This is a genomic window from Streptomyces sp. NPDC049887 (genome assembly GCF_040656535.1).
Lineage (GTDB): Bacteria > Actinomycetota > Actinomycetes > Streptomycetales > Streptomycetaceae > Streptomyces.
Genome location: NZ_JBFAMM010000001.1, coordinates 427862 through 484089, shown reverse-complemented (window position 1 = coordinate 484089; position 56228 = coordinate 427862). Strand labels below are relative to the sequence as shown.

Genomic DNA, 56228 nt, shown 5'->3' with positions numbered 1-56228 from the left:
TCGGCCTCTACGACGCGGCCGACGCGACCGGCTTCGAGGACGAGCAGGTGCTGCACGCCCTCGGCGTCCGGACGTCCGTCGCCGCGCTGCTGGACGAGCCCGGCGGCGCGGCCGAGCTGCTGGGGCGGCTCGCCGACGCGGACCGCCCCGTCACCGCGTCGCAGCTGCACGCCCTGTACACGGCGCTGGCGGATCTGGACCCCGAGCAGGTGACGCTCCCCGACGAGCTGCGCGCCGTCGTCGACGGGGAGGTGCGGGTGGTGGACGCCTCGGACGCGCTGGTCGCGGACGCCCCCGATCTGCTGCCGCTGACCGCCGGGCGTCCGCTGCTGCCGGTCTCGCCGGACCGTGCGGCCGATCTGGCCGAGCTGTTCCAGGTGGGGCGGCTCAGCGAGGCGGTGGAGGCGGAGGTGACGACGGTGGGCGAGGAGCACGAGGTGCCGGATTCGGTGCACGCGCTGCTGGGACCGGCGACGCCCGCGTCGTACGTCGAGCACGAGGAACTCCTCGCCGGCGGTGTCGAACTCGACTGGCGCCGCACCTCCGACGGGGTCATCCACGCCGCCACTCTGGAGGGCGTCGCCGCGGGCCTCGCCTGGGCGGCGGGCCAGTGGCCCCGACGCTTCGAGGTGGCGGCGCTGCTGGAGGACCCGTCGCGCACGGAGGAACTGGCGCGGGACCGCTGGTTCGACTGAGGCCCCCGAGGGCCCTCCCGGGCGGGAAACCGCCGGACTCCCGGCGGGGTGCGGCGATCCACCGGGCCGGAGGCGCCCGGACGGCGCTCAGGCCGGGAAGCGGCGGTCCACCCATCGCCATGCGAACTCCAGCACCGCCGCCGCCACCGCGGCGATGGCGACCGCCGCCCACGGCATCGTCGTGCCCACCAGCCGCAGGGCGAAGAAGTCCTGCAGCCAGGGCACCATCAGGACGATCAGGAAGGCCAGCCCCATCGCCGCGACCAGGCACACGCGCCACCAGGTGTAGGGGCGGGCGACGATCGCCAGCACCCACATGGCGACCAGGAACAGCGTCAGCGTCGCCGCGCTGGTCTCGGCGGCCAGCGCGCCGGGCCCGCTGTAGTGGTGCCGGGCGAGGAGGTACGTCGAGAAGGTGGCGCCCGCCGCGACGATCCCGCCGGGGATCGCGTACCGCATGACCCGCCGTACGAAGTGGGGCTTGGCACGCTCCTTGTTGGGCGCCAGCGCCAGGAAGAACGCCGGGACGCCGATGGTCAGTGTGGACAGCAGGGTCAGATGCCGGGGCAGGAAGGGGTACTCGACCTGCGAGCAGACCACCAGGACCGCCAGCAGCACCGAGTAGACCGTCTTGGTCAGGAACAGCGTGGCGACCCGGGTGATGTTGCCGATGACGCGACGGCCCTCGGCCACCACCGACGGCAGCGTGGCGAAGCTGTTGTTGAGGAGCACGATCTGCGCGACGGCCTTCGTCGCCTCGGAACCGGAGCCCATGGAGACGCCGATGTCGGCGTCCTTGAGCGCGAGGACGTCGTTGACGCCGTCGCCCGTCATGGCGACCGTGTGGCCGCGCGACTGGAGCGCGCCGACCATGTCCCGCTTCTGCTGCGGGGTGACCCGCCCGAAGACCGCGTTGGCCGCGAGTTCCTCGGCCATCGCCTCCCGCTCGGCCGGCAGCTTGCGGGCATCCACGGTGTCCGCCGCGCCCGGCAGCCCGAGCTTGCCGGCCACGGCGCTCACCGACACCGCGTTGTCACCCGAGATGACCTTCGCCGCGACGTCCTGCTCCTCGAAGTAGCGCAGGGTGTCGGCCGCGTCGGGCCGCAGCCGCTGCTCCAGGACGACCAGCGCGGTGGGGCGGGCGCCCGCGGCGACGTCGAGGTCGTCGAGCTCGCCCGCGGCGCGCGCCAGCAGCAGGACGCGCAGGCCCTGCTCGTTGAGGCCGTCGACCTCGCGCAGGGCGGGCGCGCCGGGGGGCAGCAGCACGTCGGGGGCGCCGAGCAGCCAGGTCGAACTCTGCCCGTCGCCCTCGCTGAACGCGGCTCCGCTGTACTTGCGCGCCGACGAGAACGGCAGGGACTCGGTGCAGCGCCACTCCTCCCGGTCCGGGTAGGCATCGATGATCGCCTGGAGGGAGGCGTTGGGCCGGGGGTCGGACTCGCCGAGCGCGCCCAGGACGGTGCGCACGTAGTCCTCGTCGCAGCCGTCGAGGGTGCGCAGCTCTGTGACGTCCATGCCGCCCTCGGTGAGGGTGCCGGTCTTGTCGAGGCACACCACGTCGACCCGGGCGAGGCCCTCGATCGCGGGGAGCTCCTGGACGAGGCACTGCTTGCGGCCGAGCCGGATGACGCCGATCGCGAAGGCGACGGAGGTGAGGAGGACGAGGCCCTCGGGAATCATCGGCACGATGCCGCCGACGGTGCGGGCGATCGAGCCCTTGAAGTCGTCGCCCTTGACGACGAGCTGGCTGACGATGAGACCGAGGGCGGTCGGCACCATCATCCAGGTGACGTACTTGAGGATCGTGGAGATGCCGGAGCGCAGCTCGGAGTGGACGAGGGTGAAGCGGGAGGCCTCCTCGGCCAGCTGGGCGGCGTACGCCTCGCGGCCGACCTTGGTGGCGGTGAAGGCGCCGCCGCCTGCGACGACGAAGCTGCCGGACATCATCCGGTCCCCGCGCCGCTTCAGGACCGGGTCGGCCTCACCGGTCAGCAGGGACTCGTCGATCTCGAGGCCGTCGGCCTCGGCGACCTCGCCGTCGACGACGACCTTGTCGCCCGGTCCGAGTTCGATGAGGTCACCGAGCACGATCTCGGAGGTGGACACCTCCCCGGAGACGCCGTTGCGCCGGACGGTCGGTTTCGCCTCGCCGATGACGGCGAGCCCGTCCAGGGTCTTCTTGGCGCGCAGCTCCTGGATGATGCCGATGCCGGTGTTGGCGAGGATGACGAAGCCGAACAGGGTGTCCTGGAACGGCGCGACGAAGAACATGATCACCCAGAGCACGCCGATGATCGCGTTGAAGCGGGTGAGGACGTTGCCCCGGATGATGTCGACGGTGGAGCGGCTGCTGCGTACGGGGACGTCGTTGACCTCACCGCGTGCGATGCGTTCGGCGACCTCGTCGGCGCTCAGCCCGCCGGGCCGGTGCCGCAGGGGAGGCGGCACCGGATGTACGGGGTCGAGCTCCGCCCCCGCGTCGATGACCGGGCCGCCGTGCGGCTCGGCTCCGTCGCTGCCGATCTCCGACCGCTGAGTCATGCCTCCGACGGTACGGCGGCGCGGGCCCCTTCACCCCCCGAGCCGGGGATCCTGCCACGGCCGGATCCCGCCACGGCGGGAACGCCGCCCGGCGGCGCGCCGGACGCGGCCCGGCGGGTGATCGGGTCCGTGGTGCCGGCTCCGAAGCCCGCCCGTGCTCGGGCCCACTGCGCCGGTGCGCGCGGTCGGGTGGGCGGCCCAGGGGTGCCCGGGGCGCGGGCACGGCACGGGCCCTGGTCGCACGAGGCGCGTCCGGTGGTGGTGGTGGTGGGGGGCCGGGGTGCGTGAGGCGCGTCCGGTGGGGGGCGGGGTGCGTGAGGCGCGTCCCGTGGGGGGTCGGGATGCGCTGAGCCCGCTCCGGCGGGCCGCGGGATCGCCCCGTCAGTCGGTGCCGTGCGAGGCGGCGTCCGCGCCCGTGCCGTGCGAGGCGGCTTCGGCGCGCCTGATGGCCGCGTCGCGCTTGCGCACGTACCAGATGCCGAGAAGGCCGAGCCCGCCGCCGGCCAGGCAGGTCCACACCCACCAGTCCAGCTCGTGCTCCGCGAACCAGCCGTAGAAGGGGACCTGGACGAGGAAGAGGACGAACCAGAGGATCGTGCCGCCGGTGATGGTGGCGACGACCGGCCCCTCCAGGGGCTCGGGTGCCTCGTGTTTGGGGGTCCACTTCGCCATGCGGTCAGTGTAGGCGGCAGTCACGGCGGCCCGGACGGCGTACCCGGGGCCGCGACGGGCTTGCGCCCACCGGCGTCTACGCGCGGAGATACCGATCTTCAGCTTATACATTCATACTGAACCGGTTTGCGCCCGACCGGTATTCATCGTGTGAACCTCCAGGGAAGCCGGTCGTAGTCAGCCCCCGCACCACCTCGACGAGGACTCGTATGCCCCCCACGGCCACCGCCCCCGCGGACGTCCGGCAGCCGCAGCGGCCCGACTCCGGTTCCCGTGCCCCCGGCCGGCTCGACCGCTACTTCAAGATCTCCGAGCGCGGCTCCACGATCGCCCGTGAGATCCGCGGCGGATTCGCCACCTTCTTCGCCATGGCGTACATCGTCGTTCTGAACCCGATCATCCTCGGCAGCGCCAGGGACATGTACGGACACCAGCTCGACGGCGGTCAGCTGGTCACCGCGACCGTGCTCACCGCGGCCTTCTCGACCCTCCTCATGGGCGTCATCGGCAACGTCCCGATCGCCCTGGCGGCCGGTCTCGGCGTGAACACCGTCGTCGCCCTCCAGCTCGCCCCGCGCATGAGCTGGCCCGACGCCATGGGCATGGTGGTCCTCGCCGGCTTCGTGGTCATGCTGCTGGTGGCGACGGGCCTGCGCGAGCGGGTCATGAACGCGGTGCCGCTCGGCCTGCGCAAGGGCATCGCGATCGGTATCGGCCTGTTCATCATGCTGATCGGGCTGGTCGACTCCGGCTTCGTCTCCCGCATCCCGGACGCCGCCCACACCACCGTGCCGCTCCAGCTCGGACTCACCGGGCACCTCTCCGGCTGGCCGGTCCTGGTCTTCGTCCTCGGCACGCTGCTCACGCTCGCGCTGATCATCCGCAAGGTGCCGGGCGCCATCCTGGTCTCCATCGTCGTGATGACGGTGGTCGCCGTCGTCGTCCAGCTGATCGCCCGGCTCCCCGGACGGGCGTGGGGCCTGACCGTGCCGGAGTGGCCGGGCAACCCCGTCGCCACGCCGGACTTCGGGCTCGTCGGCCAGGTCAGCCTCTTCGGCGGGTTCGAGAAGGTGGGCCTGCTCACCGGGGCGCTCTTCGTCTTCACCGTGCTGCTGTCCTGCTTCTTCGACGCGATGGGCACCATCCTCGGCGTCGGCGACGAGGCGAAGCTGATGGACGACAAGGGCAACCTCCCGGGCATCAACAAGGTGCTGATCGTCGACGGCGTCGCCGTCGCCGCGGGCGGTGCCACCTCCTCCTCCGCCAACACCTGCTTCGTGGAGTCGACGGCGGGCGTCGGCGAGGGCGCGCGTACCGGCCTCGCCTCGGTCGTCACGGGCGGTCTCTTCGCGGTGGCGCTGTTCCTGACCCCGCTGGCGACGATGGTCCCGTCCCAGGCGGCGACGCCCGCGCTGCTCGCGGTCGGATTCCTGATCCTCGCCGGGTCGGTCAAGGACATCGACTGGAACGACTTCACGATCGCGGTGCCGGCGTTCCTGGCGATGGTGATGATGCCGTTCACCTACTCCATCACCAACGGCATCGGCATCGGCTTCATCGCGTTCAGCGTGCTGAGGCTGGCGGCGGGGAGGGGCCGCGAGGTGCCGGTCCCGATGTACGTCGTCTCGGCGGTCTTCGTCTTCTCCTACGCGATGCCGGCGCTGGGCCTGACATAGCCCGCGGCGCCCGGCCTCACCCGGCTGCCCGCGGCCCGGTCCCGAGCGCCTGTCCGCTCCCGGCTCACGGCGCCCTGCCGTGCCCGGTGCCGGGCCGGCCGGGGACCGGCGGGGACCCCGGCCGGCCCGGCACGGGACCGTAGAACTTCTCCGTCTCGTCGACGGCGGCGTTGAAGCGCTCGTCGAAGTCGTCGCGGACGAGCGTCCGGACCACGTAGTCCTGGACGCTCATCCCGCGTCTGGCGGCATGCTCCCGTAGCCGGTCGAGCAGCTCGCCGTCCAACCGCAGGCTGAGCACTGCCGATGCGCTCGATGCTGTCGTTGCCATGTCAGTCAGCATCGTTGGCCGGAACCGATCGGTGCGTCACTTTCCGAAGCCCTCTCACCCGTTCGGGTGAGACGTGGAGGCGAGCCGTAACCCGGTGGTCATTAGCATGAGTAATGAGTTATGCTAAGGAACATGCCTGACCTGTCCCACGGCGACGACGTCGCCGCCGTGAACTCACTGCGCTCGGCCGTCATGAGGCTGGGCCGGCGCCTGAAGCACCAGCGCGTCGACGAATCGCTGAGCCCCACCGAGATGTCGGTGCTCGGCACCCTCGCCCGCTGCGGCTCGGCCACCCCCGGTGAGCTGGCCCGCAAGGAGCACGTCCAGCCGCCGTCGATGACCCGCATCGTGGCACTGCTGGAGTCCAAGGGGCTGGTCCGGCTGGAGCCGCATCCCGAGGACCGCCGGCAGAAGGTGGTCAGCCAGACCGAGCGGGCCGAGGTCATGCTCGAGGAGTCCCGCCGCAAGCGGAACGCCTGGCTGGCCGCGCTCGCCGAGGGTCTGGACGAGGACGAGTGGGCCAAGCTGCGCGCGGCCGCCCCCGTACTGGAGAAGCTCGCGCACCTGTAACGACCAGCCCGAGGAGGCGACCCCTTTTGAGTTCGGGACCCGGAGCAGACTCCGCACCCGCACCGAAGCCCCACGACGACGACAACGACACCCACGGCTCGGCGCCGGGAACCGGACCGACGCGCAAGGGGACCTTCTCCTCGCTCGGAGTCCGCAACTACCGGCTGTTCTTCACCGGAGCGATCGTCTCCAACACGGGCACCTGGATGGCCCGCATCACCCAGGACTGGCTCGTCCTGAGCCTCACCGGCTCGTCCGCGGCCGTAGGCATCACCACGGCCCTGCAGTTCCTGCCGATGCTGCTCTTCGGCCTCTACGGCGGAGTCATCGCCGACCGCTGCCCCAAGCGCCGGCTGCTGCTCTTCAGCCAGGGCGCCCTCGGCCTCTGCGGACTGGCGCTCGCCGTGCTCACGCTCTCCGGCGCGGTCCGGGTCTGGCACGTCTACCTCATCGCCTTCCTGCTCGGCATGGTCACGGTCGTCGACAACCCGACCCGCCAGTCCTTCGTCTCCGAGATGGTCGGGCCGGACCAGCTGCGCAACGCCGTCAGCCTCAACTCCGCCAACTTCCAGTCCGCGCGGCTGATCGGGCCCGCGGTCGCCGGTGTGCTGATCACCGCCGTGGGCAGTGGCTGGGCCTTCCTGCTCAACGGTCTGTCCTTCCTCGCGCCGATCGCCGGTCTGCTGCTGATGCGCCCGGCCGAGCTGCACCGGGCCGAGCGGGTTCCGCGCGGCAAGGGGCAGTTGAGGGAGGGCCTGAAGTACGTCGCCGGCCGGCCCGAGCTGATCTGGCCGATCGTGCTCGTGGGCTTCGTCGGCACGTTCGCCTTCAACTTCCCGATCTGGCTGACGGCCTTCGCCGACAAGGTCTTCCACGCGGGTGCCGGTACGTACGGCCTGTTCAACACGCTGATGGCGGCCGGTTCCCTGGCCGGGGCCCTGCTCTGCGCCCGCCGCGCCTCCTCGCGGCTGCGGATGCTCCTCGGCGCGGCGGCCCTGTTCGGCGTGCTGGAGATCGCGGCCGCGTTCTCGCCGTCGTTCTGGCTGTTCGCGGCGCTGCTCGTCCCGATCGGCATGGTCGGTCTGACGGTGAACGTGACGGCGAACTCGTCGGTCCAGATGGCGACCGACCCCGTCATGCGGGGCCGTGTCATGAGCCTCTACATGATGGTCTTCGTCGGCGGTACGCCGCTGGGAGCACCGATCGTCGGCTGGCTCACGGACACCTACGGCGTGCGGGTCGGCATGGCCACGGGCGGCGCGGTCGCCGTCGTCGCGGCGGTCACGATCGGCCTGATCCTCGTCAGGGCCGGCGGTATGCGCCTGAAGGTGGACCTGCGCCGTGGGCACCGGCACGTACGGATGGTGCCGCGCGAGCGGCTGACGGCTGCGGCATAGCGACGGCGGCCGCGGCGCCGCCCGGTGGCGCGCGCCTCCGCGAACCCGTGTGGGGGTGTGGGGGAACCCGCGCCTGCGAGACTCGGAGCATGAGACTCTTCGCCGCCGTGATGCCGCCCGACGAGGCCCTGCGGGAGCTCGGGCTGGCCGTGGAGCGGCTGCACGAGCTGCCCGGGGCGGACGGTCTGCGCTGGACCGGGAGGCCGGGGTGGCACTTCACCCTCGCCTTCATGGGGGAGGTCGACGAGGCGCTGCTCCCCGACCTGACCGAACGGCTCGGGCGGGCGGCACGGCGCAGCGAGGAGTTCCCGCTGCGGCTGCACGGCGGCGGGCACTTCGGCCGGCGGACGCTCTGGGTCGGCGCGGCCGGTGGGCTCGACGCGATGCGGGTGCTCGCCGAGCGCACGGAGGCGGCGGCTCGGCGTGCGGGCGTCGCCATGGAGGAGCCCCGCCGCTACCACGCCCATCTGACCCTCGCCCGCACCCGCACCGACATGGACCTGCGCCCTTACGTCGACGCCCTGGGCCCCTTCGAGGGCAGGCCGTGGACCGTGTCCCGGCTGCTGCTGGTCCGCAGCAACCTGCCCGGCGGGGGCCGCCCCGGTGAGCGGCCGCGCTATGAGGAGGCCGGCCGGTGGCCCCTGGGCTCGGCGGGCTGACGCCGGAGCCGGAGCCGGAGCCGGTGCACGGCACGGCCGGCGGCCCGGCCCGGCCCGGCCCGCTTGAGGGCACAGCGGGCCGGCCCCGCGGACCTGCCCCGCGGACCGGCCCCCGGAACCGGCGGGTCCGCGAGGGACGCCCCAGGCTTCGGAGGCCCGGACCAGCCCGTTAGGCTCAAAGGGTGGACCCGAAGACCCGTAACCGGATCATGGCCGGTGTGCTTGTGCTGATGTTCGCCGTCGTCGCGGTGGCGGCTGCGCTCGGCCGCTGAGCGCCCGAGCGGGCGGCGTGGCACGCGGAGCGGCACGCAGGAGCGGCACACGGCGCGAGGAGCGACGAAGGCCCGGGGGCGGGGACGCCGCGCCGTTGCGCCCTTGCTTCGAGCGGACTCGAAGCAGTTGGCTGAGCCCCATGAAGTACACGCAGCTCGGACGCACCGGACTCAAGGTAAGCCGACTCGTCCTCGGCACAATGAACTTCGGGCCCCAGACCACCGAGGCCGACAGCCACACGATCATGGACGCCGCCCTCGACGCGGGCCTGAACTTCTTCGACACCGCGAACGTCTACGGCTGGGGCGAGAACAAGGGCCGCACCGAGGAGATCATCGGCTCCTGGTTCGCGAAGGGCGGCGACCGCCGCGACAAGGTGGTCCTCGCCACCAAGGTGTACGGGAACATGGGCGTTGACGGCGAGGTCTGGCCCAACCACGACAAGCTGTCCGCCCTCAACATCCGCCGGGCCGTCGACGCCAGCCTCAAGCGGCTGCGGACGGAATACATCGACCTCTACCAGTTCCACCACATCGACCGGCGCACTCCGGTCGAGGAGATCTGGCAGGCGATCGACGTCCTGATCTCCCAGGGCAAGATCCTCTACGCCGGTTCGTCCAACTTCCCCGGCTGGAAGATCGCCCAGACCAACGAGACCGCCCGCCGGCTCGGCTCCTTCGGTCTGGTCAGCGAGCAGTGCCTGTACAACCTCGCCGAACGGCGCGCCGAGATGGAGGTCATCCCGGCCGCCCGGGAGTACGGCCTCGGCGTGATCCCCTGGTCGCCGCTGCACGGCGGCCTCCTCGGCGGCGTGATCAGGAAGGAGACCGAGGGCGGGCGCCGCTCGGCCGGACGCTCCGCAGACGCGCTGGCCGACACGTCGGTACGGGAGAAGATCCAGGCATACGAGGACCTGCTGGACAAGCACGGCCTGGCGCCCGGCGAGGTCGCTCTGGCCTGGCTGCTCACCCGCCCGGGCGTGACGGGCCCGATCGTCGGCCCGCGCACCGCGGACCAGTTGGCGTCGGCGCTCCGGGCGCTGGAACTGGAGCTCCCGGACGAACTGCTGAAGGAACTCGACACGATCTTCCCGGGCCCGGGGCCGTCCCCGGAGGCATTCGCCTGGTGAGCGCCGTGACCAGAGCGCTGCCCGGTACATCGGGGGCCCACCGGGGCCGAGGGACGCCGAGGGGACGGGGCGCTGCTCCCGTCCTTCCCCGGCGCGCGGATCGCCGGGCGGAGCGGCAGGGACCACTCGGGGCGGACCGCGCGGGCGAAGCGGTCAGGTGTTCTTCGGCAACGCGGCCAGCAGTTCCGCGAGGTCCGGCGGCCAGACCGCCTCCGTCGCCCGGGCCAGTTGCTCGGGGGTCCACCAGAGCCACGAAAGGATCTTCTCCTCGGTGTGCGCGGCGGCGGCACCGTCCGTGGGCTCGCGGCGGGGGCCGTGGCAGACGTAGACGTGCTCGTGCCGGCGCACGGGGACACCGGCGCGGGTGAAGTCGTGCTCCCAGGTGCACAGCAGTGCGCTCGGCTCCAGGTCGTCCCATCCGGTCTCCTCGCGCAGCTCGCGCCGGGCGCCCTCGCGCGGGGACTCCCCGGGCTCCAGCCCGCCGCCGGGCATGGCCCAGTGGACTCCGACCTCCTCGTTGTCGTAGCGGAAGAGGAAGACCGCGCCGTCGGGGTCGAGGACGGCAACGCGCGCCGCTCTACGGGGTTTTCGCATCCAGGAACCCTAGACCGGGGCGGGTCCCGGTCACGGCTCCGCAGGTAACACACCCAGGGACAGCCCCGGCTTGGCCTTTCCGGGCCGTGCCCGGATCACGATGCTCCCACCCGCATCCGCCGAGCGCTGGGCTGCTGAGATCGCCTCCTGGCACGCACAGCGCAGGGCAGGTTGAACCGAACCCTCCACGCGGATCCCCCGGCCGTCCCCTATGCTCCGTCGGATGACCACGGACCCCGTCGACTGGCCGTCGCTCGTCGCCGAGGGCCTTCCCTTCCCCGGCGGTGCGTCGCCGTCGTCGATCGCCGACGAGCTGTCGGACCTGCTGGTGGCCGCCGACCCGGAGGTGCGCGACGCGTGGGGGTACACGGCCCTCGCGCGCTGGAGCCGCGAAGGACACCTCGACGAGGTGCTGGAACGGCTCGGGGACACCGCGGCGCAGCGGTTCACGCATTCCGAGGTGCAGGCTCGGACCTTCGCCCCGCTCGTCCTGCGGTGCGTGCTGGACCGGGAGTGCGCCGTCCCCGGCCTGGTGCCGGAGGCGGCCGTACGGCGCTGGTACGCAGGTTTCGCCTCGTGGTATCCGTCCGAGCCCGACACCCGCGGTTGGGACGACTCCCTCGGCTGGCTGCACGCGGTGGCGCACGGGGCCGACGCCGCGGCGGCGTTCGCCCGCCGGCTTCCGGAGGAGCGGGCCGGGCTGCTCGAACTGTGTGCGCGCCGGATGACGGCTCCGCACACCGGCTACCGCTATGCGCAGTTGGAGGACGCGCGGCTCGCCCGCGGTATCACCGGGATCCTGCTGGCCCCCGGTCTGACCCGTGAACAGGCCGCCGGCTGGCTGTCCGTGGTGACCGGTGCGTTGGAGGGCGGCGGTCCCGGCCCCGTTGCGCCCTGGGCGTTCAACACCTTCGCCACGCTCCAGGCCCTGCATCTGCACCTCGTCCTGGGGCTCGCCGAGGCAGGCGTCCCGCCGCACGCGGAGCATGTCGCCGATCGTGTCGCCGCCGTGCTGCGACTGCCGTACGGATGGCTCGCCTGAACGGGACGTTCCCTGTCCGTGCGGCGGGTGGCCGTCGCCGGCGCCCGGGACAGCCGCACGCCGTGGACGCCTGCCTGCGTTCACGGCGTGCACGGCGCCGGGCGCCGCGGTGTCGGTGGTCGACCGCTGCGGGCGGTGCGGCCTGTCGGGGGGCTGGGGAGCGGGCGGTCGCCGGGGACGGCCGGACCGTGGGGAACCGCCCTCAGGCGTTCGCGTAGACCTTGGAGACGAACTCCGCGATCTGGTCGTCCGAGAGGTTCTTGGCGAGATCGGCTTCCGTGATCATGCCGACGAGCTGGTGCCCGTGCTCGACGTCGATCACCGGCAGCCGCTTGATCTGGTGTTCCTCCATCTCGTGCAGCGCCTCTTCGGCCGGGGCGCTCGCATTGATCCAGCGCAGGTCACCGGCGAGGGAACCGGCCTGGACCGTCGCCGGGTCTATGCCTTCCGCGCAGCACCGGACGATGATGTCGCGGTCGGTGACGAGGCCGGTGAGCCTGTTGTTGTCGCCGCATATGGGAAGGGCGCCGACGTTCAGGTCGCGCATCATCCGCGCCGCTTCCCGCAGTGACTGGTGCGCACCGATGCACTGCACGCCGCCGCTCATGATGTCGCGGGCGGTGAGCTTGGTGTTCCCGGTCATGATTGCCTTCCGTTCCGCAGGAGGGCGTCCGTCGGGCCCCGTCAGGGCTGCGGCGGCTTGTCCTGACCCTGGCCGGGCTGGTCGCCGCCGAACTGCTCCTTGAGCCTGTCCTGGCCGGTGTCGACCTGGCCGCTGTACCTGCCCTGGGTCCTTTCGTCGATCATGTCCCCGCCTTTGTCGACGCCCTTCGAGGCATGGTGCTCGTGGCCCTTCAGCATCTGCTTGAGCTTGTCCATCATGGACATGGGCGGTCCTCCTTGCCGTGTGCCCCCGCTCCTCCAGCGTCTCCTCCCCTTGCACGGTTCGCATCTGGGCGGGCGGTCGCCCGCCGGGCCGAGGTCCGGGACGAGGCGGCCGGCCACGACGGCCCTCAGTCCGCCGCCCGCTCGTAGGGTCCGCCCAGCCCCCACGCCTGGTGCATCGCACCGGCGAAGGCCGCCGCCAGCTTGTGCTCGCCGGAGGGGCCCGGGTGGGTGCCGTCGTAGGTGTCGGTGTGGATGTCGTACGCGTCCGGCGTCGAGGCCAGCAGCAGCGGCGACGCGGGCGTGTCCAGATCCGCGACCGTCTTGGCGAGGAGTTCGTTGAAGCGGTCGCACTCGGCGGCGAAGGGGCTGTCCGCCAGGGCGCGGACGTTGGGGATGACCGGCAGCAGCACGGCCCGGACGTGCGGGTTGGCCTCGCGGGCCGCGGCGATGAACCGCCGGGTGTTCGCGGCGGTCTGAGTGCTGTTCGTGTAGAAGCCGAGGTCTATCAGTCCCAGCGACACGAGGAGCACGTCGGCCTTCGCCGCGGCCACCGCCCCGCCGATGAGGGGTGCCATGTGCAGCCAGCCCTCGCCCCAGCCGGCGAGGTGGCGGCGGGCCTTCGCCGGGAAGTCCGGGCGGGCGTAGTCGACGGACACGGGTGCGTCGGCGGCGGTGTCGTACAGCTCCGTGCGTGGGCCGACGATCGCGTACGGGCCGCCGAAGGAGCGGTTCAGGTGCTGCCACATGCGGTAGCGCCAGGTGTAGTCGCCGGCGCGTCCGATGGTCATGGAGTCACCGACGAACATGAAACGCATGGGGGTAATGATGGCCGACCCCCGCCGGGCGTGGCCCCGGCCGGTGACGTGACGATGGACACTTGGGGGCATGCGTTCGTTGCGTACGACTATGGCGGCTGCGGTCGCCGCCGCCGTGGCGGTCCTGGGGGCCGCCGTGCCCTCCGTGGCCGACGACTCCGGCGGTTTCATCATCAAGGACCCGCGGATCACGGAGTCGAGCGGGCTCGCGGCCAGCCGTGCCCACCCCGGTGTGTACTGGACGCACAACGACCAGGACGAGCCCCGGGTCTTCGCGGTCGACTCCCGGACGGGCGAGACCGTGGCGACCGTCACCCTCGAGGGCGTCGGCAGGCCGCGGGACATGGAGGCGATCTCGATCGGCCCCGACGGGGACGTCTACGTCGGGGACATCGGTGACAACGCGAACGGCAGCTGGGACCACGTCTGGATCTACCGCTTCCCCGAGCCGCGGACGCTGCGGGACGTGACCGTCCAAGCCACCCAGTACACGGTCCGGTACGCGGACGGCCCGCGGAACGCCGAGGCGATGATGGTGCACCCGAGGACCGGCCGCGTCTACATCGCCAGCAAGAACGAGGAAGGCGGCGGGCTCTACGAGGGACCGTCCCGGCTGGTGACCGGTGGGACGAACGTCTTCCGGCGGATCGGTGAGGTGCCCTGGGTGACGGACGGCGCGTTCTCGCCCGACGGCCGGGAACTGGTGCTGCGTTCGTACTTCAGCGCCCGCGCCTACGCCTGGCGCGACGGCCGGCTGGGCGCCGACCGCCATGTCAGCGCGCCGCTGCAGGGCCAGGCCGAGTCGGTGACCTTCACCCCGGACGGCAAGCGGCTGATGTTCGGGACGGAGGGCGAGCGGAGCGAGGTCCTGCCCCGGGACGCGGGTCGCGACGACGGCAGGGGCTCGGACCCGGCGTCGCCCTCCCGCTCCGCAGGCGCGGGCTCGTCCGCCGGGGGCGCGGGTGGTGACGACGGCGGGGGCATCGCCGTGCCGGCGGGCGCCGTCGTGGCCGCGGTGCTGGCGTTCCTCGTGCTCAGGTCCCGGCGGCGGCGCGGCTGAGCGGGTTGCGCCCGCCGGGGCGGGGTGGTCTTCTCCGCCGACGACTGCGTCGGCGCCCTGGGGTGCGCACCGCTGGCCGGACCGGGCAGGCGTCCGTGGTCCACGCAACCTGCGGGGAGGCGGTCTCCGTCGCCGGGGGAGGTTCGTGCCGGTGTCGTGAGCGCGGCGAGGTGTGCCCCGGTGGGTGGGCCCGGGAGGGGGGCGGGCCCACCCCGGTCGGCGCGGCGCCGGTCCGCGGGAGTCCGGACGGCGCCGCGCCGGTCGCTCCCGTTACGCCGGGCACTCCTTCCAGGCGAGCCGGTAGATGGTGTTGATCTCGCCGTCCGTGGAGTCCATCGTCATGAAGCTGGTCTTCGACGGGCTGGACGTCCCCGCCTTCACCCGGAGTTCGGTGTTGATGTTGAAGTTCCGCTTCACTCCGCAGGGGGCCCAGACCAGCTGTCCCCACTCGGTCTCGTCGGTGGCCTGCCAGTTGTCGTCGTACGGGCCGGTGTACGGATGGCTCCTCGCGGCCGTGTCGGGCGAGCCCTGGAAGTAGTAGGACGCCTGCTGGACGGCTGTCGCGCCGCGCTGCAGGCTGGCGTAGCCGCGGTAGTCCGCGCTGGCGACGGCGTAGGTGAAGCCGTGCGGGACGTGCACGATCAGGTTGAGCTGGCAGTTCTTGCGGAAGTCGACGGGCGAGGCGCCCCCGCCGACCTGGGCGAGGTAGTCGCTGTAGGTGACGGTGAAGGCGGTGTTGTCCGGGGAGACCGCAACCGCCGCGGTCCCGGGCTTGCAGCCCGAGCCGTTCACCGTGGCGATCTCGATGACGATCTTGTCGGGTGGTGCGACGATGGACGCGTTCGCGCTGCCGGCGTTGCCGCCGACGAGCGTGGAGGCGATGACCGCGGTGAGGGCGGCGCTGGCGCGTAAGGCGCGGGGCATGATGCGTGCTCCTGTGGTCGGAGGAGAGTCGGTCGGTGGCCTTGCGGGAGGTGAACCGTGGGGGGTCCAGCCGATCCCGTGTCCCGCCCTCGACAGCCCTTGACTGTTGAGGCGTGAACATGTCAAACGCATCGGATCGCTTGGATCGTATGGACCAACACGCCCTCCGGGTAGGGCGGTTATCAGCCGTACCTCCACGGCTGCTGCACATCGCTCTCACAAGTTCCGCACCGTACGTACGTGCGACGGGGCGGCGGCATCCGTCCGAGCACGACGAAGGGCCCGGCGGACGCCATGGCCGCCGAGCCCTCCTCTGCCCCTCTGACCGCGGTGCGGCGCGCCGCACCACCGCCGTGAGCCGACCGGCCGGAGCCGGCGCTCACGGCGTCCGGTTCACAGCTTCTCGATCACGTGGTCCACACAGGCCGTCAGCGCCTGCACGTCGGCCGGGTCGATCGCCGGGAACATCGCGATCCGCAGCTGGTTGCGCCCCAGCTTGCGGTACGGCTCGGTGTCCACGATCCCGTTGGCCCGCAGCACCTTCGCGACCGCCGCGGCGTCGATGTCGTCCGAGAAGTCGATCGTGCCGATGACCTGCGAGCGCTGCGCCGGGTCCGCGACGAACGGTGTGGCGTACTTCGACTCCTCGGCCCAGCCGTACAGGTTGCGCGCGGACGTCGCGGTCCGCCCGACCGCCCAGTCCAGCCCGCCCTGGCCGTTGAACCACTTCAGCTGCTCGTCCAGCAGGAAGAGCGTCGCCAGCGCAGGGGTGTTGTACGTCTGGTTCTTCAGCGAGTTGTCGATCGCCGTCGGCAGGCTGAAGAACTCCGGCACGTGCCGGCCCGAGCCGTGGACACGGGCGGCGCGCTCCAGCGCGGCGGGTGAGAACACCGCGATCCACAGCCCGCCGTCCGACCCGAACGACTTCTGCGGCGCGAAGTAGTAGACGTCGGTCTCGGCGATGTCGACCGGCAGGCCGCCGGCGCCCGATGTGGCGTCCACCAGGACGAGCGCGCCCTCGTCGGCGCCGTCGACGCGCTTGATCGGGGCTGCCACACCGGTGGAGGTCTCGTTGTGGGTGAAGGCGTACACGTCGACGCCCGCCTCGGCCCGCGGCTGCGGATGCGTGCCGGGGTCGGAGGAGACCACGGTCGGCTCGGCCAGCCACGGTGCCAGCTTCGCCGCCTTGGCGAACTTCGACGAGAACTCGCCGAAGGACAGGTGCTGGGACTTGTTCTCGATGAGCCCGTGGGTCGCGACGTCCCAGAACGCGGTGGAGCCGCCGTTGCCGAGGATCACCTCGTAGCCCTCGGGCAGGGAGAACAGCTCGCGGATGCCCTCGCGCACCGAGCCGACCAGGTTCTTGACCGGGGCCTGGCGGTGGGAGGTGCCGAGCAGGGACGTACCGGTGGCGGCCAGGGCGTCGAGCGCCTCCGTACGCACCTTGGAAGGTCCGGCGCCGAAACGACCGTCGCCGGGCTTGATGTCAGCGGGAATCTGGATATCGGCCACGAGCCGGAGCCTAGTCGGTTCCGCCAGGTCACCGGGCTCGATGTCCGGCGAATGAGACAAGCGATCACTGGTCGGGACGGGTATGGGCATCACCCGATCGAGCGTGGGGCACGCTGGGCCCATGGCTGATCGCACGGTGGCTGATCGCAGGGAGCTGGAACGGGCACTGCGGAAGGAGCTCCGCGGCGAGGTGGACTTCTCGCCCGGGGCGCGGGCGCTGACGACGATGGACGCGTCCAACTACCGCCGGGTGCCGGAGGGCGTGGTCGCGCCGCTCGACGCCGCGGACGTCGCGGCCGCGCTCGCCGTCTGCCGCGGCCACGGCGTGCCGGTGGTTCCCCGGGGAGCGGGGACGTCGATCGCGGGTCAGGCGACGGGAGCCGGCGTCGTGCTGGACTTCACCCGCCACATGCGCTCCGTGGTCTCCGTCGACCCGGCCGCCCGCACCGCCGTGGTCCAGCCGGGCGCGGTGCTGGACCGGCTGCGGGACGAGGCGGGCCGGCACGGGCTGACCTTCGGGCCCGACCCCTCCACGCACAGCCGCTGCACACTCGGCGGGATGATCGGCAACAACTCGTGCGGCTCGCACTCGGTGGCGTGGGGGACGACCGCGGACAACGTCCACGAGCTGTCCGTGGTGACGTACGGGGGCGAGGCGCTGCGGCTGGGCAAGGGCTGGGGGCCGCCCGGGAGCACGCCGGGCGCGGCCGCCGCCCCGGAAGGGCTGCGGGAACTGGTGGCGGGTCAGCTGGCGCTGCTGCGCACGGGATTCCCCGGCGGGCTGCCGCGCCGGATCTCCGGATACGCGCTGGACGCCCTGCTGCCCGAGAACGGCACCGATCTCGCCCGCGCCTTCTGCGGGAGCGAGGGCACTCTCGCGGTGCTGACGGAGGCGACCGTACGACTGGTGGAGTCGCCGCCCGCACGAGCGCTCGCCCTGCTCGGGTACCCGGACGAGAGCGCCGCCGCGGAGGCGGCCGCAGGACTGCTGCCCTACCGGCCGCTCACGGTCGAGGGCATGGCGGACGACCTCGTCCCGGACGCCGTGGGCGAGGGGCTGCCGAGGGGCGGCGCGTGGCTGTTCGTCGAGACGGGCGGGGCGACGGCCGCCGAGGCACGGGCCCGCGCGGAGGAGATCGTGCGCGGCGCTGACACGCTGGACGCGACCGTCGTCACCGACCCCGCGGGGCAGCGCGCGCTGTGGCGGGTCCGGGAGGACGCCTCCGGCGCCGCGACCCGGATCCCGGCCGGTTCGGGAGCTCCCCCTGGCAACGCCGACGGTGCCCCCGCCCGAGCCGAAGGCTCCGGGGGAGAGGCCTGGCCCGGCTGGGAGGACTGCGCGGTGCCCCCGGCGCGGCTGGGCGCCTATCTGCGGGACTTCCGGGCGCTGCTCGCCGAACACGGGCTGCGCGGGACGCCGTACGGTCACTTCGGCGACGGCTGCATCCACGTCCGAATCGACTTCGACCTGCTGAGCGGGGAGGGGGTGCGGCGCTTCCGCGTGTTCTCGGAGGACGTGGCCGCACTGGTCGTGGCGCACGGCGGTTCGCTGTCGGGCGAGCACGGCGACGGACTGGCCCGAGCGGAACTGCTGCCGAGGATGTACGGGGACGAACTGGTGGCGCTGTTCGCCCGGTTCAAGGACCTGTGGGACCCCGCCGGCGGGCTCAACCCCGGCGTACTGGCCCGGCCCGCGCGCCTCGACGAGAACCTGCGCTTCGCGGTCCTGCCGAAGCGGCCGGTGGACGTGGCCTTCGGGTACCCGCACGACGGCGGGGACTTCACGGCCGCCGTGCGGCGGTGCGTCGGGGTGGCCAAGTGCCGGGTGGAAGGGCCGTCGTCGGGGCCGGAGGTGATGTGCCCTTCGTACCGTGCGACCGGCGAGGAGCGGCACTCCACCCGCGGCCGCGCCCGGTTGCTGCACGAGATGCTCGCGGGCGAGGTGGTCACCGGCGGCTGGCGCTCGCGGGAGGTGCACGAGGCGCTCGATCTGTGCCTGTCCTGCAAGGGCTGCCGCAGCGACTGCCCGGTCGGCGTCGACATGGCCACGTACAAGGCGGAGTTCCTGCACCACCGTTACGCGGGGCGGCTGCGGCCCGCGGCGCACTACACGATGGGGTGGCTGCCGCGCTGGCTGCGGGCGGCCGCGCCGTTCGCCGGGCTGCTGAACGCGGCCTCGCGGGTACGGCCCCTCGCGTCGCTCGCGAAACGCCTCGGCGGCATCGCCCCCGAACGGGAGATCCCGCGGCTCGCGACGCGGACCTTCACCTCCTGGTGGCGGCGCGACGGAACGCCGGGCTCACCGCTCGTGCTGTGGCCCGACACCTTCACCGAGCACCTCTCCCCGTCGGTCGGCCGCGCCGCCGTCCGGGTCCTGGAGGCGGCCGGCCTGGGCGTCCGTCTGCCCCCGGGCCGGGTCTGCTGCGGCCTCACCTACGTCTCCACCGGCCAACCGGACCGCGCCCGGGCCGTGATGCGCCGCACCCTGGACGTGATGGAGCCCGTCCTGGACCGGGGCGATCCCGTGGTCGTCCTCGAACCGAGCTGCGCGGCGACTCTGCGCACGGACCTTCCGGAACTCCTGGCCGACGATCCGCGGGCACGCCGGCTGGCGGACTCCGTACGCACCTTCGCCGCCGCCCTGGAGGAGTACGCCCCGGACTGGTGCCCGCCCCGTCTGGGCCGCCCGGTCGCCGGCCAGACCCACTGCCACCAGCACGCGGTCCTCGGCGACACCGCCGAGCGCCGGCTGCGCGAACGAGCCGGTCTCACCGGCGAACTGAGCGGCGGCTGCTGCGGGCTCGCGGGCAACTTCGGCTTCGAGCGCGGCCACTACGAGGTGTCGGTGGCCTGTGCCGAGGACCGACTGCTGCCCTCGGTGCGCTCCGCGACCGCCGAGACCGTCCTCCTGGCCGACGGCTTCTCCTGCCGCACCCAACTGGACCAGCTCGCGGGCCGGCGGGGGCGGCACCTGGCGGAGGTGCTGGCGGAGGCACTCGCGGAGGACCTGGCGGCAGGGCCGGTGAAGGCTTCGGGGAAGGGGCCGGCGGAGGGCGCGGTGGGGGAGGCCCGGGAGGGGAGGGACGGCGGCGGCACGGGGCCCGCCGGCGGAGCGTGAAGGCGTCCGCGCGGATGCCGGGCGTGTCCCGGCCGCCGTACTTATCGCTGTACACCCTCGAGACCGGTGAGTCCCCCCGCGACCGAGGCGGAGAGGCCGTGCGGGCCCACGGTCGCCGTCCACGGCCCTGGGCTGCCGTGCATGACTCATCCCCCCGTTGATCTGGACAGCGCGCACTGAGTCCGGGCCGCCCGCGCGGCGGGCATGCGAGCCTTCGGCCACTGCGGCGCTCCGATCCCTGCGGCGCGGCTGGAGGGGTCCGGCACGGTGGTGTTCGACGACATGCGGGAGCTGCCCATGCTGCCCGGGGCGACCGGGGACCGAACGGCGGGCCGGGCGCGGCGATCCGCGAGGGCGGGCCGGGGCAGGCGATGTCGGGCGTGTGTCACCCGGGGCGGGTTTCGTCGAACAGCCGCTCCAGGACCCGGGCCACGCCGTCCTCCTCGTTGGACGTGGTCCGCCGGGGAACGGCGGCGAGCACGACCGGGTGCGCGTTGCCCATCGCGTAACCCCCGCCCGCCCAGCTGAGGATCGTCAGATCGTTGGGCATGTCTCCGAACGCCACCACCTCCTCCGCGGCGATGCCCCGTTCCGCGCAGAGAGCGGACAGCGTCGCGGCCTTGGTGACGCCCCGTGCGCTGATCTCCAGCAGGCCGCGCCCGCCCGAGTGGGTGAACTGCGCCTGCCCGCCCGCCGCTTCCTCCGCCAGCGCCACGAGCGCGTCCGCGTCGAAGCGGTTCGAGTGGGCGAGCAGTTTGACGATGGGGACGTCCAGCAGCCAGAGGTCGCCCAGGGACGCCACGGGGGACTCCGCGCCGAGCCCGCCGCCGAAACGCAGCAGGTACGCCGGCTCGTACAGCACCCTCAGGCCGGTCTCCACGGCGAACCCCAGTCCCGGTGCCGCTTCGGCCAGGGCCGTCGCCACCTTGCGGGCCGTGGCCGGCACGAGCGCCAGCGAGCGGACGACCGTACGCGCGCGCACGTCGTACACCTGAGCGCCGTTGCTGCACACCGCCGTGCCGACGAGCCCCGTCGCCGCGGCCAGCGCCTCCACGTAGCGCGGCGGCCGGGCGGTGACGAAGACCAGTTCCGTGCCTGCCTGGACAGCCGCGCGCAGGGCCCTCAGCGTGCGCTCCGACACGGTGCCGTCACGGCGCAGGAGCGTGCCGTCCAGGTCGGTCGCGATCAGCCGGGGGCGGGAGCGAGGGTGCCGCATCGGCCCATGCTAGTGCCGCGTCAGGCAGGGTTTGCCCGTCGAGGAGCGGCGTCCGGTGCCTGGGGTCTCCCCAGGCCCGCCGGGCCGAGGGGAAGGATCGCAAGGCGCCGGATCGACCTCGTGGTGGGTCTGCTCGGTTGATTCGGCAACGCCGCGAGTCGCCGTGCCGGGCGTCGCGACGGGGCAAAACCTGCCTGACGCGGTGCCAGGGGCCGACCCTGGGGTCGCGTCGGGTCCGTGCCCGGAGGCCGGTGTTCCGTTCGCCCGTCTCCGGCGGGTTACCGGGGTGGCGCACCGACCGCCCGAAATTCGCTTGCGCGTGCTCACCGATCGGGCCAACGTCGCGTGACACCCGGCGAAGGCGGAGAAGATGACCACGCAGCCCCAAGCCGTCGACCGTGAACTCGTCCAGGCGGCGGCACACGTGGCGCGGACGCGCTGCCTGGGCGACAACCACACCATGGCGGCCGCGGCCCGCACCCGGGACGGACGGATCGTCACCGCGGTGAACGCCTACCACTTCACGGGAGGCCCCTGCGCCGAACTCGTTCTCATCGGTACGGCTGCCGCTCAGGGTGCCTACGAGCTGGACACGATCGTCGCGGTGGGGGACCGCGACCGGGGGGTCGTTCCGCCGTGCGGTCGCTGCCGTCAGGTGCTGCTCGACTACTTCCCCGGCATCGAGGTCGTCGTCGGCGAGGGCGACCGCCTCCGCGCGGTCCGCATCGGCGACCTGCTGCCCGCGAGCTACGTCTGGGCCGACCACCAACCCGGAGCCGAGGGAGCCGGGCCACCGGGCGAGGGCTGAGAGGGCGCGCACGGACGGCGGGCTGGACCCGGGCGGTGCCTCGTGGCGCGGCCGCGCCACGAGCGTTGCGGTGCAGCATGCGCTCGTAGGGTGGGAGCCACGCTACGGGCCTGCCCGGTGGTGTTCTCTCAGCCCCTCCGCGCCGAGTTCGCGCGCCAGCGCCACCAGCGCACCGAGCGCCGGGTGGGGCGCGGCGGCACGCCAGGCGAGGAGGACCGGGACCGGAGGGGTGTCGGTGAGGGGGCGGTAGGTGACGCCCGGGTGGGGGTGCATCTCCGCCGTCGACGCCGCGGAGGCGCCCGCCCCGCGGCCCGCTGCGATCGCGGTCAGCCAGTCGTCGGTGTTGCCGACGGTCAGTGTCGTCGCCGGCCTGGTCCCGGCCGGCCAGAGGTCGAGCGTCGTCAGCCCCGAGACGGTGTTGAGGACGACCGGGACGGAGGCGAGATCGGCGAGCGTGAGTGAGGTGTGACGGGCGAGCGGTCCGTCGGAGGTGACCGCGGCGACCCGGGGTTCGGTGAACAGCAGCGCCGTCACCAGGCCGGGCGTGCCGACCGGGCCGCGCAGCACGGCGGCGTCCACCTCGCCGCGTGCCAGTCCCGCCGTGCGGTCGTCGATGCGGAGGAGTTCCAGCGGGGTCTCCGGGTGTTCCCGCTGCCAGCGCCGCAGCAGGGGGGTGGTGAACGCGCCGAAGGCGGACCAGGCGTGCCCGAGGCGCAGGGGCCGGCGGTGCAGCAGTGCGGGGTCGAGCGCCTCGTCGAAGGCGGCCACCGCCGCGGCTGCCTTGTCACGGAAGGCCCGGCCCTCGGCGGTGAGGTCCAGATGGTGCGTGGAGCGGTCGACGAGTCGCACGCCGAGCCTGCGCTCCAGTGCGGCGAGCGTGCGCGAGACGGCCGGCTGGGTGAGATGCAGCGCCGTGGCGGCCCTGGTCAGGCTCCCTTCCTCCGCGATGGCGAGGAAACAGCGGAGATGACGCAGCTCGATGCTCATGCGTGCGGAGCATAACCGCAGCCCAGTCGGCATTTCACGGACGGCGCGGGCTTCCGTAGCGTGACGGGGGAAACCAAGTGGACCGAACAACTCCAGTGCAGTATTTTGAACTACAGGTTCAGTCGGATGGACGAGGGTGGAACGGTGAGCAGGCTCCGTGGCGCAGGCGCGACCGCAACTACCAATGGCCCCGAGGGCGCTGGTGCGGAGCGGGCGGCAGCCGCCGCCGTCGCCCTTCCTGAGGCCGCCGGCGAACTGGGGCGCGCCGCCCGGCGCGGCCGCGGTTCGCTCGGGCCGGTCGCCCTCGTCGTCGCGGGCGGGCTCTCCGTGCAGTTCGGCGCCGCCGTCGCCGTGCTGCTGATGCCCCGCGCGGGGGCGCTCGGCGTCGTCACGCTCCGGCTCGTCCTCGCCGCCGTCGTGCTCCTGCTGGTCTGCCGCCCCCGGTTCCGCGGCCACTCCCGCACCGACTGGGGCACGGTGGTGGCCTTCGGCGCGGCCATGGCGGGGATGAACATGCTCTTCTACCAGGCCGCCGACCGCATTCCGCTCGGCGCGGCCGTGACCCTGGAGGTCCTCGGCCCGCTGGCGCTCTCTGTGATCGTCTCGCGGCGGCTGATCAACCTCCTCTGGGCGGGCCTCGCCCTCGGCGGCGTCGTCCTCCTCGGCGGCGGCGGCTTCGACCGGCTCGATCCGGTCGGCGCGGCCTTCGCCCTCGGTGCGGGTGCGATGTGGGCGGCGTACATCGTCTTCAGTGCCCGCACCGGACGCCGGTTCCCGCAGGCCGACGGGCTCGCCCTCGCGATGGCGGTCGGCGCCGTCCTCAGTCTGCCGTTCGGCGTCGCGGAGGCGGGCGGCAGACTGCTCGTCCCGTCCACGCTCGGGCTGGGGCTCCTGGTCGCGCTGATGTCGTCCGTGCTGCCCTACACGCTCGAACTCCTCGCCCTGCGCCGACTGCCCGCCCCGACCTTCGCCGTGCTGATGAGCCTCGAGCCGGCGATCGCCGCGACCGCCGGGTTCCTCGTGCTGCACCAGGCCCTGTCCGCGGCCGACGCCCTGGCGATCGCGCTGGTCGTCGCGGCGAGCATGGGCGCGGTGCGCACTCAGGTGAGGGCGGGCGGCCGTACGGCGTGAAGGCCGTTCCGCGGGCGGGGCGCGGAGGCACCCGTCCGCTCCGGCAGCGGCCGGAGGGGCGGGTGCTGCGTCGCAGCCCGGGCCTCGTTCCTGGACGCGGGCGCCGGCATCCCGGCCGCCGGTGTGAGCAGCCGCTGCCGCAGTGCCTCCGTCAGGGCCGCGTCCACGCCCAGCGCGTTCGCCGCGTAGCCCCGTACCGCCCCGTGCCGGCGCTCAGTGCCGCGAGGAACAGCGTCATGACCTCCGCCGGTGCGCGTCCGTAGCCGGGCCACGCCGGCTCCCTGCCCCCGCCCGTGCGCCGCCGGTCAGTCCGCCGGCCAGTCCGCCGGCAGGCGCCCGGTGGCCAGTTCGGTGAGAGCGAAGTCCTCGACGGCGTCCGCCTCGGAGACGCCCACCAGCACCGGCACGAGAGCGGCCGGCAGGCCCGTGCGGTCCTTGCCGGACGCGCAGTGGAAGAAGTTAAAGCAAGCATGCTTGATTGTTTCTGCGGGCGCTGTCATGCTCCGGGGCACCACGCCGTGTCCCGGAGGGAGCGCCCCGTGTCCGACCCCGCGGCCGTCATCGACGACCTGCGCGCAGAGAGCGACGAACTCGACCGGCTCGTGGCCGGGTTGAGCGACGAGGAATGGGGGACGCCGACCCCCGCGGCCGGCTGGACCGTCGCCCACCAGATCGCCCACCTCGCCTGGACCGACGAGGTCGCCCTGCTCGCCGCCACCAGCCCCGGTGCGTTCGCCCAGGAGGTCGAGAAGGCTCTCGCCGAGCCCGGCACCTTCGTCGACCGGGCCGCCGAGGCCGGGGTCCGCAGGCCGCCCGCCGAACTGCTCGCCCACTGGCGCACCGGCCGCGACCGGCTCCGGCAGGCCCTGTGCGACGCGCCCCCGGGCGCCCGGTTCCCCTGGTACGGACCGCCGATGAGCGCCAGGTCGATGGCCACCGCCCGGCTGATGGAGACCTGGGCGCACGGCCAGGACGTCGCCGACGCCCTCGGTGTCGTGCGGGAGCCGACCGCCCGGCTGCGGCACGTCGCGCACATCGGAGTACGGGCCCGTGACTACGCCTACCTCGTGCGAGGGCTCGAGGCACCGAAGGAGGAGTTCCGGGTCGAGCTGACCGGGCCGGGCGGGGAACAGTGGACCTGGGGGCCCGAGGAGGCCGCCGGAGCCCCCGATGCCCAGGGCCGGGGCAGGGTCACCGGCCCCGCGCTGGACTTCTGCCTGCTGGTGACCCAGCGCGCGCACCGCGACGACCTCGCCGTCCGCGCCGAGGGCGCCGAGGCCGACCGCTGGCTGGACATCGCCCAGGCGTTCGCCGGCCCGGCGGGCACCGGCCGCTCCCCCAAGAGGGCCTGACCGATGCCGCCCACGGAGCCCGCCCCGCTGCGGATCGGGAACGCGTCCGGGTTCTACGGCGACCGCTTCGACGCCGTGCACGAGATGCTCACCGGCGGTGAACTGGACGTCCTCACCGGGGACTACCTGGCCGAACTGACGATGCTCATCCTCGGCAGGGACCGGATGAAGGACCCGCGCCTCGGGTACGCCAGGACCTTCCTGCGCCAGCTGGAGGAGGGCCTGGGTCTGGCGCACGAGCGCGGTGTGCGGATCGTCGCCAACGCGGGCGGGCTGAACCCGTCCGGTCTCGCCGACGCCGTGCGCGAACTCGCGGCCCGGGTCGGGGTCCCCGTGCGCGTCGCGCATGTCGAGGGCGACGACCTCACCGGGCGCTTCCCCGGAGCGCTGGCCGCGAACGCCTACCTCGGCGGGGGCGGGATCGCCGCCTGTCTGGCGGAGGGCGCGGACGTCGTCGTCACCGGCCGGGTCACCGACGCCGCGCTCGTCACCGGGCCCGCGCAGTGGCACTTCGGCTGGGGGCCCGAGGACCACGACGCCCTCGCCGGCGCCGTCGTCGCCGGCCACGTCCTGGAGTGCGGCACGCAGGCGACGGGCGGCAACTACGCCTTCTTCGCCGACGAGCGGTACGCCGGCCGGGACCTGCGACGACCCGGGTTCCCCCTCGCCGAACTCCATGCCGACGGCAGCAGCGTCATCACCAAGCACCCCGGCACCGGCGGTTTCGTGGACATCGGGACGGTCACCGCCCAGCTGCTGTACGAGACGGGCGGAGCGCGGTACGCGGGCCCCGACGTCACCGCGCGCCTGGACTCGGTACGGCTCAGCCAGGACGGCCCGGACCGGGTCCGCGTCTCGGGCGTGCGCGGCGAGGCCCCGCCCCCGGACCTCAAGACCGGCCTCAACCGTCTCGGCGGCTGGCGCAACGAGGTCGTCTTCGTGCTGACCGGGCTCGACATCGACGCCAAGGCGCGACTCGTGCGCGAGCAGATCGAGGACGCCTTCGGCCGGGCGAAGTCCCGCCCGGCGGAGGTCCGCTGGGAACTCGCCCGCACCGACCGGCCGGACGCCGCCACCGAGGAGACCGCGAGCGCGCTGCTGCGGCTGGTCGTGCGCGACCGCGACGCGGAGGCCGTCGGCCGGGTCGTCAGCGGAGCGGCCGTCGAGACGGCCCTCGGCGGCTACCCGGGCTTCCATGTGACCGCCCCGCCCGGGAAGGGCGCGCCCTACGGGGTGTTCGAGGCGGCGTACGTGGACGCGGGGTCGGTCGCGCACACCGCCGTGCTCGACGACGGGCGGCGGCTGCCGGTTCCGGCGGCCCCCCGCACCCGCGCCCTGGAACCGGTCCCGGAACCGCCGCTGCCCGAGCCGCCGTCGGCCGGCGCGAGGACCCGCCGCGTCCCTCTCGGCCTGGTCGCCGGGGCCCGGAGCGGGGACAAGGGCGGCGACGCGAACATCGGGGTGTGGGTCCGTGACGACGACGAGTGGCGCTGGCTGGCGCACGAGCTGACCGTGCAGCGGCTGCGCGAACTCCTGCCGGAGACCGCGGAGCTGCCCGTCGTACGTCATGTCCTGCCGAACCTGCGGGCGCTCAACTTCACCGTCGAGGGACTGCTGGGTGAGGGCGTCGCCGCCCAGGCCCGCTTCGACCCGCAGGCGAAGGGCCTGGGGGAGTGGCTGCGGTCCCGGCACGTGGACGTCCCGGAGAGCCTGCTGTGACCCGTGCCCCCTTCCGCGGCGCCCGCCGTCCCGCCCCCTCGTCCCCGAGCGGGCCGGCCACCGCCGCGCCGTGCCGGGCCACCGGACCGCTCCCTCCGGGCGCCGCCGCCCGGCGCGCGCCCGTCCGCCCACTGCAGCCCGCACCGGAGGTGACCCCGTGACCGTCCTCGCCAGCGCGCTCGACAGCGCGTCCACCGACCACGCCGCCCACCGGGAGGCCATGCTCGCCCGACTCGACGCGCTCGGGGCCGAGCATGCCAAGGCCCTCGCCGGCGGCGGCGACAAGTACACCGCACGGCAGCGCAAGCGGGGCAAACTCCTGGCCCGGGAACGGATCGAGCTGCTCCTCGACGCCGACACCCCGTTCCTGGAACTGTCGCCGCTGGCCGCCTGGGGCAGCGACTACCCCGTCGGTGCGTCCGTCGTCACCGGCATCGGCACGGTCGAGGGCGTCGAGTGCCTGATCACCGCCAACGACCCGACCGTGCGCGGCGGCGCCAGCAACCCCTGGACACTGAAGAAGATCCTCCGCGCGAACGAGATCGCGTTCGCCAACCGGCTGCCGGTGATCAGCCTCGTCGAGTCCGGCGGCGCGGACCTCCCGTCCCAGAAGGAGATCTTCATTCCGGGCGGGGCGCTCTTCCGCGACCTCACCCGGCTGTCCGCCGCCGGAATCCCCACGATCGCGGTGGTCTTCGGCAACTCCACCGCCGGCGGGGCGTACGTCCCCGGCATGTCCGACCACACCGTCATGATCAAGGAGCGGTCCAAGGTCTTCCTCGGCGGGCCGCCGCTGGTGAGGATGGCCACGGGCGAGGAGAGCGACGACGAGTCCCTGGGCGGTGCCGAGATGCACGCCCGGATGTCCGGACTCGCCGACCACTACGCCGTGGACGAGTACGACGCCGTCCGCCACGCCCGCCGGATCGTCGCCCGGCTCAACCACCGCAAGGCGCACCCCGCTCCGGCGGCCCCGGCCGCACCGCCCGCGTACGACGAGGAGGAACTCCTCGGCATCGTCCCCGAGGACCTGAAGACCCCGTTCGACCCGCGAGAGGTCATCGCGCGGATCGTCGACGGCTCCGACTTCGACGAGTTCAAGCCGCTGTACGGCCCGAGCCTGGTCACCGGCTGGGCCCGGCTCCACGGCCACCCCGTCGGCATCCTCGCCAACGCGCAGGGCGTGCTGTTCAGCGCCGAGTCGCAGAAGGCCGCCCAGTTCATCCAGCTGGCCAACCAGCGCGACATCCCGCTGGTCTTCCTGCACAACACCACCGGCTACATGGTCGGCAAGGAGTACGAGCAGGGCGGCATCATCAAGCACGGCGCCATGATGATCAACGCGGTCTCCAATTCGAAGGTCCCGCATCTGTCGGTCCTGATGGGCGCCTCGTACGGCGCAGGCCACTACGGGATGTGCGGCCGGGCGTACGACCCGCGTTTCCTCTTCGCCTGGCCCAGTGCCAAGTCCGCCGTGATGGGACCGCAGCAGCTCGCCGGAGTCCTCTCGATCGTCGCCCGCGCCTCGGCCGCCGCGAAGGGGCAGCCGTACGACGAGGAGGCCGACGCGGGGCTGCGCGCGATGGTCGAGCAGCAGATCGAGACGGAGTCGCTGCCGATGTTCCTTTCCGGGCGGCTGTACGACGACGGTGTCATCGACCCGCGCGACACCCGCACGGTGCTCGGCATCTGCCTGTCCGCCATCCACACGGCCCCGGTCGAAGGCGCGCGCGGCGGCTTCGGCGTCTTCAGGATGTGAGGCCCCATGATCGAGACCCTGCTCGTCGCCAACCGCGGTGAGATCGCCTGCCGGGTGTTCCGCACCTGCCGGGAGCTCGGTATCGCGACGGTCGCCGTCTACGCCGACCCCGACGAGGGTGCGCTGCACACCCGCGAGGCCGACACCGCCGTCCGGCTGCCGGGCTCCGCACCCGCCGACACCTATCTGCGCGGCGACCTGATCGTGAAGGCGGCGCTCGCGGCCGGCGCGGACGCCGTCCACCCCGGCTACGGATTCCTGTCCGAGAACGCCGACTTCGCCCGGGAGGTCACCGGCGCGGGACTGACCTGGATCGGCCCGCCCCCGGAGGCCGTCGAGGCGATGGCGTCCAAGACCCGTGCCAAGGAACTGATGGGGATCGCCCCGCTCGCGGCGGACGCGGTCACCGAGGACGATCTGCCCGTGCTGGTGAAGGCGGCGGCCGGCGGAGGCGGCCGCGGTATGCGCGTCGTCCGGGAGCTGGGCGTGCTCCGGGACGAACTGGCGGCCGCCCGGGCGGAGGCGCTGAGCGCCTTCGGGGACGGCGAGGTCTTCGTCGAGCCGTACGTCGAGGGCGGCCGCCACGTCGAGGTGCAGATCCTGGCCGACGCCCACGGCACGGTGTGGGCTCTGGGCACCCGGGACTGCTCGCTGCAGCGCCGGCACCAGAAGGTCGTCGAGGAGGCACCTGCGCCGGGACTGGGTCCCGAACTGGTCTCCCGGCTGGAGGAGATGGCCGTCCGGGCGGCGCGGGCGACGGACTACCGGGGCGCCGGCACGGTGGAGTTCCTCGTGGTCGGCGACCGGGCGCACTTCCTGGAGATGAACACCCGGCTCCAGGTGGAACACCCGGTCACCGAGGCGGTGTTCGGGGTGGACCTGGTGGCCCTGCAGATCGCGGTCGCCGAGGGCGGCGCCCTGCCGCCCGCCCCACCCGCACCGCGCGGCCACGCCGTGGAGGCCCGGCTGTACGCCGAGGACCCGTCCCGCTCCTGGGCCCCGCAGGCGGGCCGGCTCCACACGCTGTCCTTCCCGGCCGGCCGGCCGGGGGCCGGTGGGGACGGCGCCGCGGAGCCGCGGTCGTGGACGCGGATCGACGCCGGGTACGGCGACGGCGACCGGATCGGGGTGCACTACGACGCGATGATCGCCAAGGTCGTCGTCTGGGCGCCCACCCGGCGGGAGGCCGTGCGTCGGCTCGCCGGCGAGCTGGCGAAGGCCACGATCCACGGTCCCGTGACGAACCGGCGGCTGCTCGTGCGCTCCCTGAGGCACCCCGAGTTCACCGCGGCCCGGATGGACACCGGCTTCTTCGACCGGCATCTGCCCGCGCTGACCGCGGCGGAGGACGGCGAGGAACTCGCCGCGCTCGCCGCGGCCCTCGCGGACGCCGCCGCCCGCCGGGCCGCCGGCGGCGCGGCCGGTACGACCGCCGTCCTCGGCGGCTGGCGCAACCTCCCCTCGCAGCCCCAGGTGAAGCGCTACCGGGGCCGTGACACCGAGCACGAGGTCCGATACCACGTCACCCGCCGGGGCGTGCAGGCCGAGGGCTTCCCCGGCGTACGGGTCCGGCACGCCGCTCCGGACGTCGTGCGGCTGGAAGTCGACGGTGTGGACAACGAGTTCCGGATCACCGTCCACGAGGGCGACCGGACCCACGTCGACACCCCGACCTCGGCCCACACGCTCACCCGGCTGTCCCGATTCCCCGACCCGACCGCCCAGCGCGAGCCCGGTTCCCTGCTCGCCCCCATGCCCGGCACGGTCGTCCGCATCGCCGAGGGACTCGCCCCCGGCGCCACGGTCACCGCCGGCCAGCCGCTCGTCTGGCTGGAGGCGATGAAGATGGAGCACCGCATCACCGCTCCCGCCTCCGGCACCCTCACCGCGCTCCACGCCGCCCCCGGCCGCCAGGTCGAGGTCGGTGCCCTTCTCGCCGTCGTACAAGCCGCAGCACAGGAGGAGCACGCATCATGAGCACGAGCACGAGCACGATCATCGAGAGCGAAGAGCGCACGGCCCTGCGGGCCGCGGTCGCGGCCCTCGGGAAGCGGCACGGCCGCGACCACGACCGCGAGGCGCTGTGGGCCGAGGCCGCCAAGCTCGGCTATCTCGGGGTCAACCTCCCGGAGGAGTACGGAGGCGGGGGCGGCGGCATGGCCGAGCTGTCCATCGTGCTGGAGGAGCTCGGCGCCGCCGGCTGCCCCCTGCTGATGATGGTGGTCTCCCCCGCCATCTGCGGCACCGTCATCGCCCGGTTCGGCACGGAGGAACAGCGCCGAGCGTGGCTCCCGGGCCTCGCCGACGGCTCCCGCACGATGGCGTTCGGCATCACCGAGCCGGACGCCGGTTCCAACTCGCACCGGATCACGACGACCGCACGCCGCACGAAGGACGGCTGGGTCCTCTCCGGCCGCAAGGTGTTCATCTCCGGTGTCGACATCGCCGACGCGACGCTGATCGTGGGCCGCACCGAGGACGCGCGGACGGGGAGGCTGAAGCCGTGCCTGTTCGTCGTCCCGCGGGACGCGCCCGGTTTCGGCCGCTCGCAGATCGACATGGAACTGCACGCGCAGGAGAAGCAGTTCGAGCTGGTCCTCGACGACGTGGAACTTCCCGGGGACGCTCTGGTGGGCGAGGAGGACGCCGGGCTGCTCCAGCTGTTCGCCGGGCTCAACCCGGAGCGCATCATGACGGCCGCGTTCGCGATCGGCATGGGGCGCTACGCGCTGGCCCGGGCCGTGGAGTACGCGAAGGAGCGGCAGGTCTGGAAGGCGCCCATCGGCGCCCACCAGGCCGTCGCGCACCCGCTCGCCCAGGCGCACATCGAGCTGGAACTCGCCCGGCTGATGATGCAGAAGGCGGCGGCGCTGTACGACGCGGGCGACGACGCGGGCGCGGGTGAGGCCGCCAACATGGCCAAGTACGCGGCCGGAGAGGCCTGCGTGAGGGCCGTCGACCAGTCCGTCCACACGCTCGGCGGCAACGGCCTCACCCGCGAGTACGGTCTCGCGTCCCTGGTCACCGCCGCCAGGGTCGCCCGGATCGCCCCGGTGAGCCGCGAAATGGTGCTGAACTTCGTGTCCCACCAGTCCCTGGGTCTCCCCAAGTCGTACTGACAGGGGCGATTCTGGCGACCACGATCCGACCGTGAAGGGGCTGCCATGGTGATGCACAGCGAGTACGCGGACGTACCGTCCCTCTCCGTCCCGATCCACGAAGCCGTCCTGGGCCGGGCCGCCGAGTACGGCGACACCGTCGCCCTGATCGACGGGACCGCCGGCACGAAGCTCACGTACGCCCAGCTCGACGCGTACCACCGCAGGCTCTCGGCGGCGTTCGCCGACGCGGGCGTCCGCAAGGGCGACGTGCTCGCCCTGCACAGCCCCAACACGATCGCCTACCCGACGGTCTTCTACGCCGCCACGCGCGCCGGGGCGTCCGTCACCACCGTCCATCCGCTCTCCACGGCGGAGGAGTTCGCCAAGCAGCTGCGCGACTCCTCCGCCCGCTGGATCGTCACCGTCTCCCCGCTGCTCGAAGCGGCGCGGCGCGCGGCTGAACTGGTCGGCGGGATCGAGGAGATCTTCGTCTGCGACCAGGCCGACGGCCACCGCTCGATCCTCGCCATGCTCGGCTCCACCGCCCCCGAACCCGGCGTCGCCATCGACCCGGCGGAGGACGTCGCGGCCCTGCCGTACTCCTCCGGCACCACCGGCGTGCCCAAGGGCGTCATGCTCACCCACCGGTCCATCGCCACCAATCTGGTGCAGCTGGAACCGGTGATCCCCATGAAGCCCGGCGACCGCGTCCTCGCCGTGCTGCCGTTCTTCCACATCTACGGCCTCACCGCGCTGATGAACGCCCCGCTGCGCAACGGCGCCACCGTCGTCGTCCTGCCGCGGTTCGACCTCGACCAGTTCCTCGCCGCGATCGAGAAGCACCGGATCAACGCCCTGTACGTCGCTCCGCCGATCGTGCTGGCCCTGGCCAAGCACCCGGCTGTCGCCCGCTACGACCTGTCGTCGCTGGAGTACGTCGTCAGCGCCGCCGCCCCGCTCGACGCCGGACTCGCCCGCGCCTGCTCCGAGCGGCTCGGTCTGCCGCCGGTGCTCCAGGCGTACGGCATGACTGAGCTGTCGCCCGGCACCCATGTCGTGCCGCTCGACGCGGAGAACCCGCCGCCCGGCGCCGTGGGCAAACTGCTGCCCGGCACGGAGATGCGGATCCTGGCGCTCGACGACCCCGGCCGGGACGCCGCACCCGGCGAGGAGGGCGAGATCGCCATCCGCGGGCCGCAGGTGATGAAGGGCTATCTGAACCGCCCCGACGCAACCGCCGCCATGATCGACGGTGACGGCTGGGTCCACACCGGCGACATCGGCCGGGTGGACGAGGACGGCTGGCTGTTCGTCGTCGACCGGGTCAAGGAGCTCATCAAGTACAAGGGATTCCAGGTCGCCCCGGCCGAGCTGGAGGCCCTGCTGCTCACCCACGAGGGGATCGCGGACGCCGCCGTGATCGGCGTCCACGACGACGACGGGAACGAGATACCCAAGGCGTACGTCGTACGGCAGGCCGCCGCGCCCGATCTGACCGCCGACGCCGTCCTCGCCCATGTCGCCGAGCGGGTGGCCCCGTACAAGAAGATCCGGCGCGTCGAGTTCATCGACGGGGTCCCCCGGGCCGCCTCGGGGAAGATCCTCCGCCGCGAGCTGCGCGAGCGGGAGACCCGGGAGGCCCGGGAGGAATCGGAGAAGGAGACCACGTGACATCCACCGGCACGGAGACCGTCAAGGCGGCCACAGCACGCGGCATCGCGACCCTGACGCTGGACTCGCCGGCGAACCGCAACGCCCTCTCGGCGCGGCTCGTCGGCGAGCTGGGCGACGCCGTGGCCGAGTGCGGGAAGGACCCCGCCGTACGGGCCGTCGTCCTGACCCACACCGGCGGCACCTTCAGTGCCGGCGCCGATCTGAAGGAGCCCCCGAACCCTTACACGTTCGTCGCGCTGCTGCGGCGGATCGTCGAACTCCCCAAGCCCGTGGTGGCGCGGGTGGACGGCCATGTGCGGGCCGGCGGGCTCGGTCTCGTCGGCGCCTGTGACGTCGCCGCGGCGTCCGCCGGGTCCGACTTCGCGTTCACGGAGGTGCGGATCGGGGTGGCGCCCGCCGTGATCTCCCTGCCGCTGCTGCCGCGCCTGGAGCCCCGGGCGGCGGCCCGCTACTACCTGAGCGGAGAGCGCTTCGGCGCCGTGGAGGCGGCCCGCATGGGCCTGCTGACGGCCGTCGCCGAGGATGTGGACGAGGCCCTGGCGCCGGTACTCGACGGCTTCCGCAAGGCTTCGCCGCAGGCCCTCGATGCGACGAAACAGCTGCTCACGGCTAGGGTGCGGGAGACCTTCGAACGCGACGCCGAGGATCTCGTCCAGCGCTCGGCGTCGATCTTCGCCTCCGCGGAGGCGCGCGAGGGGATGACGGCCTTCCTCGAACGACGGGACCCCGCATGGGTGTTGTGACCTCCCCCGCCGGCTCCGCCAAGGAGCCCAAGCAGGACCGCAGCCGGGCCACCCGGCAGCGGCTGCTGGAGGCCGCGGTGGCCTGCCTCGCCGAACGCGGCTGGGCGGGCTCCACCGTCTCGGTGGTCGCCGAGCGGGCCGGGGTCTCGCGGGGCGCGGCACAGCACCACTTCCCGACCAGGGAGGACCTGTTCACGGCGGCCGTGGAATATGTGGCGGAGGAGCGGTCGTCGGCGCTGCGGTCCCTTCCGGGGCAGAGCCGGGCGGCAGTCGTGGCCGCCCTGGTCGACCTCTACACCGGTCCGCTCTTCCGCGCCGCCCTCCATCTGTGGGTCGCGGCCTCCAACGAGGAGCAGCTGCGCGGCCGCGTCACCGAACTGGAGGCGAGGGTCGGCCGCGAGACCCACCGGATCGCGGTGGAGCTGCTCGGCGCGGACGAGACGGTGCCGGGCGTGCGGGAGACCGTCCAGGGCCTGCTCGACATGGCCCGCGGCCTGGGGCTGGCGAACCTGCTGACCGACGACGCGGCACGGCGGAAGCGGGTCGTGGGGCAGTGGGCGCGGTTGCTGGAGGAGGAGCTGGGGTGAAACGTATCTGCATACTGACGGTATGCAGATGTGGGATAGCCTGGTTCCATGGCCGGTACGACACGCATCACGGTGACCCTCCCCACCGCCGACGTGGAAGCGCTGAAGAAGCTGACGGACAACGTGTCCGCGTACGTGGCCGAGGCGGTGGCGCGGAAGATCAGACATGAGCTGCTCGGTGAGGAGCTCAGGCGGTATCAGGACGAACACGGTGCCTTCACCGAGGACGAGCTCGCCGAGGCGCGTGCGGAGATCGCCGCAGTGCTCGCTCCTGACGCCGGTGCGAGGACCGCTTGAGTCCCGTGGTCAACACCCTCGTCCTGGACTCCGAGGGGCTGTCGGCCTGGATCCGGCAGGATCGCAAGGTCGAAAGACGCATCCAGATCTTCTACGAGCAGGAAGCCACCCTGGCTCTCTGCGCGAACACCGTCATCGAAGCCACCCACGCCGGAACCGGCATCCCCCGGCTGCACTGGCTCCTCTCCCGCGTCAGGGTGGAGCCCGTCACCGAGGCGTCCGCGAAGGCCGCCGCCCGGCTGCTCAAGGACGCCGGACTGCACGGCCGCGAGTACGCCATCGACGCGACCGTCGCCGAGATGGCGCTGCGCCAGCCGGGCCCCGTGGTGATGATGACGTCCGATCCCGACGACATGGCCAGGCTCTGCGGCGACCGGATCCGGCTCATGGGCATCTGACCGGGCGGCCCGGCCGGGGCGAAGCCTTCCCGCGGCCGGTGTCCGGTCCCGCGCCGCCGGGATGCGGCCCACCGCGCGCGGCCCGGTCGGGGCGGAGCCGTCGTGCCCGACCGGGGGTGGTCGCCCGGGAGCGCCGGGTGTCCGTCCGTGCCGGCCCGTGGCCCGGACCAGTCGCGGACCGGTGGACGAACCTGCCCACGGGCCCTGTGACCCGGGTCACGGCCGCTCGCCGGGCCCGCGTCGTACCCTTTTCCCATGCTTCCGCTCGTTCGCCGTCGCCACGTGGACTTCCTCCGCGTCACGAGCATGGGCTGTCGGGCTCACCTCCGCCCCACGCCCTGACTCCACCCCATCCGGCCCACCGGCCCCGCCCCCACCCCGGCGGACGTCGGCGGCACACGCACCCGGTCACCACCGGGACCGGCGGCCGGGACACAGAACAGCGGACGCACCCATGTCTTCTTCGCAGCACCTCCCGCGGCACGCCTCGCGCGACCTCTCGCAGCTCCCGGTCGTCGACCTCTCCGCGGCCGACCGCGGCCCGGCGGCCCGCGCCGACCTGCACGCCCGCCTGCACGCCGCCGCTCACGACGTCGGCTTCTTCCAGCTGGTGGGCCACGGCGTCACCGAGGCCGAGACCGACGCGCTCATGCGTGCGACGCGCGCGTTCTTCACCCTGCCCGAGGCCGAGCGGCACGCCATAGACAACGTCAACTCGCCCCACTTCCGCGGCTACACGCGCATCGGCGACGAGCGCACCGGCGGCAGCCGCGACTGGCGCGACCAGCTCGACATCGGCGCCGAGCGGCCCGCGCACATACCCGCGCCGGGCGAGCCCGCGTACTGGTGGCTGGAGGGTCCCAACCAGTGGCCCGCCGCGCTGCCCGAGCTGCGCACCGCCGCACTCGGCTGGATCGAGCGGCTCAGCGCGGTCGCGCACCGGCTGCTCCACGAGCTGCTCGCGGCCATCGGCGCCCCGCCGGACTTCTACGACGACGTCTTCGGCGACCGGGCACATCTGCACCTGAAGCTGGTCCGCTACCCCGGCAGCGCCGGCGACGGCGCCGACCAGGGCGTCGGCGCCCACAAGGACTACGGCTTCCTCACCCTGCTCCACCAGGACCGGATCGGCGGTCTCCAGGTGCAGCGGGAGGACGGTCTCTTCCACGACGTACCGCCGCTGCCCGGCGCGTTCGTCGTCAACCTCGGCGAGCTCCTCGAGGTCGCCACCAACGGCTACCTCGTCGCCACCAACCACCGGGTGGTCAGCCCGCCCGGTGCCACCGAGCGGTTCTCCGTGCCGTTCTTCTTCAACCCGCGGCTCGACGCCCGGGTCGCCCCGCTGCCCTTCCCGTACGCGGCGGACGCGCCCGGCGTCACCACCGACCCGGCCAACCCGCTGTTCGCCGAGTACGGACGCAACGAGCTCAAGGGCAAGCTGCGGGCGCATCCGCTGGTCGCCGCCCGCCACCACGCGGATCTCGTGGAGCGGGCGGCCTGACCGCCCGACGGCCCGGCCCCACCGGTCCGGACCGTCGCAGCACCGGGCAGGGTCCGTCACACGGTCGCGCGCGCTACCGCGCGGCGGTGTCTGCGGTGTCTGCGGTGTCTGCGGTGTCTGCGGTGTCGGCGATGGCGGCGATGTCTGCGTAGCCCTCGATCGAGCGCGGGTCCCGCGGGCCGGGGCCGACGTAGCGGGCGGACGGCCGCACCAGACGGCCGGTGCGCTTCTGCTCCAGGATGTGCGCCGACCAGCCCGCCGTACGGGCGCAGCTGAACATCGACGTGAACATGTGCGCGGGGACCTCGGCGAAGTCCAGCATGATCGCCGCCCAGAACTCCACGTTCGTCGCCAGGACCCGGTCCGGGCGGCGGTTGTGCAGCTCCTCCAGTGCGGCCCTCTCCAGCGCCTCCGCGATCTCGTAGCGGGGCGCGCCCAGCTCCTTCGCCGTCCGCCGCAGGACGCGGGCGCGCGGGTCCTCGGCCCGGTACACCCGGTGGCCGAAGCCCATCAGGCGCTCGCCCTTGTCCAGGGCCTTCCTGACGTAGGCGACCGCGTCCCCGGTGCGTTCGATCTCCTCGATCATGCCCAGCACCCGGGACGGGGCGCCGCCGTGCAGCGGACCCGACATGGCGCCGACGGCGCCGGAGAGCGCGGCAGCGACGTCGGCGCCCGTCGAGGCGATGACCCGGGCGGTGAAGGTGGAGGCGTTCATGCCGTGCTCGGCGGCCGACGTCCAGTAGGCGTCGACGGCCTTGACGTGCTTGGGGTCCGGCTCGCCCCGCCAGCGGATCATGAACCGCTCGACGACCGACTCGGCCTTGTCGATCTCCCGCTGCGGCACCATCGGCAGCCCCTGGCCGCGGGCACTCTGTGCCACGTACGAGAGCGCCATCACGGCGGCGCGGGCGAGGTCGTCGCGAGCCCGCGCCTCGTCGATGTCGAGGAGCGGCTTCAGCCCCCACACGGGGGCGAGCATCGCGAGCGCCGACTGCACGTCGACGCGGATGTCACCGGAGTGGACCGGGATCGGGAACGGCTCGGCGGGTGGCAGGCCGGGGTTGAACGCCCCGTCCACCAGCAGCCCCCACACGTTCCCGAAGGAGACGTGGCCGACGAGGTCCTCGATGTCGACACCGCGGTAGCGGAGCGCGCCGCCCTCCTTGTCGGGTTCGGCGATCTCCGTCTCGAACGCGACGACTCCCTCGAGTCCGGGTACGAAATCGGACATCAGGCGGCTCCTCAGGATATGTGCGAGACAAGCTTCGGCCGGGGTGGGTCACCACCACGGTGATGCCCCGCGCGGCGCGTGGTCACCCGCTCCGCGTCGTAGGGAGGCCACAGCGGCCCAGCGCACGATTTTGGCCGGTTCCTCCGACGCGGGGAAGCGTGACATCCGGCACACGGCGCCGATGCGGTCCGGGAGGATTGGCGGCACTCCGTGCCGGGAAGACTCGGCTGCGCTCCCGACGGTGAAGGGCGCCGTGGCGCCCCGCCCCGACCGCCACGGCGCCGGCCCCCGGAGGGCGGGGGGCCACCCGTGGCCCGTGCGGCAGGATGACCCCGTGACCGACGCCCTCGACCCAGCCGCCATGCGCGAGCACTACCGCTCGACGCCGCTCGACGAGGCGGACCTGCCCGCCGATCCGATGGAACAGTTCGTCCACTGGTTCAAGGACGCCGCGGCCGGCCGGCTCCACGAGCCGAACGCCATGATCGTCTGCACGGCCACGCCCGACGGCCGTCCGTCCTCCCGGACCGTGCTGCTGAAGCACTTCGACGACCGCGGCTTCGTCTTCTACACGAACTACCTCTCGCGCAAGGGCCGTGAGCTCGAGGCCAACCCGCACGTCTCGCTGCTGTTCCCGTGGCACCCGCTGACCCGCCAGATCATCGTCACCGGCACCGCCGCCAGGGTGGGCCGCGACGAGACGGCCGCGTACTTCCGCACCCGGCCCCACGGCTCCCAACTCGGTGCCTGGGCCAGCCCCCAGTCCTCGGTGCTCGCGTCCCGTGGGGAGCTGCTGCGGCGGTACGAGGAACTCGCCGACCGGTACCCGGCGGGTGAGCAGGTGCCGGTGCCGCCGGATTGGGGCGGTTACCGGGTGACGCCCGGGACCGTCGAGTTCTGGCAGGGCCACGAGAACCGGCTCCACGACCGCCTCCGCTACGTCCGTACCCCGGAGGGGCCCGGCGACTGGCGCGTGGAGCGGCTGGCCCCGTGAACCGCGGGCGGGCCGGGCGGAGTGAGGTGCGCGCCGCGGCTGGGGCCGGGAACGCAGAAACCCGCGGGCTCGGGTCCCTCCGAGGAGGAAGCCGGCCGGACGTACCGGCGAGCCCGCGGGTCGGTGACTGCTTGGATTTCGGCAGTGGCCCTGCCGAGGTGCACGAAGGTGCGACGACGGGCCGCTAGCCCGCAGCCACCTCTCGCGTCCGGAATGCCATCATGTTCCGAATCACCTCCCTTCTCGAGGCGTCCCACACTAGGAACCTCGCGAGGGCGACTCAACCCCTTTTTGCCCGGGCGACGATTTCCGGGAAATCGATGTGTCCTGAGTCACGTTCCAGTTGAATGATCGGGGGTGCCGCTTTGCGGAGGGCGGCACGGGCCGAGGACACGTCCTGCAGGGGGTGCCGGGATGAGTGCTTCCAAGAGCGAGGCCGCCAGCGCGCTGGGTCCGGACGAGCCGGAGCGGGACGGCCCCGGTTCCGATCTGCTCGCGGCGCTGCTGGACGGGATGGACGCCGCGCTGTGCGCGTTCGACGCGGACGGTGTGATCACCCACTGGAACCGGGAGGCCGAGCGGATCCTCGGCTGGTCGGCGGAGGAGGCCGTGGGACGGCGCGGTTTCGCCGGATGGGCCGTGCGGACCGCGGACGCGGACGACGTGCAGGGCCGGCTGATGGCCGCGATGACCGCACCGGGCCGCCAGGTGCACGAGTTCGCGCTGCTGCGCAAGGACGGCGGGCGGGTGCTCGTCCGGACGCAGTCCGCCGGGGTGCGCGGCGCCGACGGCGGGCCCGCCGGGGTGTACTGCGCGTTCAGCGAGGTGCACGCCCAGATCGATCTGGAGCGGTCGATCGCCTTGAGCGAGGCGCTGTTCGAGGACGCGTCATGGGGTGTCGTGCTGGTGGACGTGGACCTGCGGCCCGCCGTCGTGAACCGGCAGGCGGCCCGGATGCTGGGCTCCGCCGGGCGCACCACGATGCTCGGCCGCCCGCTCGGAGAGCTGGTCGTGCAGGGCGTCGAGGAGCTGGAGGGCGCACTGCACCACGTGCTCGCCGACGGTGCGCCCGGCGCGCTCGTCGAGCTGTGGCTGACGGTGCGCACCGACGAGGGCGAGCAGCGCAGATGCTGGCGCAGCGGATTCCTCAGGCTGGCGTCGCCGCTTGCCGAGGAACCGGTGCCGCTGGGCGTCGGCTGGCTGTTCCAGGACGTCACCCAGGCCAAGCTCGCGGAGCAGGAGGCGGACCGGCTGCGGTTCCGGTTCAGCCAACTGCACCGAGCCGCCAGGGCGGCGGCCGAGTGCGAGGACCCGATGGAGGCGGCGACGACACGGCTCGACTTCGCTCTCGCCGGATTCGCCGACCACGCCCTCGTCGACGTGCTGTCGGAGGACGGCGAACGGCTGGTACGGGCCGCGGCGACACCGTCGGGTGCCCCGGGGCCGGTGGCCCGGGTGGCGGGGGCGGGCATCCCGCTCCGGTATCCGCAGGGCCACCCCGCACTCCAGGCGATGGACCGCGCCGGCTCCGTCCGCACCAGTACGGGAGGGGGGCCGGACCGCACCGAGAGCTGGGCCGCGGAACGCCAGTGGCCGCGCGACGCGGTGCACGCCCTGTCCACGGTGCTCCGCAGCCGCGGCCGCACGCTCGGTGTCGTCACCTTCCTGCGGTCCGCCAACCGCCCCCGCTTCGAGCGCCCCGACGCGGAGTACGCGGAGAGCGTCGCGACGCACGTGGCAGCCGCACTGGACCTGGCCCGGGCGCGCGGCTGACAGTTCCGCTCGCCGAGACCGGGCCCGTGCCGGGGTTCCGCCGGCACGGGCCCGCCTGGGGCGGGCCGCTCAGCGGCGGTAGAAGATCCGGTCCGCGTACTCGGCCATGACCCGGCCGTTCCACTCGTGCCCGCCGTCCACGTTCCCCGACCGCAGCAGGGGCGGCTCGATGCCGCGTTCGGCCAGTGCGCCGGCCGCGGCGGCGAGGGTCGCCTGCATCAGGGCGCTGGTGACGACCGTGGAGGCGGGCGCGAACGGGGCCGCGACGCCCGGCGCGGTGAGCTCGGCGTCGCCGACCGCGATCTTGGAGTCGAGGACGATGTCGCAGTGGTCCTTGAGGAACGTGCCCGAGGTGTGCCGGGACTTCGTCTCCGCGGCGTACGCCACGGACGTCACCCCGATCACCTTCAGTCCGAGCGCCCGCGCGTTCAGGGCCATCTCGACGGGCAGGGAGTTGCGGCCGGAGAGGGAGACGACGACCAGCACGTCGCCGGCGCTTGCGGGGCTGGAGTCGAGTACGGCACCGGCGAGGCCGTCGACGCGCTCCAGTGCGGAGCCGAGGGTCGCGGGCATCACGTCGACACCGACGGTGCCGGGGACGGCGAGCAGGTTCATCAGCGCCAGACCGCCCGCGCGGTAGACGACGTCCTGCGCGGCGAGCGAGGAGTGGCCCGCGCCGAAGGCGAACAGTCTCCCACCCGCGGCGACGGTGTCGGCGATCGCCGCACCGGCCGCCGCGATGTTCGCCCCCTCCTCGTCGCGCACGCGCTCCAGCAGGCCGATCGCGGCGTCGAGGAACCGACCCGCCAGCTCGTTCTCGCCCATCGCGGTCGCCCCTTCTCGTCGTGTCGCGGATCACGTTGCGGTCTGGACCATTGCTCTGTCAATACGGGTTCCAGGCAGGCATGGCCCGGTTGTCGTCGGCATGCGTCAGAATTGAGGCAGGGCCACGGCACGACTTCTTCGAGGGGCACGTATGTCCGGACTGATCGACACCACGGAGATGTATCTCCGCACCATCCTCGAGCTGGAAGAGGAAGGCGTGGTCCCGATGCGCGCCCGCATCGCGGAGCGTCTCGACCAGAGCGGGCCGACGGTCAGCCAGACCGTCGCGCGGATGGAGCGCGACGGGCTCGTGACGGTCGCGGGCGACCGTCACCTGGAGCTGACCGAGGAGGGCCGCCGGCTCGCCACCCGTGTGATGCGCAAGCACCGGCTCGCCGAGTGCCTCCTGGTCGATGTGATCGGCCTGGAGTGGGAGCAGGTCCACGCCGAGGCGTGCCGCTGGGAGCACGTGATGAGCGAGGCCGTGGAGCGGCGCGTCCTCGAGCTCCTGCGGCACCCGACCGAGTCGCCGTACGGCAACCCGATCCCGGGCCTGGAGGAGCTGGGCGAGAAGGCGGAGGCCGAGGCGTTCCTGGACGACGGCATGGTCAGCCTGGCCGATCTCGACGCCGGCACGGAGGCCAAGACGGTGGTGGTCCGCCGGATCGGGGAGCCGATCCAGACGGACGCCCAGCTGATGTACACGCTGCGCCGCGCCGGTGTGCAGCCCGGCTCGGTGGTGAGCGTGACCGAGTCCGCGGGCGGGGTGCTGGTGGGCAGCGGGGGTGAGGCCGCGGAGCTGGAGACGGACGTCGCCTCGCACGTCTTCGTGGCGAAGCGCTGAGCATCCGGTCCGTGCGCCCCCGGCGACGGCGGCCGTCCGCCGAAGGCCACTGAGAGCGACCCCGGCCCACCGGGCCTGGCCGCCGGTCCCACCGGCCCACCGGGCCTGGCCGCCGGTCCCACCGGGCCACCGGGCCTGGCCGCCGGTCCCGCCCGGTCCCGCCCGGTCCCGCCGGCCCGGGTTGCCCGGCCCATCGGGTCCCGGGCCCGGGTTCGTCCGGTTTCCGTCCCGCGAGCCCTCGCGTGCCCCGCGGGTGACGGGGAACCTCCTGGGGCGCGTCCGTACCGTGCGTCGGCGGCACGGGCGCGCTGCGCCGCTCGGTGTGCGACGCGTGCCCGCCGCGCGACTCCCCCGCCCGCCGTGAGACCCCTCTCGGAACGCGCTTTCCGGCCGGAACGGCAGCGCCATGGCCGTTTGCGTGCCACTCTGTGGCTGAGATGACCGGGCCGGGCCGGGTGGGGCCGGGGGGTCGGCCCAGCCGCAGGGGAGGGAGCGGATCATGCCGCTGTCCAACGCGGAGGGCCCCGGCGCCCTGCGGCGCCGGGGCCTGTCCTCCCCTTCGCTGACCCGGAGCCCCGAGCTCCCAGGGTCAATCCCCTCGGACCGTTTTTCCCCGAGCGGCCCGCCTCCCGCTGAAGATCTCCCCTCGGCGAGGCCCCTCAATCCTTGGGGGTGGTCACTCGAACGAGGGGTGTTGCTCGCCGGAAGCCGGTTTTCGAATGGAAGTTCGATAGTCTGGCCGAGCTCGATCGCTTCGGAGAGGCCGGGGAACCACGGGGCCAGAAGGGGGTGCCAGGACGATGGTGCGGCGCATCGACGTGGCCGGTACGGCCGGTGTACGGCTCGCGGCCTGGGAGTTCGCCGACCCGCCCAAGGGGCGCGGTGAGACGGACCGTGTCCCGGGCGTCTTACTCCTGCACGGGCTGATGGGCCGGGCCTCGCACTGGGCCCGGACCGCCCGCTGGATGTCCGAGCGGCACCGGGCGGTCGCCCTCGACCAGCGCGGGCACGGCCGAAGCGAGCGGCCCGCCGACGGAGCGTTCACCCGCGAGGCGTACGTCGCGGACGCGGCGGCCGCGGTGGAGCGGCTGGGTCTGGCGCCGGCGATCCTCGTCGGTCACTCCATGGGTGCCCTGACCGCCTGGCAGCTCGCCGCCGAGCGTCCCGACCTCGTGCGGGCCCTGGTGATCTGCGACATGCGCGCCTCCGCGCTCGGGGCTGCCTCGCAGCGGGAGTGGGAGGACTGGTTCCGCTCGTGGCCCGTGCCGTTCGCGACGCTGGCGGACGTGCGGAAGTGGTTCGGCGAGGACGACCCCTGGGTGGAGCGCCCCAGTCCGTCCCGGGGCGAGTTCTTCGTCGAGGTGATGGCCGAACGGGCGGACGGCTGGCGGCCCGTCTTCTCCCGCCGCCAGATGCTGCGGTCCCGGGCGACCTGGGTGCACGACGCGCACTGGGACTCGCTCGCCCAGGTCACGTGTCCGACGCTCGTGGTCCGCGGGCTCGACGGGGAACTGGGGCGTGCGGAGGCACAGGAGATGGTCCGGGTACTGCCTCGCGGGCAGTACGCGGAGGTGGCGGATGCCGGCCACCTCGTCCACTACGACCAGCCGGAAGCCTGGCGCGCGGTCGTCGAGCCCTTCCTCGAAGGCGCCCTGACGGACTGACGGTGGGGTCCCTCGGCCCCGCCCGGGACCGGATGGCCGGGGAGGGGGGCCATCCAGTCCATGGGGGTGCCGGCGTGCCGCGCCGGCGGTGCGGCGGACCGGGACCGCCGTCGTATCGCCCCGGTCCGCCGCGGCAGAGGGGGCCTCAGAAGGCGAAGACGGCGGAGCCGTTCATGCTCTCGCGCATCTCGCACGCGTTGCCGTAGGTGGCGGACCAGTCGACGCGCTTGCCCTCCCAGACCCCGGTCGCGGTGATCGTGACCGGGTCCCACTGCCGGGTGCAGGGGCGCTCGGACGTGCCGGTCAGCATGGCGAACTCGCCGTTCACCGCCTTCAGTTCACCGCAGGCCGCGCGGGCGGACGGGTGGGTGCCGCTCGGCGCCGGGGCGCAGTTCAGCGTGACCGCGCGCTCGACGGTCGCCGTCGCGGCGGCTTCGCCCCTGCCGACCGCCAGCACCAGGGCGGACGGCGCGTAGAGCCCCGTGTGACCGGCGGCATCGGCGTGCGCGGTGCCCGCGGCCAGGCCGCCGAGCACGAGCGCCGCAGCGGAGGCCGTCGCGCCGAGTGTGTGGACGATGTAACGCATGAGTGAACCCCTTTGACGGTGTGTGCGGTTGCGGTCGGGAGTCTTGCTGATGCGTACAGTGATCGCACATCCATCACCTGTTTCCGGCCGCATACGTTCAAGGTGTGCCTACCGAATGGCCGTTCGGGCAGCTCGGGAGGGGTGTGCGAGGTGTGCGCCGCGTTGTCCGCCATATGGACAACCAGGAGTGGTCCAAGGCGGAACGAAAGCCTGGCCTGCGGTGATACAAAAATGGTTTCGCCTTTGAATACCGCTGCTTCGTGCGCTTCGGCCGGAATCCTGCGCCTGTCGCGGAGCCTTGTCCGGGTGCTCGGCGTGTTCCGTAGTACGCCTTCGTATACAGCGAAGGGCCGGCGCCGGAGTGGTGTGAACTCCGTTGCCGGCCCGTCGTCGTGAGGTCATGCGTTCTGCACGCCACCTCCACAATCGGAGGCTCAGTCGATGGGCTTCCTGACCTCTTCCCGTACCTTCAGAGTGTTCGCTGCCGCCGCCCGCAGGTCCAGCGACTCGGGGCCGGCCGTCGCCGTCTCGGGGGTCACCTCGGCGACGGAGCCGTTGGTGTTCCCGTCCGCCCAGGCGCACATGGGGAAGGAGCTCTTCCCGCCGGTGGACGCGGCGGTCAGTACCTGGCAGGTGACGGTGACGTCGGAGCCGGGCACCTCGATGTCCTTCGGCGGCACGGCGATCGTCGCGCCCTCCGACCGGGCGGCGCCCTTCAGCATGCTCTCCCGGGCGTCGTCCGGATCCTTGATCTGCCCGTACAGGGCCGAGAGCACCAGAACCCCCGCCTTCTTCGCGTCGGTCGACGCGTACTGGCCCACCACGCCCTTCGGGTCACGGATGTTGGCCTCGCTCGCGCCCGCCAGCGCGGAGTCGCCCTGCTCCGAGAGGTCCTGGGACAGCGTGTACTCGCCGCCCAGCAGCGTCCCGGGGAGGGTGACCTTGTGCGTGGCCTCCGGGAAGGAGCCGGAGCCGCCGCCCCGGTTCCCCGCCCATGCGAGCACCGCGACGGCCACGGCGACCGACACCCCGATGATCGCGGCCTTCGGGCCGGACCAGAACTTCTTCGGCTGCACGGGCGGGGGAGCCCAACCACCCTGCTGCGGGTAGGGCGGCGGCGGTCCGTACGGGCCGTTCTGCGGCGGGCCGTACGGACCTCCCTGCTGTGGCGGAGGACCGTAGGGGCCCGGCTGTCCCGGACCGTGGGGACCCGGCTGTCCGGAGCCGTACGGACCCGGATGCGGGGAGCCGTAAGGGCCCGGCTGCGGCTGCGCCGCGCCCTGCGCCGGTGGCGGATACCCCGGGTACTGCGGTTGTCCCTGGGGCGGAGGAGGCATGGACATGATCCGTACCGTACGTCATGGCCCTCGGCGCCCGGCGTACGGTACGGATCAGGCCGTGGTCACCCCTTGCTGACCGCCGTCAGGATCTCCGGCAGCCGGGCGGCCGTCTGAGGGGCCGCCACCCGCAGCCCGCCCCAGGCCACCGCCGCGCCGTAGACCGCACCCAGCGGCAGCAGGACCCACAGCGCCGACGCGGCGTTCGCGGCGTTCAGCCAGATCGTCAGCGCGATCAGCGGGGAGCACAGCAGAGCCGAGGCGATCATCCCGCCGAAGATGGAGATCCACGCGAGCCCGCCCTGCCCCGGCGCCACGCTCTTGTAGGCGCTGTCCTGCGGGATCGAGTACGGGAAACGCGCCGAGGCCACCGCGCCGGTCGCCATCATCGCGCCGAGCAGCCCCAGCGCGATCCCCAGCGCCTCCGGCAGCGCCCGCCAGTCGCCCAGCACGGCGGCCGTGGCGACCGTCACCAGCATCGTGTACGGCAGGGTGATCAGCAGCAACGCCATCGCGCGGCCACGTAGTTCGAGGAACGCGTCCCGGGGTGAGGCGATCGTCTGCGCGACCATCCAGAACGCCGACGTGTCCTGGCCGAACTGGTTGTACATCTGGATGCCGAGCATTCCCGAAGCGAAACAGGCGAGGTAGATCGAACCCGTCCCCTGAAGGGCGTTGAACAGCGGCACGATCAGCCCGATCACCAGTGCCGTCACCCACGCGGTCTTCGTCTTCGGGTCACGCCAGACGTAGCGGAGGCTGCGCTGCATGACCGTGCCCGTGCGCCCGCCCGGCAGCAGCCGGTGCGGGCCCGTGGACGTGTTCCGCCGGGTCGGCTCCGAGGCCGCCCCGAGGGTCGAGCCGTCCGGGGCGGTCATCAGACGCGTCAGACTGCGCTGCCATCCGTAGAGCAGGGCGGCCAGGGCGGCGCCGGACAGCGCGATTTGGGCGGCGGCCGTCCCGTACGCCCCGGTGCTCGCGGAGTCGACGGCGCCGAGCGCCGCCGCGGGCGGTAGCCAGCGGACCACGGCCGCCGCCGGGTCCAGCGCGGAGAGCCCACCGGCCTGGCCGAGGCGCTGCACACCGAAGTTCACGAACTGGATCCCGACCGCGATCACCAGACCGCTCAGCACGGCCAGGTCGCGACCCTTGCGGCTGGTCAGCAGGCGGATGTTGGCGGCGGCGACCGCCCGCGCCAGGGCCACGCACACCAGCACCGCCAGCGGCACGGCGACCACCGCGGCCACCACCCCGGCGGCCCCGTGCGCCAGGGCCAGCGCGGCGCCGACCACCAGACAGAGCGTGAACAGCGGCCCGATGCCGACCAGCGACGCCACCAGCAGAGCCGACACCATCGGACCCGGTCGCAGCGGCAGCATCACCAGCCGGGTCGGGTCCAGCGTCTCGTCACCGCTCGGGAAGAACAGCGGGAGGAACGCCCAGCCCAGTGCCAGCACCGCCACCAGCAGCACCACCAGGGAGGTCGCGTGCGCGGTGCCGCGCAGCAGGACGAAGCCGATGAACTGGCCCGCGGCGACCAGCAGCGCCAGGACGGCCGAGGTGACGAACGCGGCCGTGCGGCCGGACGACTGCCGCAGTCCGTTGGCCAGCAGCGACAGTTTGAGCCGTACGAACACGGACGTGAGCGAGGGGGCCGGGCCGGGAGTCGTGGCCGTCACCGGGCACCTCCGCCGAGCCAGTCCAGCGCCTCGCCGGTGTCCCGCCCGTTCGCACCGACCAACTCGAGGAAGGCGTCCTGCAGGGACCGCGCCGAACCGCGGACCTCGGCGAGAGGGCCGTGCGCCCTGATCCGGCCGGCGGCCATCACCGCGACCCAGTCGCACAGCGATTCCACCAGCTCCATGACGTGGCTGGAGAACACGACGGTCGCCCCCGACGCGGTGTACCGCTCCAGAACCCCGCGGATGGTCTGTGCGGACACCGGGTCGACGCCCTCGAACGGCTCGTCCAGGAACAGCACCTGCGGATTGTGCAGCAGTGCCGCCGCCAGGCCGATCTTCTTGCGCATACCGGTCGAGTAGTCGACGACCAGCTTGTGCCGGGCGCCGGCGAGATCCAGCACGTCCAGCAGCTGGGCGGCCCGCTTGTCCACCTCCTCGCCGGGGAGTCCGCGCAACCGGCCGGTGTAGGAGAGGAGTTCACCGCCGGACAGCCGCTCGAACAACCGCAGGCCCTCGGGCAGGACACCGATCCGGGACTTGACCTCGACCGGGTCCCTCCAGACGTCGTGGCCGGCCACCTCGATGCGTCCCTGGTCGGGGCGGAGGAGCCCGGTGACCATCGACAGGGTCGTGGTCTTGCCGGCGCCGTTGGGGCCGACCAGGCCGATGAACTTGCCCGCGGGCAGCACCAGATCGACGCCTGCGACCGCGATCTGTTCGCCGAACCGCTTCCAGAGCCCCTCCACCCGGACGGCGGGAGGTGCCTCCCCGGGCGCGCCGCCCGCCGTGTCCACCGTCCGGTCCGATGCCTGGTCGGGCATGTTGCCGCCTTCCGTTGTCCCCGTGGTACGGGAACAACCCTACGATCGGCGGCCCCGCCCGTCGGCGGCCTCTCGTCCGCAGGCGTAGGCCAGCGGGCTGATCAGCTCCTCGGCGTCCGGCAGCCAGCGGTTCGCGGGCGTCGGCTTGCGCACCCACTGCACGGCTCCCTGGCCGCCGACGCGGGTCGGCGGCGCCGCCACGTACTGCCCGTCGCCGCGCGCCACCAGGTCGAGCGAGCTGGGCATCCAGCCGAGCCTGCGCACCAGGTCCGGGAGCCTCACGGCCGCGCCCGGCAGGACGAGGAACAGCATGCGCCGGTTCGGGCCGCAGATCACCGGCCCGAGAGCCATGTCCATTCGCTCCATCCGGGCCAGGGCGAGGAAACCGGCCGACTCCGGGACGTCCAGGGCGTCGAACGTCCTCCCCGTGGGCATCAGGATCGACGCCCGCGGCTGCCTCCCCCACAGCCGGCGCGCGGCGACGGCGCTGCCGCTCGCCTGGCCGGACCAGTCCGGCCGGGCGGCGTGCGCCCCCGGCGCATCGCACACGGGCGCGCCGCACGAGCACCGCTCGGCGCCCTCCACGGCCTCCAGCCAGGTGCCGGGGAACACGTCCCAGTGGCGCTCCTCCACGTAACGGACCGCGCTGTCCAGCAGTTGTGCGCCGCGCTGTACGGGGATCTGCGCCGCCTCGGTGAGGCCGATCGGCCCGTCGATGGTGTCTTCCACGATAAACACAACTCCCCCCACCAGGCCGGGTTACGGGCGCGCGGCTCCGGGCGGTGGCGCACCGATCCCCCACGTGGGGCGCACGGGTGCACGGACGGGGGCGCGCATGCGGGCCGGACCCGGCGGGCGGGTAGCCAGTTGCGGGTGAGCGGCATTCACCCGTAATCGTCCGAGCTCATTGGCATTCTCCGGATAACGCCGGGAAGTGATCGATGGCAATCACCACGGAGATCACGACCGGCGCGGTCCGGCACAGGGGGTTAGTGATGGCAGCGAGGCCACTCGTCGCCCGTCAGCCGAACGAACGGCTGCAGGCGCTGATCCAGGAAGCCGGATGCTCCAACGCCGGTCTGGCCCGCAGGGTCAACATGGTCGGGGCGGAACGCGGCCTCGATCTGCGCTACGACAAGACGTCGGTGGCGCGCTGGCTGCGCGGGCAGCAGCCGCGCGGCAGGGCGCCCGGCATCATCGCGGAGGCACTGGGCCGCAAGCTGGGCCGCACGGTCACGATCGACGAGATCGGGATGGCCAACGGCAAGAACCTGGCGTCCGGTGTGGGGCTGCAGTTCGCCCCCACCGTGGTCGGGGCGATCGAGCAGGTCTGCGAGCTGTGGCGCAGCGACGTGGGCCGGCGCGACTTCCTGACCGGTTCGACGGTGGCCGCCTCGGCGCTCGTCGAGCCCAGTCGGGACTGGCTGATCACCGGGGCCGACACCCAGGTGGCCCGGCAGGCCGGGGCGCGGGTGGGTCTCCCGGACGTCGAGGCCGTGCGGGCGATGACGCAGGCGCTCACCGGTCTCGACCACCGGTTCGGCGCCGGGCACGTCCGGCCGGTCGTCGTCCACTACCTCAACAGCGTGGTGTCCGGCTTGCTCTCCGGCTCGTACCGGGAGCCGGTGGGGCGGCAGCTCTTCGCCGCGGTGGCGCGGCTCACGGAGCTGGCGGGCTACATGGCCGTCGACACGGGCCAGCCGGGCCTCGCCCAGCGCTACTACATCCAGGCCCTGCGGCTGGCCCAGGCCGCGGGCGACCGTGCCTACGGCGGCTACGTCCTGGCCGCGTCGATGAGCCATCTCGCCGCGGAGCTGGGGAACCCGAGGGAGATCGCCCAGCTCGCGCGAGCCGCGCAGGAGGGCGCCCGGGGCCAGGTAACACCGCGCGCGGAAGCGATGTTCCACGCGGCGGAGGCCCGGGGGCACGCGCTGCTCGGGGACGCGCGTACCTGCCAGGAGGCGGCCGGCAGGGCCATCGCCGCACTGGACAGGGCGAACACCGAGTCGGGCGACGACCCCGACTGGATCGCCCACTTCGACCATGCGTACCTCGCCGACGAGCTGGCCCACTGCCACCGCGACCTCGGCCAGGCCGACCAGGCGGTCCGCCGGGCCGCCGAGTCCCTGGACGGGCATCCCGAGTCGCGCGCACGGCGCCGGGGGATCGGCCTGGTCCTGCTGGCCACGGCCCGGCTCCAACAGCGCGAGGTCGAGGAGGCCTGCAGCACGGGCACACGGGCGATGGAGCTCCTCGGCACCCTCCGCACCAGCCGTGGCACGGAGTACCTGGAGGACCTGAACCAGCGGCTGGAGCCGTACGCGGCGGAGCCGTCCGTACGCGAGTTCGGCGCGAGACTGCAGTTGCAGGCGGCGTGAGCGGGCCCGGGCGGTCCCGTGTCCGGCGGGACCGCCCGGACGCGAGCCGGGGGCCGGTCGCGGGTGGGCGGTTCCCCGTCCCGGTACGGGTCTTGAGTTCTTAACAGCGTCTCCGCAGGTGTTCTTGTTACGGCCACCACACGCGTGTGCGGACGCCCTGAGTCACCCGGTAGCGTGAGCCGACGATTCCGTAGGTTGACACGTAGGAGTCCCGGTGACGCACAGCGGACAGGGTGACGGGGCGCGGCATCCCGCCTCGCGACCCGCGCACGAGGGCGTCGTGCTGCCCGCGGACGGCAGCGAGCCCTTCATACCCGGAGGGCAGCAGGTCGCCCCGTCCGGTGGTACCCCGTGGGGTGCGCCCTGGGGCCCCGGACAGGACGCGCAGCCGCTGCCGCAGGAGGAGCCGCCAGGCGCGCCGTACACGCGGCCCGTGCACGACGGGGCACTGCCGCCTCAGGAGCCCCAGCAGACGCCGACGCAGCCGCCGTACGGGTACGGCTACGGGCAGCAGGGCGCGCAGGCGCCCGCGCCCGACGCCGACGCGACCCAGTACATCGCTCCCGTCCCGGCGGGACCCGCCGAGGACGCCACCCAGTACATCGCTCCCGTCCCGGCGGGGGCCGGTGACGCGACGCAGTACATCGCTCCCGTTCCCCCGGCGGGACCCGCCGAGGACGCCACCCGGTACATCGCCCCGGTCCCACCGGGGCCCGGGGCCCTGCCGCCGGAGAGCCCGGGGGAGTCGACGCGGCTCCTCGGGGCGCGGCAGGCGGGCTCCGCTCCGGCCGCTCCGGCCGGCGGGGCGGAGGCGACGCAGTACCTGCCGCCCGTGTCGCACCGGGACGCCCCCGCGCCGCCGCCCGGTGCCCCGTACGGCATCCGCCCCGGAACGCCGGGGGACCGGCAGCCGCCGGCGGAGTTCGACAACCTGTTCCGCAGCGAGGCCGGCGGGGCCGGCGGGGCGGAGGCGACGCAGCACCTGCCGCCCGTGCAGGAGCCGGCGTACGGCGCCCAGCCGCCGTACGCCTCCCCGGGCGGCCGTGCGGCCCGCCGCACCGCGGAGCCCGCTCCCTCCCGGGGGAGTACCTCGCGGAACTCCGCGCGGTTGCCGCTGATCGCCGCGGTCGTGGTGGGCTGTGCCGTGCTCGGGCTCGGCGCGAGCGCGCTGATGTTCGGCGGCGGTGACGACGCGGAACCGGGCGCCGACACGACTCCCGCCGCGGCGACTTCGCCCGCGGTCGACCCGTCCGGCGGGGCGGCGGACGACCCGGCGAAGGCTCAGGCCGTGGAGCTCGACAAGCTCCTCGCGGACAGCAACGACAGCCGGGCCGCGGTGATCCGCTCCGTCGAGTCGATCAAGACCTGCCAGAACCTGGACCAGGCGGCCTCGGACCTGCGCGGCGCGGCGGAGCAGCGCCGCGGGCTGGTGACCCGTCTGCAGGGCGTCTCCGTGGACCGGCTTCCGGACAGCCAGGCGCTCACCGAGTCCCTGACGAGGGCGTGGGAGGCGTCGGCCTCGGCGGACGACCACTACGCCGCGTGGGCGGGCCAGGTGAAGGAGAAGAAGGGTTGCAAGGGCGGCAAGGCTCGCAACACGGGCCAGACCGCCCAGGGCAATGTCCAGAGCGGTGTGGCGACGAAGGCGAAGCGCGAGGCCGCGACCCTCTGGAACCGGATCGCGGCGAAGTACGACCTGACGGAGCGCCGCGCGGAACAGCTCTGAGCCGTGGCGGCGGTGGGGCGGGGTCGACCCGTCGCGACGGCCGGCCCTGCCCGATGCGGCACCTCAGGGCTTGCAGGCAGGCAACACCTCGGCTCCCTGCAAGCCCTCAGGCGAACACCACCGTGCGGTGGCCGTTCAGGAGGATCCGGTGCTCCGCGTGCCACTTCACCGCGCGGGCCAGCGCCTGGCACTCCACGTCGCGGCCGACGGCGACCAGTTGCTCCGGCGTCACCTCGTGGCCGACGCGCTCCACCTCCTGCTCGATGATCGGGCCCTCGTCGAGGTCGGCCGTCACGTAGTGAGCCGTCGCGCCGATCAGCTTCACACCGCGGGCGTGCGCCTGGTGGTATGGCTTCGCGCCCTTGAAGCTCGGCAGGAAGGAGTGGTGGATGTTGATGATCCTGCCGCTCAGCTGCTTGCAGAGGTCGTCGGAGAGGACCTGCATGTAGCGTGCGAGCACGACCAGTTCGACGTTCTCCTCGCGCACCAGCTCCAGCAGTTCCGCCTCGGCCTGCGGCTTGGTGTCCTTGGTGACCGGGATGTGCCGGAACGGAATGTTGTAGGAGGCGACGAGTTCCGCGAAGTCGGTGTGGTTGGAGACCACGGCGGCGATGTCGACCGGCAGCGCCCCGATCCTCGACCGGAACAGCAGGTCGTTCAGGCAGTGGCCGAACTTGCTGACCAGCAGCACGATCCGCATGCGTTCGTCGGCGCGGTGGATCTGCCAGTCCATGGAGAACGAGTCGCCCACGGCGGCGAAGCCGGCGCGCAGCTTGTCCACGGTCACCGGGTCCTCGGCCGAGAAGTGCACCCGCATGAAGAACAGGCCGGTGTCCCGGTCCCCGAACTGCTGGCTGTCCTCGATGTTGCAGCCGGTGATGAAGAGGTAGCTGGACACCGCGTGCACGATGCCCTGCTTGTCCGGGCAGGAGAGCGTGAGGACGTACTGGTCGGTCATCCTCGTAGGGTGTCACACCCCCGGGCCCGCGGCGGAGCGGCGTCCGTCAGGCGGACCGCGTGATCGTGACCCCCGCGTCCGTCGGGCGGACCGCGGTGTCCCCGGTTCCCGTCGCCCGGGAGCCGCGCCGTGTTCCGCGACCGTCAGGCCGAACGCGTCATGATCCGCAGCACTTCCAGGGTGCGCGGCGGAGCGTCCGGGTCCTCCCCGTCGTTCGTCGCCAGCAGTACGTGGGCCTCCCGAGCGGCTCGCACGGCCTCGGGCCAGGCGTGGTGCTCCAGGTACGCCGAGACCGGCGCGTCCGCGCCGACCTGGTGCATGATCCGCAGCACCCGCAGCACGGCCACGTCGACGAGGGCGGCCTCGCCGGAGTCCCGGAAGATCGTCCCCACGTACTTCTCGGCGGACCAGTTGTCCAGCCAGGTGTCCTCGACCAGCCGGTAGACGGCGTCGGTGACGTCGCCGTACCCCTCGTGGCCTGCCAGCCAGGTCTCCTGGTGGAAGGCGGGGTCGGAGAACATGTGCAGCGCCGAGCGCACATTGGCACGCCAGCGCCACCAGGGCATGTCGTTGAGCGGCATGTCGCCCATGGTGGAGGAGCGACGGCCGCGGCGGGAAGAGTTCATTGACGTTCACCTCGTGAGCTCGGTCCTTGCGAGCTCCGCGACACGGTCAGCACCGAAGCTAGCCCGGTCTCGATCGTACGTTCTCCGTCATCCGACGATCCCGGCCCCCTGCAATTCACCTCGCCGTCACCCTGCGTTGAACCATCACCACTCCGGTGTTACCCATGGGGCGGAATTGTGCAGGGACATGACCGGTAGGCGACGCTTCTTCCTCCACCGCCCGCTCAGGACCGCGACGGCTCTCGCCGCGTGCACGGCGGCCGTCGGCGCGTCACTCGTCGGGTGCGGGGTGCTCCCCGGCGGCTCGACGGGGGTCAGGGAGCCGATCACCGTGATGACCTTCGCCCCCGAGGAGACCCGGGCCACGAACATGCCCGGGATGCCCGCCATGGCCCAGGCGTACGCCAAGTACGTCAACGAGAAGGGCGGCATCGACGGTCACGAACTTCGGGTGTTGACCTGCAACGAGCACAACACGACGGCGGGCGCGGCGGCCTGTGCCCGGCGCGCGGTGGCCGAGGGCGCGGTCGCCGTGGTCGGCTCGTACAGCCAGAACGGCCGGGCCTTCATGGCGCCGCTGGAAGCCGCCGGCGTTCCGTACATAGGCGGCTACGGGGTGTCCGAGGAGGAGTTCACCAGCTACCTCTCCTACCCGGTGAACGGAGGCCAGGCGGCGCTCCTCGCCGGCAACGGCCGGCAACTGGCGGACAGCTGCCGCCAGGTGTCGCTGGTGCGGCCCGACACGATCGCCGGCGACAACCTCCCGGTGCTCCTGAACACCGGGCTGTCCGAGGGCGAGGGGCGGCCGTCCACCGACGTCAAGGCCGCGGAGGACGCCACCGAGTACCTGGCGGAGGCCGAGCGGGCCCGGGCCGAGGCCGGCGGCCGGAGCGGCTGTGTCACGGCCGTCCTCGGCGAGCGCACCGCGAACTTCTTCGACTCCTTCCGCCGGCTGCCGGAGGACGACAGGGGCGTGCGGATCTCCTCCGTCCTCAGCTCCGTCGACCAGCCGCTGATCGACCGTACGGGCGGGGCGGGCGGGCCGTTCGAGGGGGCGTACATGACCGGCTGGTACCCCGACGCCGGGGACGCCCGCTGGGGCGTGATGCGGCAGGTGATCAAGGACCATGCGTTCGGCGACGACCGGATCGACCCGGCGGACGCGGGGGTGCAGACCACCTGGATCGCGTACACCGTCCTGAAGAAGGTGATCGAGGCGCTCGACCGCGACGGCGTCACACCGAGCGCCGTGTCCCACGCCCTCGACACCGGTGTCAACGTGGACACCGGCGGTCTCACGCCCGCGCTGCGCTGGCGTTTCGAGGACATGCTCGGAGTGCCGGGCTTCCCCCGGATCGTGAACCCGAACGTGACCTTCCAGGTCGTCCGGGACGGCCGTCTGGTCGCCCAGCGGCCGGGCTTCGTCAACGTGGCCCGGACGATGTCGCAGGTGCCCTTGGCCTGACCGGCCGGTTCCGGTGGCCCGGCGACGACCGGTCCGTGCGGGGGTGGGGGCCTCGGGGCGACCGGGACCGGGCGGCGACGGGGGCTGCGGCGGGGACGGGACCGGGGGGTGGCCGACCCGGGCAGGTCCCGGGGCGGGCATGACGGGGCCCC

At 73.1% G+C, this 56228-nt stretch carries 49 protein-coding genes and 2 pseudogenes (1 of these 51 cut by a window edge); 30 read left to right on the top strand and 21 right to left on the bottom strand.

From position 1 onward, the window contains the following. Window positions 1-695, top strand: partial view of a molecular chaperone Hsp90 gene (locus tag AB0J10_RS02065; RefSeq protein WP_363056775.1) — the end only. Its footprint begins 2455 nt before the window's first position; only the last 695 of its 3150 coding nucleotides appear in the window; its start codon lies beyond the left edge, outside the window; its stop codon occupies window positions 693-695. 87 nt (window positions 696-782) lie between these two features. On the opposite strand, the gene AB0J10_RS02060 is transcribed toward AB0J10_RS02065, so the two are convergent. Together AB0J10_RS02060 and AB0J10_RS02055 are read right to left on the bottom strand one after the other, a co-directional pair. Then, window positions 783-3236 carry an HAD-IC family P-type ATPase gene (locus AB0J10_RS02060; protein ID WP_363056773.1) on the bottom strand — a complete coding sequence of 818 codons (2454 nt, stop codon included), beginning with the start codon at window positions 3234-3236 and terminating at the stop codon, window positions 783-785. A 381-nt stretch (window positions 3237-3617) separates the two neighbouring features. Further along, the gene (locus AB0J10_RS02055) at window positions 3618-3908 is read right to left on the bottom strand and encodes a DUF2530 domain-containing protein (RefSeq protein WP_363056772.1); all 291 of its coding nucleotides are present in this window, start codon (window positions 3906-3908) and stop codon (window positions 3618-3620) included. Between the two features lie 209 nt (window positions 3909-4117). Between AB0J10_RS02055 and AB0J10_RS02050 the strand changes: the two genes are divergently transcribed. Further along, the gene (locus AB0J10_RS02050; protein ID WP_363056770.1) at window positions 4118-5584 is read left to right on the top strand and encodes an NCS2 family permease; all 1467 of its coding nucleotides are present in this window, start codon (window positions 4118-4120) and stop codon (window positions 5582-5584) included. A 64-nt stretch (window positions 5585-5648) separates the two neighbouring features. Here AB0J10_RS02050 and AB0J10_RS02045 read toward each other — a convergent pair whose 3' ends face one another. After that, window positions 5649-5912 (bottom strand): hypothetical protein, encoded by a 264-nt coding sequence (locus AB0J10_RS02045; protein WP_363056769.1) that lies wholly within the window; start codon window positions 5910-5912, stop codon window positions 5649-5651. Between the two features lie 132 nt (window positions 5913-6044). Between AB0J10_RS02045 and AB0J10_RS02040 the strand changes: the two genes are divergently transcribed. The 4 genes from AB0J10_RS02040 (at window position 6045) to AB0J10_RS02025 (ending at window position 9940) form a co-directional block, all read left to right on the top strand. Continuing rightward, the gene (locus tag AB0J10_RS02040) at window positions 6045-6482 is read left to right on the top strand and encodes a MarR family transcriptional regulator (RefSeq protein WP_363056767.1); all 438 of its coding nucleotides are present in this window, start codon (window positions 6045-6047) and stop codon (window positions 6480-6482) included. Window positions 6483-6508: 26 nt separating this feature from the next. After that, a complete protein-coding gene (locus AB0J10_RS02035) occupies window positions 6509-7879 on the top strand; it encodes an MFS transporter (RefSeq protein ID WP_363056765.1) in 1371 nt (456 codons plus the stop codon). Window positions 7880-7968: 89 nt separating this feature from the next. Beyond that, a complete protein-coding gene (gene thpR, locus AB0J10_RS02030; protein WP_363056764.1) occupies window positions 7969-8538 on the top strand; it encodes an RNA 2',3'-cyclic phosphodiesterase in 570 nt (189 codons plus the stop codon). Between the two features lie 412 nt (window positions 8539-8950). Next, window positions 8951-9940 carry an aldo/keto reductase gene (locus AB0J10_RS02025; protein ID WP_363056763.1) on the top strand — a complete coding sequence of 330 codons (990 nt, stop codon included), beginning with the start codon at window positions 8951-8953 and terminating at the stop codon, window positions 9938-9940. A gap of 153 nt (window positions 9941-10093) precedes the next feature. Here the strand turns inward: AB0J10_RS02025 and AB0J10_RS02020 are convergent. Continuing rightward, window positions 10094-10525 (bottom strand): annotated as a pseudogene (locus AB0J10_RS02020) (NUDIX domain-containing protein); the annotation flags it as partial. Window positions 10526-10757: 232 nt separating this feature from the next. Between AB0J10_RS02020 and AB0J10_RS02015 the strand changes: the two are divergent. Continuing rightward, on the top strand, window positions 10758-11576 hold the full coding sequence (locus tag AB0J10_RS02015) for a DUF2785 domain-containing protein (RefSeq protein ID WP_363056761.1): 819 nt from the start codon (window positions 10758-10760) through the stop codon (window positions 11574-11576). Window positions 11577-11778: 202 nt separating this feature from the next. Here the strand turns inward: AB0J10_RS02015 and AB0J10_RS02010 are convergent, their stop codons facing one another. From AB0J10_RS02010 to AB0J10_RS02000, 3 genes are all read right to left on the bottom strand, one after another. Next, window positions 11779-12219, bottom strand: coding sequence for a CBS domain-containing protein (locus AB0J10_RS02010; protein ID WP_363056759.1), 441 nt, complete (start codon window positions 12217-12219; stop codon window positions 11779-11781). A 41-nt stretch (window positions 12220-12260) separates the two neighbouring features. Then, on the bottom strand, window positions 12261-12464 hold the full coding sequence (locus AB0J10_RS02005) for an antitoxin (RefSeq protein WP_363056757.1): 204 nt from the start codon (window positions 12462-12464) through the stop codon (window positions 12261-12263). Between the two features lie 125 nt (window positions 12465-12589). Next, window positions 12590-13279, bottom strand: coding sequence for a GDSL-type esterase/lipase family protein (locus tag AB0J10_RS02000; RefSeq protein WP_363056755.1), 690 nt, complete (start codon window positions 13277-13279; stop codon window positions 12590-12592). A 70-nt stretch (window positions 13280-13349) separates the two neighbouring features. Here AB0J10_RS02000 and AB0J10_RS01995 point away from each other — a divergent pair, with 70 nt between their 5' ends. Continuing rightward, window positions 13350-14339, top strand: a complete 990-nt coding sequence (locus AB0J10_RS01995; protein ID WP_363056753.1) for a WD40 repeat domain-containing protein — start codon at window positions 13350-13352, stop codon at window positions 14337-14339. Between the two features lie 270 nt (window positions 14340-14609). Here AB0J10_RS01995 and AB0J10_RS01990 read toward each other — a convergent pair whose 3' ends face one another. Then, window positions 14610-15263, bottom strand: a complete 654-nt coding sequence (locus tag AB0J10_RS01990) for a DUF4360 domain-containing protein (protein WP_363056751.1) — start codon at window positions 15261-15263, stop codon at window positions 14610-14612. 393 nt (window positions 15264-15656) lie between these two features. Beyond that, window positions 15657-16775 carry a phosphoserine transaminase gene (gene serC, locus AB0J10_RS01985; RefSeq protein ID WP_363056749.1) on the bottom strand — a complete coding sequence of 373 codons (1119 nt, stop codon included), beginning with the start codon at window positions 16773-16775 and terminating at the stop codon, window positions 15657-15659. 121 nt (window positions 16776-16896) lie between these two features. On the opposite strand from serC, the gene AB0J10_RS01980 reads away from it, so the two are divergent. Next, window positions 16897-19893 carry an FAD-binding and (Fe-S)-binding domain-containing protein gene (locus AB0J10_RS01980; protein ID WP_363056747.1) on the top strand — a complete coding sequence of 999 codons (2997 nt, stop codon included), beginning with the start codon at window positions 16897-16899 and terminating at the stop codon, window positions 19891-19893. Between the two features lie 165 nt (window positions 19894-20058). After that, a pseudogene (locus AB0J10_RS01975) lies at window positions 20059-20196 on the top strand (HAD family hydrolase); the annotation flags it as partial. A gap of 82 nt (window positions 20197-20278) precedes the next feature. On the opposite strand, the gene AB0J10_RS01970 reads toward AB0J10_RS01975, so the two are convergent. Further along, a complete protein-coding gene (locus AB0J10_RS01970) occupies window positions 20279-21109 on the bottom strand; it encodes an HAD hydrolase family protein (RefSeq protein WP_363056745.1) in 831 nt (276 codons plus the stop codon). A 370-nt stretch (window positions 21110-21479) separates the two neighbouring features. On the opposite strand from AB0J10_RS01970, the gene AB0J10_RS01965 reads away from it, so the two are divergent. Then, window positions 21480-21917 (top strand): cytidine deaminase, encoded by a 438-nt coding sequence (locus AB0J10_RS01965; protein ID WP_363056743.1) that lies wholly within the window; start codon window positions 21480-21482, stop codon window positions 21915-21917. A gap of 102 nt (window positions 21918-22019) precedes the next feature. Here the strand turns inward: AB0J10_RS01965 and AB0J10_RS01960 are convergent, their stop codons facing one another. Continuing rightward, window positions 22020-22904, bottom strand: a complete 885-nt coding sequence (locus tag AB0J10_RS01960; RefSeq protein ID WP_363056741.1) for a LysR family transcriptional regulator — start codon at window positions 22902-22904, stop codon at window positions 22020-22022. Window positions 22905-23159: 255 nt separating this feature from the next. Between AB0J10_RS01960 and AB0J10_RS01955 the strand changes: the two genes are divergently transcribed. Further along, on the top strand, window positions 23160-24035 hold the full coding sequence (locus tag AB0J10_RS01955) for an EamA family transporter (RefSeq protein ID WP_363056849.1): 876 nt from the start codon (window positions 23160-23162) through the stop codon (window positions 24033-24035). A 305-nt stretch (window positions 24036-24340) separates the two neighbouring features. Here the strand turns inward: AB0J10_RS01955 and AB0J10_RS01950 are convergent, their stop codons facing one another. Next, the gene (locus tag AB0J10_RS01950) at window positions 24341-24535 is read right to left on the bottom strand and encodes a tyrosine-protein phosphatase (RefSeq protein ID WP_363056739.1); all 195 of its coding nucleotides are present in this window, start codon (window positions 24533-24535) and stop codon (window positions 24341-24343) included. A gap of 39 nt (window positions 24536-24574) precedes the next feature. Between AB0J10_RS01950 and AB0J10_RS01945 the strand changes: the two genes are divergently transcribed. From AB0J10_RS01945 to AB0J10_RS01895, 11 genes are all read left to right on the top strand, one after another. Beyond that, window positions 24575-25387 carry a TIGR03084 family metal-binding protein gene (locus AB0J10_RS01945; RefSeq protein ID WP_363056737.1) on the top strand — a complete coding sequence of 271 codons (813 nt, stop codon included), beginning with the start codon at window positions 24575-24577 and terminating at the stop codon, window positions 25385-25387. Between the two features lie 3 nt (window positions 25388-25390). Beyond that, window positions 25391-27106, top strand: coding sequence for an acyclic terpene utilization AtuA family protein (locus tag AB0J10_RS01940; RefSeq protein ID WP_363056735.1), 1716 nt, complete (start codon window positions 25391-25393; stop codon window positions 27104-27106). A gap of 157 nt (window positions 27107-27263) precedes the next feature. Then, window positions 27264-28865 (top strand): carboxyl transferase domain-containing protein, encoded by a 1602-nt coding sequence (locus AB0J10_RS01935; RefSeq protein ID WP_363056733.1) that lies wholly within the window; start codon window positions 27264-27266, stop codon window positions 28863-28865. A gap of 6 nt (window positions 28866-28871) precedes the next feature. After that, window positions 28872-30842, top strand: a complete 1971-nt coding sequence (locus tag AB0J10_RS01930) for a biotin carboxylase N-terminal domain-containing protein (RefSeq protein WP_363056731.1) — start codon at window positions 28872-28874, stop codon at window positions 30840-30842. Further along, the gene (locus AB0J10_RS01925; RefSeq protein WP_363056729.1) at window positions 30839-31984 is read left to right on the top strand and encodes an acyl-CoA dehydrogenase family protein; all 1146 of its coding nucleotides are present in this window, start codon (window positions 30839-30841) and stop codon (window positions 31982-31984) included. The genes AB0J10_RS01930 and AB0J10_RS01925 overlap by 4 nt, the downstream gene beginning before the upstream one ends. Before the next feature lie 45 nt (window positions 31985-32029). Then, window positions 32030-33637 (top strand): 4-coumarate--CoA ligase family protein, encoded by a 1608-nt coding sequence (locus AB0J10_RS01920; RefSeq protein ID WP_363056727.1) that lies wholly within the window; start codon window positions 32030-32032, stop codon window positions 33635-33637. Next, window positions 33634-34383, top strand: a complete 750-nt coding sequence (locus AB0J10_RS01915) for an enoyl-CoA hydratase family protein (RefSeq protein WP_363056725.1) — start codon at window positions 33634-33636, stop codon at window positions 34381-34383. The genes AB0J10_RS01920 and AB0J10_RS01915 overlap by 4 nt, the downstream gene beginning before the upstream one ends. Beyond that, window positions 34371-34970, top strand: coding sequence for a TetR/AcrR family transcriptional regulator (locus AB0J10_RS01910; protein ID WP_363056723.1), 600 nt, complete (start codon window positions 34371-34373; stop codon window positions 34968-34970). Before AB0J10_RS01915 ends, AB0J10_RS01910 begins: the two co-directional genes overlap by 13 nt. Window positions 34971-35018: 48 nt before the next feature. Continuing rightward, entirely contained in the window at window positions 35019-35267 is a 249-nt protein-coding gene (locus tag AB0J10_RS01905) for a hypothetical protein (RefSeq protein WP_363056721.1), read from the top strand. Further along, window positions 35264-35665: a DNA-binding protein gene (locus AB0J10_RS01900; protein WP_363056719.1), complete on the top strand. Its 402-nt coding sequence runs from the start codon at window positions 35264-35266 to the stop codon at window positions 35663-35665. The genes AB0J10_RS01905 and AB0J10_RS01900 overlap by 4 nt, the downstream gene beginning before the upstream one ends. A gap of 454 nt (window positions 35666-36119) precedes the next feature. Next, window positions 36120-37166: a 2-oxoglutarate and iron-dependent oxygenase domain-containing protein gene (locus tag AB0J10_RS01895; RefSeq protein ID WP_363056717.1), complete on the top strand. Its 1047-nt coding sequence runs from the start codon at window positions 36120-36122 to the stop codon at window positions 37164-37166. A gap of 73 nt (window positions 37167-37239) precedes the next feature. Here AB0J10_RS01895 and AB0J10_RS01890 read toward each other — a convergent pair whose 3' ends face one another. Further along, window positions 37240-38397: a citrate synthase 2 gene (locus AB0J10_RS01890; RefSeq protein ID WP_363056715.1), complete on the bottom strand. Its 1158-nt coding sequence runs from the start codon at window positions 38395-38397 to the stop codon at window positions 37240-37242. 334 nt (window positions 38398-38731) lie between these two features. Here AB0J10_RS01890 and pdxH point away from each other — a divergent pair, with 334 nt between their 5' ends. Both pdxH and AB0J10_RS01880 read left to right on the top strand, forming a co-directional pair. Next, the gene (gene pdxH / locus AB0J10_RS01885) at window positions 38732-39391 is read left to right on the top strand and encodes a pyridoxamine 5'-phosphate oxidase (protein ID WP_363056713.1); all 660 of its coding nucleotides are present in this window, start codon (window positions 38732-38734) and stop codon (window positions 39389-39391) included. 414 nt (window positions 39392-39805) lie between these two features. Then, window positions 39806-41164, top strand: coding sequence for a PAS domain-containing protein (locus tag AB0J10_RS01880; protein WP_363056711.1), 1359 nt, complete (start codon window positions 39806-39808; stop codon window positions 41162-41164). 69 nt (window positions 41165-41233) lie between these two features. Here AB0J10_RS01880 and AB0J10_RS01875 read toward each other — a convergent pair whose 3' ends face one another. After that, on the bottom strand, window positions 41234-41989 hold the full coding sequence (locus AB0J10_RS01875) for an SIS domain-containing protein (RefSeq protein WP_363056709.1): 756 nt from the start codon (window positions 41987-41989) through the stop codon (window positions 41234-41236). 151 nt (window positions 41990-42140) lie between these two features. On the opposite strand from AB0J10_RS01875, the gene AB0J10_RS01870 reads away from it, so the two are divergent. Further along, entirely contained in the window at window positions 42141-42833 is a 693-nt protein-coding gene (locus AB0J10_RS01870) for a metal-dependent transcriptional regulator (protein WP_363056707.1), read from the top strand. A gap of 800 nt (window positions 42834-43633) precedes the next feature. Beyond that, a complete protein-coding gene (locus AB0J10_RS01865; protein WP_363056705.1) occupies window positions 43634-44497 on the top strand; it encodes an alpha/beta hydrolase in 864 nt (287 codons plus the stop codon). Window positions 44498-44642: 145 nt separating this feature from the next. Here the strand turns inward: AB0J10_RS01865 and AB0J10_RS01860 are convergent, their stop codons facing one another. From AB0J10_RS01860 to AB0J10_RS01840, 5 genes are all read right to left on the bottom strand, one after another. Next, window positions 44643-45083: a subtilase-type protease inhibitor gene (locus AB0J10_RS01860; RefSeq protein ID WP_363056703.1), complete on the bottom strand. Its 441-nt coding sequence runs from the start codon at window positions 45081-45083 to the stop codon at window positions 44643-44645. Between the two features lie 434 nt (window positions 45084-45517). Further along, window positions 45518-46159 carry a hypothetical protein gene (locus AB0J10_RS01855; protein ID WP_363056701.1) on the bottom strand — a complete coding sequence of 214 codons (642 nt, stop codon included), beginning with the start codon at window positions 46157-46159 and terminating at the stop codon, window positions 45518-45520. Between the two features lie 326 nt (window positions 46160-46485). Next, a complete protein-coding gene (locus tag AB0J10_RS01850; protein WP_363056699.1) occupies window positions 46486-48099 on the bottom strand; it encodes a transporter in 1614 nt (537 codons plus the stop codon). After that, on the bottom strand, window positions 48096-48923 hold the full coding sequence (locus tag AB0J10_RS01845; protein ID WP_363056697.1) for an ABC transporter ATP-binding protein: 828 nt from the start codon (window positions 48921-48923) through the stop codon (window positions 48096-48098). The genes AB0J10_RS01850 and AB0J10_RS01845 overlap by 4 nt, the downstream gene beginning before the upstream one ends. Before the next feature lie 39 nt (window positions 48924-48962). Further along, window positions 48963-49652 (bottom strand): bifunctional DNA primase/polymerase, encoded by a 690-nt coding sequence (locus tag AB0J10_RS01840; RefSeq protein ID WP_363056695.1) that lies wholly within the window; start codon window positions 49650-49652, stop codon window positions 48963-48965. A gap of 266 nt (window positions 49653-49918) precedes the next feature. On the opposite strand from AB0J10_RS01840, the gene AB0J10_RS01835 reads away from it, so the two are divergent. Further along, complete coding sequence (locus AB0J10_RS01835; protein ID WP_363056693.1) at window positions 49919-51301, top strand: transcriptional regulator; 1383 nt, start codon at window positions 49919-49921, stop codon at window positions 51299-51301. A 214-nt stretch (window positions 51302-51515) separates the two neighbouring features. Continuing rightward, a complete protein-coding gene (locus AB0J10_RS01830; protein ID WP_363056691.1) occupies window positions 51516-53027 on the top strand; it encodes a hypothetical protein in 1512 nt (503 codons plus the stop codon). A 106-nt stretch (window positions 53028-53133) separates the two neighbouring features. Here AB0J10_RS01830 and purU read toward each other — a convergent pair whose 3' ends face one another. Together purU and AB0J10_RS01820 are read right to left on the bottom strand one after the other, a co-directional pair. Next, window positions 53134-53985, bottom strand: coding sequence for a formyltetrahydrofolate deformylase (gene purU / locus AB0J10_RS01825; RefSeq protein WP_363056689.1), 852 nt, complete (start codon window positions 53983-53985; stop codon window positions 53134-53136). A gap of 143 nt (window positions 53986-54128) precedes the next feature. After that, the gene (locus tag AB0J10_RS01820; protein WP_363056847.1) at window positions 54129-54575 is read right to left on the bottom strand and encodes a hypothetical protein; all 447 of its coding nucleotides are present in this window, start codon (window positions 54573-54575) and stop codon (window positions 54129-54131) included. 223 nt (window positions 54576-54798) lie between these two features. On the opposite strand from AB0J10_RS01820, the gene AB0J10_RS01815 reads away from it, so the two are divergent. Continuing rightward, window positions 54799-56076 carry an ABC transporter substrate-binding protein gene (locus AB0J10_RS01815; protein WP_363056687.1) on the top strand — a complete coding sequence of 426 codons (1278 nt, stop codon included), beginning with the start codon at window positions 54799-54801 and terminating at the stop codon, window positions 56074-56076. Window positions 56077-56228: the final 152 nt, after the last annotated feature.

What these genes read in the sequence shown, in the direction of transcription:
- AB0J10_RS01925 (WP_363056729.1), top strand. Translation starts at nt 30,839, where the DNA reads ATGAGCACGAGCACGAGCACGATCATCGAGAGCGAAGAGCGCACGGCC.
- AB0J10_RS01910 (WP_363056723.1), top strand. Translation starts at nt 34,371, where the DNA reads ATGGGTGTTGTGACCTCCCCCGCCGGCTCCGCCAAGGAGCCCAAGCAG.
- AB0J10_RS01950 (WP_363056739.1), bottom strand. Translation starts at nt 24,535, where the DNA reads ATGACAGCGCCCGCAGAAACAATCAAGCATGCTTGCTTTAACTTCTTC.
- AB0J10_RS02050 (WP_363056770.1), top strand. Translation starts at nt 4,118, where the DNA reads ATGCCCCCCACGGCCACCGCCCCCGCGGACGTCCGGCAGCCGCAGCGG.
- purU (WP_363056689.1), bottom strand. Translation starts at nt 53,985, where the DNA reads ATGACCGACCAGTACGTCCTCACGCTCTCCTGCCCGGACAAGCAGGGC.
- AB0J10_RS02045 (WP_363056769.1), bottom strand. Translation starts at nt 5,912, where the DNA reads ATGGCAACGACAGCATCGAGCGCATCGGCAGTGCTCAGCCTGCGGTTG.
- AB0J10_RS01865 (WP_363056705.1), top strand. Translation starts at nt 43,634, where the DNA reads ATGGTGCGGCGCATCGACGTGGCCGGTACGGCCGGTGTACGGCTCGCG.
- AB0J10_RS01970 (WP_363056745.1), bottom strand. Translation starts at nt 21,109, where the DNA reads ATGCGGCACCCTCGCTCCCGCCCCCGGCTGATCGCGACCGACCTGGAC.
- AB0J10_RS02055 (WP_363056772.1), bottom strand. Translation starts at nt 3,908, where the DNA reads ATGGCGAAGTGGACCCCCAAACACGAGGCACCCGAGCCCCTGGAGGGG.
- AB0J10_RS01965 (WP_363056743.1), top strand. Translation starts at nt 21,480, where the DNA reads ATGACCACGCAGCCCCAAGCCGTCGACCGTGAACTCGTCCAGGCGGCG.
- AB0J10_RS01815 (WP_363056687.1), top strand. Translation starts at nt 54,799, where the DNA reads ATGACCGGTAGGCGACGCTTCTTCCTCCACCGCCCGCTCAGGACCGCG.
- AB0J10_RS01890 (WP_363056715.1), bottom strand. Translation starts at nt 38,397, where the DNA reads ATGTCCGATTTCGTACCCGGACTCGAGGGAGTCGTCGCGTTCGAGACG.
- AB0J10_RS01995 (WP_363056753.1), top strand. Translation starts at nt 13,350, where the DNA reads ATGCGTTCGTTGCGTACGACTATGGCGGCTGCGGTCGCCGCCGCCGTG.
- AB0J10_RS01820 (WP_363056847.1), bottom strand. Translation starts at nt 54,575, where the DNA reads ATGGGCGACATGCCGCTCAACGACATGCCCTGGTGGCGCTGGCGTGCC.
- AB0J10_RS02060 (WP_363056773.1), bottom strand. Translation starts at nt 3,236, where the DNA reads ATGACTCAGCGGTCGGAGATCGGCAGCGACGGAGCCGAGCCGCACGGC.
- AB0J10_RS01940 (WP_363056735.1), top strand. Translation starts at nt 25,391, where the DNA reads ATGCCGCCCACGGAGCCCGCCCCGCTGCGGATCGGGAACGCGTCCGGG.
- AB0J10_RS01860 (WP_363056703.1), bottom strand. Translation starts at nt 45,083, where the DNA reads ATGCGTTACATCGTCCACACACTCGGCGCGACGGCCTCCGCTGCGGCG.
- thpR (WP_363056764.1), top strand. Translation starts at nt 7,969, where the DNA reads ATGAGACTCTTCGCCGCCGTGATGCCGCCCGACGAGGCCCTGCGGGAG.
- AB0J10_RS01880 (WP_363056711.1), top strand. Translation starts at nt 39,806, where the DNA reads ATGAGTGCTTCCAAGAGCGAGGCCGCCAGCGCGCTGGGTCCGGACGAG.
- AB0J10_RS01875 (WP_363056709.1), bottom strand. Translation starts at nt 41,989, where the DNA reads ATGGGCGAGAACGAGCTGGCGGGTCGGTTCCTCGACGCCGCGATCGGC.
- AB0J10_RS01845 (WP_363056697.1), bottom strand. Translation starts at nt 48,923, where the DNA reads ATGCCCGACCAGGCATCGGACCGGACGGTGGACACGGCGGGCGGCGCG.
- AB0J10_RS02005 (WP_363056757.1), bottom strand. Translation starts at nt 12,464, where the DNA reads ATGTCCATGATGGACAAGCTCAAGCAGATGCTGAAGGGCCACGAGCAC.
- AB0J10_RS02015 (WP_363056761.1), top strand. Translation starts at nt 10,758, where the DNA reads ATGACCACGGACCCCGTCGACTGGCCGTCGCTCGTCGCCGAGGGCCTT.
- AB0J10_RS01895 (WP_363056717.1), top strand. Translation starts at nt 36,120, where the DNA reads ATGTCTTCTTCGCAGCACCTCCCGCGGCACGCCTCGCGCGACCTCTCG.
- AB0J10_RS01920 (WP_363056727.1), top strand. Translation starts at nt 32,030, where the DNA reads ATGGTGATGCACAGCGAGTACGCGGACGTACCGTCCCTCTCCGTCCCG.
- AB0J10_RS01870 (WP_363056707.1), top strand. Translation starts at nt 42,141, where the DNA reads ATGTCCGGACTGATCGACACCACGGAGATGTATCTCCGCACCATCCTC.
- AB0J10_RS02010 (WP_363056759.1), bottom strand. Translation starts at nt 12,219, where the DNA reads ATGACCGGGAACACCAAGCTCACCGCCCGCGACATCATGAGCGGCGGC.
- AB0J10_RS01835 (WP_363056693.1), top strand. Translation starts at nt 49,919, where the DNA reads ATGGCAGCGAGGCCACTCGTCGCCCGTCAGCCGAACGAACGGCTGCAG.
- AB0J10_RS01990 (WP_363056751.1), bottom strand. Translation starts at nt 15,263, where the DNA reads ATGCCCCGCGCCTTACGCGCCAGCGCCGCCCTCACCGCGGTCATCGCC.
- AB0J10_RS01930 (WP_363056731.1), top strand. Translation starts at nt 28,872, where the DNA reads ATGATCGAGACCCTGCTCGTCGCCAACCGCGGTGAGATCGCCTGCCGG.
- AB0J10_RS02025 (WP_363056763.1), top strand. Translation starts at nt 8,951, where the DNA reads ATGAAGTACACGCAGCTCGGACGCACCGGACTCAAGGTAAGCCGACTC.
- AB0J10_RS01905 (WP_363056721.1), top strand. Translation starts at nt 35,019, where the DNA reads ATGGCCGGTACGACACGCATCACGGTGACCCTCCCCACCGCCGACGTG.
- AB0J10_RS02000 (WP_363056755.1), bottom strand. Translation starts at nt 13,279, where the DNA reads ATGCGTTTCATGTTCGTCGGTGACTCCATGACCATCGGACGCGCCGGC.
- AB0J10_RS01960 (WP_363056741.1), bottom strand. Translation starts at nt 22,904, where the DNA reads ATGAGCATCGAGCTGCGTCATCTCCGCTGTTTCCTCGCCATCGCGGAG.
- AB0J10_RS02040 (WP_363056767.1), top strand. Translation starts at nt 6,045, where the DNA reads ATGCCTGACCTGTCCCACGGCGACGACGTCGCCGCCGTGAACTCACTG.
- AB0J10_RS01980 (WP_363056747.1), top strand. Translation starts at nt 16,897, where the DNA reads ATGGCTGATCGCACGGTGGCTGATCGCAGGGAGCTGGAACGGGCACTG.